The 56511-nt window shown below is 68.3% G+C and carries 54 protein-coding genes and 2 pseudogenes (1 of these 56 only partly in view); 33 read left to right on the forward strand and 23 right to left on the reverse strand.

Annotated features, from left to right (window positions below):
- Positions 1 to 130 precede the first annotated feature (130 nt).
- On the reverse strand, positions 131 to 1507 hold the full coding sequence (gene merA, locus FFS51_RS04550; protein WP_071044826.1) for a mercury(II) reductase: 1377 nt from the start codon (positions 1505 to 1507) through the stop codon (positions 131 to 133).
- Between the two features lie 99 nt (positions 1508 to 1606).
- On the opposite strand from merA, the gene FFS51_RS04555 reads away from it, so the two are divergent.
- Entirely contained in the window at positions 1607 to 1996 is a 390-nt protein-coding gene (locus tag FFS51_RS04555; protein ID WP_054682943.1) for a heavy metal-responsive transcriptional regulator, read from the forward strand.
- Between the two features lie 14 nt (positions 1997 to 2010).
- On the opposite strand, the gene istB is transcribed toward FFS51_RS04555, so the two are convergent.
- From istB to FFS51_RS04620, 13 genes and pseudogenes are all read right to left on the reverse strand, one after another.
- Positions 2011 to 2811 carry an IS21-like element helper ATPase IstB gene (gene istB, locus FFS51_RS04560; protein ID WP_054682946.1) on the reverse strand — a complete coding sequence of 267 codons (801 nt, stop codon included), beginning with the start codon at positions 2809 to 2811 and terminating at the stop codon, positions 2011 to 2013.
- A pseudogene (gene istA / locus FFS51_RS04565) lies at positions 2808 to 4501 on the reverse strand (IS21 family transposase). Before istA ends, istB begins: the two are co-directional and overlap by 4 nt.
- 193 nt (positions 4502 to 4694) lie before the next feature.
- Positions 4695 to 8240, reverse strand: coding sequence for a MobF family relaxase (gene mobF, locus FFS51_RS04570; protein WP_137877741.1), 3546 nt, complete (start codon positions 8238 to 8240; stop codon positions 4695 to 4697).
- A 111-nt stretch (positions 8241 to 8351) separates the two neighbouring features.
- Positions 8352 to 9491, reverse strand: a complete 1140-nt coding sequence (locus FFS51_RS04575; protein ID WP_171006104.1) for a PIN domain-containing protein — start codon at positions 9489 to 9491, stop codon at positions 8352 to 8354.
- A gap of 210 nt (positions 9492 to 9701) precedes the next feature.
- Positions 9702 to 11231: a multicopper oxidase family protein gene (locus FFS51_RS04580; protein ID WP_137877661.1), complete on the reverse strand. Its 1530-nt coding sequence runs from the start codon at positions 11229 to 11231 to the stop codon at positions 9702 to 9704.
- Entirely contained in the window at positions 11221 to 13713 is a 2493-nt protein-coding gene (locus FFS51_RS04585) for a heavy metal translocating P-type ATPase (RefSeq protein ID WP_137877662.1), read from the reverse strand. Before FFS51_RS04585 ends, FFS51_RS04580 begins: the two co-directional genes overlap by 11 nt.
- A 79-nt stretch (positions 13714 to 13792) precedes the next feature.
- On the reverse strand, positions 13793 to 14551 hold the full coding sequence (locus FFS51_RS04590) for a F510_1955 family glycosylhydrolase (RefSeq protein ID WP_249352656.1): 759 nt from the start codon (positions 14549 to 14551) through the stop codon (positions 13793 to 13795).
- Positions 14552 to 14753: 202 nt separating this feature from the next.
- A complete protein-coding gene (locus tag FFS51_RS04595; RefSeq protein ID WP_137877664.1) occupies positions 14754 to 15377 on the reverse strand; it encodes a DUF305 domain-containing protein in 624 nt (207 codons plus the stop codon).
- Positions 15378 to 15478: 101 nt separating this feature from the next.
- The gene (locus FFS51_RS04600) at positions 15479 to 15922 is read right to left on the reverse strand and encodes a DUF6153 family protein (RefSeq protein ID WP_137877665.1); all 444 of its coding nucleotides are present in this window, start codon (positions 15920 to 15922) and stop codon (positions 15479 to 15481) included.
- Between the two features lie 98 nt (positions 15923 to 16020).
- Positions 16021 to 16164, reverse strand: coding sequence for a YHS domain-containing protein (locus FFS51_RS14890; protein ID WP_249352657.1), 144 nt, complete (start codon positions 16162 to 16164; stop codon positions 16021 to 16023).
- 115 nt (positions 16165 to 16279) lie between these two features.
- Positions 16280 to 18562 (reverse strand): heavy metal translocating P-type ATPase, encoded by a 2283-nt coding sequence (locus FFS51_RS04610; protein ID WP_137877667.1) that lies wholly within the window; start codon positions 18560 to 18562, stop codon positions 16280 to 16282.
- Positions 18559 to 18900 (reverse strand): heavy-metal-associated domain-containing protein, encoded by a 342-nt coding sequence (locus tag FFS51_RS04615; RefSeq protein ID WP_137877742.1) that lies wholly within the window; start codon positions 18898 to 18900, stop codon positions 18559 to 18561. Before FFS51_RS04615 ends, FFS51_RS04610 begins: the two co-directional genes overlap by 4 nt.
- Positions 18901 to 18956: 56 nt before the next feature.
- Positions 18957 to 19241 (reverse strand): metal-sensitive transcriptional regulator, encoded by a 285-nt coding sequence (locus FFS51_RS04620; RefSeq protein WP_137877668.1) that lies wholly within the window; start codon positions 19239 to 19241, stop codon positions 18957 to 18959.
- 1160 nt (positions 19242 to 20401) lie between these two features.
- Here FFS51_RS04620 and FFS51_RS04625 point away from each other — a divergent pair.
- From FFS51_RS04625 to FFS51_RS04655, 7 genes are all read left to right on the forward strand, one after another.
- Entirely contained in the window at positions 20402 to 21058 is a 657-nt protein-coding gene (locus FFS51_RS04625; protein WP_249352661.1) for a M23 family metallopeptidase, read from the forward strand.
- Positions 21055 to 21948 carry a prolipoprotein diacylglyceryl transferase gene (gene lgt / locus FFS51_RS04630; protein WP_137877670.1) on the forward strand — a complete coding sequence of 298 codons (894 nt, stop codon included), beginning with the start codon at positions 21055 to 21057 and terminating at the stop codon, positions 21946 to 21948. The genes FFS51_RS04625 and lgt overlap by 4 nt, the downstream gene beginning before the upstream one ends.
- Positions 21932 to 23545, forward strand: coding sequence for a cytochrome c biogenesis protein ResB (gene resB / locus FFS51_RS04635; protein WP_137877671.1), 1614 nt, complete (start codon positions 21932 to 21934; stop codon positions 23543 to 23545). Before lgt ends, resB begins: the two co-directional genes overlap by 17 nt.
- Positions 23542 to 24516: a c-type cytochrome biogenesis protein CcsB gene (gene ccsB, locus FFS51_RS04640; RefSeq protein WP_137877672.1), complete on the forward strand. Its 975-nt coding sequence runs from the start codon at positions 23542 to 23544 to the stop codon at positions 24514 to 24516. The genes resB and ccsB overlap by 4 nt, the downstream gene beginning before the upstream one ends.
- 13 nt (positions 24517 to 24529) lie before the next feature.
- Complete coding sequence (locus FFS51_RS04645) at positions 24530 to 24796, forward strand: hypothetical protein (protein WP_137877673.1); 267 nt, start codon at positions 24530 to 24532, stop codon at positions 24794 to 24796.
- Between the two features lie 187 nt (positions 24797 to 24983).
- On the forward strand, positions 24984 to 25505 hold the full coding sequence (locus tag FFS51_RS04650) for a TlpA family protein disulfide reductase (RefSeq protein WP_249352658.1): 522 nt from the start codon (positions 24984 to 24986) through the stop codon (positions 25503 to 25505).
- Complete coding sequence (locus FFS51_RS04655) at positions 25502 to 26224, forward strand: cytochrome c biogenesis CcdA family protein (protein WP_137877675.1); 723 nt, start codon at positions 25502 to 25504, stop codon at positions 26222 to 26224. The genes FFS51_RS04650 and FFS51_RS04655 overlap by 4 nt, the downstream gene beginning before the upstream one ends.
- A 64-nt stretch (positions 26225 to 26288) precedes the next feature.
- Here the strand turns inward: FFS51_RS04655 and FFS51_RS04660 are convergent, their stop codons facing one another.
- The gene (locus FFS51_RS04660; protein ID WP_137877676.1) at positions 26289 to 26543 is read right to left on the reverse strand and encodes a low temperature requirement protein A; all 255 of its coding nucleotides are present in this window, start codon (positions 26541 to 26543) and stop codon (positions 26289 to 26291) included.
- 232 nt (positions 26544 to 26775) lie between these two features.
- Between FFS51_RS04660 and FFS51_RS04665 the strand changes: the two genes are divergently transcribed.
- Positions 26776 to 27333 (forward strand): HD domain-containing protein, encoded by a 558-nt coding sequence (locus FFS51_RS04665; protein ID WP_137877677.1) that lies wholly within the window; start codon positions 26776 to 26778, stop codon positions 27331 to 27333.
- On the opposite strand, the gene FFS51_RS04670 is transcribed toward FFS51_RS04665, so the two are convergent.
- Together FFS51_RS04670 and FFS51_RS04675 are read right to left on the reverse strand one after the other, a co-directional pair.
- Positions 27321 to 27791, reverse strand: coding sequence for an NUDIX hydrolase (locus FFS51_RS04670; RefSeq protein WP_137877678.1), 471 nt, complete (start codon positions 27789 to 27791; stop codon positions 27321 to 27323). The two genes, FFS51_RS04665 and FFS51_RS04670, sit on opposite strands and share 13 nt — an antisense overlap.
- A 15-nt stretch (positions 27792 to 27806) precedes the next feature.
- On the reverse strand, positions 27807 to 28586 hold the full coding sequence (locus FFS51_RS04675; RefSeq protein ID WP_171006106.1) for a helix-turn-helix domain-containing protein: 780 nt from the start codon (positions 28584 to 28586) through the stop codon (positions 27807 to 27809).
- 206 nt (positions 28587 to 28792) lie between these two features.
- Between FFS51_RS04675 and FFS51_RS04680 the strand changes: the two genes are divergently transcribed.
- The 16 genes and pseudogenes from FFS51_RS04680 (at position 28793) to FFS51_RS04755 (ending at position 44067) form a co-directional block, all read left to right on the forward strand.
- Entirely contained in the window at positions 28793 to 29902 is a 1110-nt protein-coding gene (locus tag FFS51_RS04680) for an ImmA/IrrE family metallo-endopeptidase (protein WP_212742780.1), read from the forward strand.
- On the forward strand, positions 29902 to 30822 hold the full coding sequence (locus tag FFS51_RS04685; protein WP_137877680.1) for a bifunctional DNA primase/polymerase: 921 nt from the start codon (positions 29902 to 29904) through the stop codon (positions 30820 to 30822). Before FFS51_RS04680 ends, FFS51_RS04685 begins: the two co-directional genes overlap by 1 nt.
- Complete coding sequence (locus tag FFS51_RS04690; protein ID WP_137877681.1) at positions 30819 to 31505, forward strand: DUF2637 domain-containing protein; 687 nt, start codon at positions 30819 to 30821, stop codon at positions 31503 to 31505. The genes FFS51_RS04685 and FFS51_RS04690 overlap by 4 nt, the downstream gene beginning before the upstream one ends.
- Positions 31506 to 31513: 8 nt before the next feature.
- Positions 31514 to 31912: a hypothetical protein gene (locus FFS51_RS04695; protein ID WP_137877682.1), complete on the forward strand. Its 399-nt coding sequence runs from the start codon at positions 31514 to 31516 to the stop codon at positions 31910 to 31912.
- A gap of 94 nt (positions 31913 to 32006) precedes the next feature.
- Positions 32007 to 32867 carry a hypothetical protein gene (locus FFS51_RS04700; RefSeq protein WP_137877683.1) on the forward strand — a complete coding sequence of 287 codons (861 nt, stop codon included), beginning with the start codon at positions 32007 to 32009 and terminating at the stop codon, positions 32865 to 32867.
- On the forward strand, positions 32867 to 33868 hold the full coding sequence (locus FFS51_RS04705) for a ParB N-terminal domain-containing protein (protein WP_137877684.1): 1002 nt from the start codon (positions 32867 to 32869) through the stop codon (positions 33866 to 33868). Before FFS51_RS04700 ends, FFS51_RS04705 begins: the two co-directional genes overlap by 1 nt.
- 39 nt (positions 33869 to 33907) lie before the next feature.
- Complete coding sequence (locus tag FFS51_RS04710) at positions 33908 to 34588, forward strand: hypothetical protein (protein WP_137877685.1); 681 nt, start codon at positions 33908 to 33910, stop codon at positions 34586 to 34588.
- 13 nt (positions 34589 to 34601) lie between these two features.
- A pseudogene (locus FFS51_RS04715) lies at positions 34602 to 35807 on the forward strand (M23 family metallopeptidase); the annotation flags it as partial.
- Between the two features lie 41 nt (positions 35808 to 35848).
- Complete coding sequence (locus FFS51_RS04720) at positions 35849 to 36115, forward strand: DUF6112 family protein (RefSeq protein ID WP_137877687.1); 267 nt, start codon at positions 35849 to 35851, stop codon at positions 36113 to 36115.
- Between the two features lie 118 nt (positions 36116 to 36233).
- Positions 36234 to 36503, forward strand: a complete 270-nt coding sequence (locus tag FFS51_RS04725; RefSeq protein ID WP_137877688.1) for a DUF6112 family protein — start codon at positions 36234 to 36236, stop codon at positions 36501 to 36503.
- 30 nt (positions 36504 to 36533) lie between these two features.
- The gene (locus tag FFS51_RS04730) at positions 36534 to 37868 is read left to right on the forward strand and encodes a conjugal transfer protein TrbL (protein WP_137877689.1); all 1335 of its coding nucleotides are present in this window, start codon (positions 36534 to 36536) and stop codon (positions 37866 to 37868) included.
- Between the two features lie 3 nt (positions 37869 to 37871).
- Positions 37872 to 39338 carry an SCO6880 family protein gene (locus FFS51_RS04735; protein WP_137877690.1) on the forward strand — a complete coding sequence of 489 codons (1467 nt, stop codon included), beginning with the start codon at positions 37872 to 37874 and terminating at the stop codon, positions 39336 to 39338.
- Between the two features lie 52 nt (positions 39339 to 39390).
- Positions 39391 to 40140 (forward strand): hypothetical protein, encoded by a 750-nt coding sequence (locus FFS51_RS04740; RefSeq protein WP_137877691.1) that lies wholly within the window; start codon positions 39391 to 39393, stop codon positions 40138 to 40140.
- On the forward strand, positions 40137 to 41609 hold the full coding sequence (locus FFS51_RS04745; RefSeq protein ID WP_137877692.1) for a VirB4 family type IV secretion system protein: 1473 nt from the start codon (positions 40137 to 40139) through the stop codon (positions 41607 to 41609). The genes FFS51_RS04740 and FFS51_RS04745 overlap by 4 nt, the downstream gene beginning before the upstream one ends.
- Positions 41610 to 41815: 206 nt before the next feature.
- Positions 41816 to 42175 (forward strand): Cd(II)/Pb(II)-sensing metalloregulatory transcriptional regulator CmtR, encoded by a 360-nt coding sequence (gene cmtR / locus FFS51_RS04750; RefSeq protein WP_100345896.1) that lies wholly within the window; start codon positions 41816 to 41818, stop codon positions 42173 to 42175.
- A gap of 5 nt (positions 42176 to 42180) precedes the next feature.
- Positions 42181 to 44067 (forward strand): heavy metal translocating P-type ATPase, encoded by a 1887-nt coding sequence (locus FFS51_RS04755; protein WP_100345895.1) that lies wholly within the window; start codon positions 42181 to 42183, stop codon positions 44065 to 44067.
- Positions 44068 to 44412: 345 nt separating this feature from the next.
- Here FFS51_RS04755 and FFS51_RS04760 read toward each other — a convergent pair whose 3' ends face one another.
- Both FFS51_RS04760 and FFS51_RS04765 read right to left on the reverse strand, forming a co-directional pair.
- Positions 44413 to 45795, reverse strand: a complete 1383-nt coding sequence (locus FFS51_RS04760) for an FAD-dependent oxidoreductase (protein ID WP_137877693.1) — start codon at positions 45793 to 45795, stop codon at positions 44413 to 44415.
- Positions 45792 to 46496 carry an aquaporin gene (locus FFS51_RS04765; protein ID WP_245861740.1) on the reverse strand — a complete coding sequence of 235 codons (705 nt, stop codon included), beginning with the start codon at positions 46494 to 46496 and terminating at the stop codon, positions 45792 to 45794. The genes FFS51_RS04760 and FFS51_RS04765 overlap by 4 nt, the downstream gene beginning before the upstream one ends.
- 37 nt (positions 46497 to 46533) lie before the next feature.
- Here FFS51_RS04765 and FFS51_RS04770 point away from each other — a divergent pair, with 37 nt between their 5' ends.
- Together FFS51_RS04770 and FFS51_RS04775 are read left to right on the forward strand one after the other, a co-directional pair.
- The gene (locus tag FFS51_RS04770) at positions 46534 to 47211 is read left to right on the forward strand and encodes an arsenate reductase/protein-tyrosine-phosphatase family protein (protein ID WP_100345591.1); all 678 of its coding nucleotides are present in this window, start codon (positions 46534 to 46536) and stop codon (positions 47209 to 47211) included.
- Between the two features lie 5 nt (positions 47212 to 47216).
- Positions 47217 to 47876, forward strand: a complete 660-nt coding sequence (locus FFS51_RS04775) for an arsenate reductase ArsC (RefSeq protein ID WP_205547920.1) — start codon at positions 47217 to 47219, stop codon at positions 47874 to 47876.
- Here FFS51_RS04775 and FFS51_RS04780 read toward each other — a convergent pair.
- Positions 47873 to 49201, reverse strand: a complete 1329-nt coding sequence (locus FFS51_RS04780; protein WP_431463318.1) for an NAD(P)-binding domain-containing protein — start codon at positions 49199 to 49201, stop codon at positions 47873 to 47875. The two genes, FFS51_RS04775 and FFS51_RS04780, sit on opposite strands and share 4 nt — an antisense overlap.
- Positions 49202 to 49276: 75 nt before the next feature.
- Here FFS51_RS04780 and FFS51_RS14795 point away from each other — a divergent pair, with 75 nt between their 5' ends.
- Together FFS51_RS14795 and FFS51_RS14800 are read left to right on the forward strand one after the other, a co-directional pair.
- Positions 49277 to 49636: an ArsR/SmtB family transcription factor gene (locus FFS51_RS14795; RefSeq protein ID WP_100345588.1), complete on the forward strand. Its 360-nt coding sequence runs from the start codon at positions 49277 to 49279 to the stop codon at positions 49634 to 49636.
- The gene (locus tag FFS51_RS14800; protein ID WP_100345587.1) at positions 49633 to 50142 is read left to right on the forward strand and encodes a GNAT family N-acetyltransferase; all 510 of its coding nucleotides are present in this window, start codon (positions 49633 to 49635) and stop codon (positions 50140 to 50142) included. The genes FFS51_RS14795 and FFS51_RS14800 overlap by 4 nt, the downstream gene beginning before the upstream one ends.
- A 2-nt stretch (positions 50143 to 50144) precedes the next feature.
- Here FFS51_RS14800 and FFS51_RS04795 read toward each other — a convergent pair whose 3' ends face one another.
- Genes FFS51_RS04795 through FFS51_RS04805 form a run of 3 tightly spaced genes read right to left on the reverse strand, consistent with a single transcriptional unit; the run spans position 50145 to position 53270 of the window.
- Positions 50145 to 51875: a site-specific integrase gene (locus tag FFS51_RS04795; RefSeq protein WP_240423315.1), complete on the reverse strand. Its 1731-nt coding sequence runs from the start codon at positions 51873 to 51875 to the stop codon at positions 50145 to 50147.
- Positions 51872 to 52198, reverse strand: a complete 327-nt coding sequence (locus tag FFS51_RS04800) for a helix-turn-helix domain-containing protein (protein ID WP_119076375.1) — start codon at positions 52196 to 52198, stop codon at positions 51872 to 51874. Before FFS51_RS04800 ends, FFS51_RS04795 begins: the two co-directional genes overlap by 4 nt.
- 4 nt (positions 52199 to 52202) lie before the next feature.
- Positions 52203 to 53270, reverse strand: a complete 1068-nt coding sequence (locus FFS51_RS04805; RefSeq protein ID WP_249352659.1) for a tyrosine-type recombinase/integrase — start codon at positions 53268 to 53270, stop codon at positions 52203 to 52205.
- On the opposite strand from FFS51_RS04805, the gene FFS51_RS04810 reads away from it, so the two are divergent.
- From FFS51_RS04810 to FFS51_RS04825, 4 genes are all read left to right on the forward strand, one after another.
- A complete protein-coding gene (locus tag FFS51_RS04810) occupies positions 53257 to 54003 on the forward strand; it encodes a hypothetical protein (protein WP_249352660.1) in 747 nt (248 codons plus the stop codon). The two genes, FFS51_RS04805 and FFS51_RS04810, sit on opposite strands and share 14 nt — an antisense overlap.
- 53 nt (positions 54004 to 54056) lie before the next feature.
- Complete coding sequence (locus FFS51_RS04815; RefSeq protein WP_137877744.1) at positions 54057 to 55778, forward strand: TraM recognition domain-containing protein; 1722 nt, start codon at positions 54057 to 54059, stop codon at positions 55776 to 55778.
- Between the two features lie 72 nt (positions 55779 to 55850).
- Positions 55851 to 56309, forward strand: a complete 459-nt coding sequence (locus FFS51_RS04820) for a single-stranded DNA-binding protein (RefSeq protein ID WP_137877695.1) — start codon at positions 55851 to 55853, stop codon at positions 56307 to 56309.
- 44 nt (positions 56310 to 56353) lie between these two features.
- Positions 56354 to 56511, forward strand: the beginning of a protein-coding gene (locus tag FFS51_RS04825; RefSeq protein ID WP_431463325.1) for a hypothetical protein. 373 nt of this gene lie beyond the right edge of the window; the window shows 158 of its 531 coding nt (coding positions 1-158); the start codon lies at positions 56354 to 56356; its stop codon lies beyond the right edge, outside the window.

Below are 56511 nucleotides of genomic sequence, written 5' to 3' on the forward strand. Positions count from 1 at the left end.
CGCACGAGGCGATCGCCTGGAACCGGCCCGCCGACGTCCACCTCGGGCTCGCAAGCCCGACCATCCCCAACTTCGAAATCGAAGAAACCCTGCCAACTTCTTGACGCGGGACATGGGTGGCTGTCTGTTGTCAGGCGCAGCAGGAAGTGGGGAGTTCGTTGCGGAAGAGGTTCGCAGTGAGGCGGATGCCTTCGGCCATGGTGAGGTACGGGGCCCAGGTGTCGGCGAGTTGGGTGACGGTGAATCCGGCTTTGATGGCGTAGGTCGCGGCGAGCATCATCTCGCCGGCGGTGTCGGCGAGGGCGTGGACTCCGAGGACTTTGCCGGTGTCGGCGTCGGCGACGATCTTGATGCCGCCGCGGGTGTTGTGGTTGGCGATGGCTCTGGGCACGTCGGCCAGTCGCAGGTATCGGCAGGCGCATCTGTATCCGGCGGCGATGGCTTCGGCTTCGGTGATCCCGGCCGAGGCGAGTTGGGGTGAGGTGAACAGGACGGAGGGCAACCCAGTGTAGTCGACCTGCTCAGAGTGACCGAGGGCGTTGTGTGCGGCGATCTTCCCGGTCCTCGCGGCGACGTACACGTACTGGGGCACGTCGGTGACGTCGCCGGCGGCGAACACCGCCGGGTTCGTGGTCCGCTGTTGTTCGTCGACAATGATGAAGCCGCGGGTGTCGGTCGCGATGCCCGCAGTGGCGAGGCCGAGCCCGTCGGTGCGGGGGGTGCGGCCGGTGGCGACGAGGACGCGTTCACCGGTAGCTACTTTCCCGGTGCGGGTGAGGACTCGGACCAGGTCGTCGTGTGGGGTGATCGTTGCGGCGCGGTCGCCTATGACGGTGATTCCGTCGGTCAGGAAGGCTTTGCGGAGCTCGGAGGAGAGTTCTGGTTCGGCGTGCGGGGCGAGCCGGCCGATGATGGTGACCTCGACCCCGAGCCGGGCGAACAGCTGGGCCTGTTCGAGGCCGACGAATCCGCCGCCGATCACCACGAGCGAAGCGGGCAGCTCGGTGAGTTCCATCGCCGTGGTCGACGTGAGGTAATCGATCTGCTCGAGGCCGGGGATCGTTGGGATGGTCGGTTCGGCGCCGGTGGCGATGAGATACGACTTGGCGCGAACCGGTCGTCCATCGACGAGCAGTGTTGAGGGATCGGTGAATGTTGCGGTGCCGGGGAGGATGTCGAACCCGTAGGCGGCGGCGATGTCGGCGTACTTGGTCTGGCGGAGCATGCCGACCAGCTCATCCTTCTGCTGCACGAGCGCGCCGAGGTCGACGGCCCCAGCGGAGGTGGCGGCGCCGGGGAACGGGTTCGTGAGCGCGGCGTGGCGGGTGTGCGCGGCCGCGAGGAGTGTCTTGGAGGGCACGCAACCCACGTTCACGCAGGTGCCACCGAGCGTGCCCGATTCGATGGCGACCACGCTCGCCCCCTCGAGTCGGGCGTGGATCGCCGCGGACATCGCCGCGCCGCCCGTCCCGACCACCGCAAGATCGAACTCGTTGTGCTGAGTCATGATGCCTCCTCGGGTGGACCGGGCCGCACGTGCGGCCCTATGCGACAGAATGGACCTTCAAGCATGCTTGAAGGTCAAACTGACGGTGGAGGTGTCACGATGCGGATCGGAGAACTCGCGGAGAAGGCGAGGACGAGACCGTCGACGCTGCGGTACTACGAGGAGCGCGGGCTGCTGCAACCGCCGGAGCGCACCCCGGCCGGGTACCGCAGCTATGGTGACGAGACGGTGCAGCGGCTCGAGTTCATCGATCGGGCTCGCGCGGCGGGGCTCACCCTTGCGCAGACCGCGGAGATCCTCGATGTTCGCGACACGGGTGGTTCGCCGTGCGCTCACGTGCTGGATCTCCTTGACCGCCGGCTCGTGGAGATTGATGAGCAGCTCGAGCAGCTGCGCGCCCTACGAGGGAGCATCGTCGAGCTTCGGGCGCACGCGACGGCAACGGCGTCCGAAGCCTGCACGCCGGAGTCCATCTGCCGCTACCTCTGATGACTTTCGGATCGCTACTGCCGCTGACGGGTGTGGTTGAGGCGGTACGAGGTGGTGCCGGTTTCGATGATGGTGCCGTTGAACGTGAGCCGGTCGACGATTGCCGCACACAGGCGCGGGTCAGTGAAGGTCTTCGTCCACCCGCTGAACGACTCGTTGGATGCGATCGCGACGGAGTTCTTCTCTTCCCGCTCTGTGAGGACCTGGAACAGGAGTTCGGCGCCGCGTCGGTCGAGTTCCATGTAGCCGAGCTCGTCGATCAGGAGCAGGTCAACGCGTCCGTACCGGTTGATGGTGCGGGTGAGTTGTTTCTCGTCGGCGGCTTCAACGAGCTCGTTCACGAGCTTCGTCGCCAGGGTGTACCGGACGCGGAAGCCCTTCTCTGCAGCGGCGGTGCCGAGGCCGATGAGGAGATGCGACTTCCCGGTGCCGGAGTCCCCGATCAGACACAGCGGATCGCCGCGGCGGATCCAGTCCCCGTTCGCGAGCGTATGGATCGTTGCAGGGTTGACGTTCGGATTCGCGTCGAAATCGAAGTCCCCGAGCCACTTGTTCCTCGGGAACCCGGCTGCCGACACGCGGCGGACAACGGACCGGCGGTCCCGGTCGTCGCACTCGGCGAGGAGGAGCTCGGCAAGGAACCCTTGGTAGGTCAGCTGCTCACGTTCCGCGGCCGTGATCGCTTCGTGCATCACCGCCCGCATGGTGGGTAAACGGAGCCTGCGGCAGGCTTGGTCAACTGCGGCCGCGGCGGCTTCTTCGGTCAGCCCGCGCTGCCGACGCAGGGTCGTGGTGACATTCGTGGGGTTGCTCATGATCCGGCGATTCCTTCTCTCTCATCGGTGACCGGCGGTTCTGGTTCGGAACGTCGGTTAAGGAGTTCGTCGTAGTGCGCGACGGATGGCAGTGGCCGCCGGTCGGCTGGGAGTCCGGCGATCACCGCGGCCGGATCCATGAGGCGACGCTGGGTCAGGCTGACAACTCGCTGCACGTCACGTCGTGGTTGTTCAACGCGATGACGGTCTGACTCGGGCCCGGCGGCGTGCAGTCGGGCTTCGACCGCGACGACGTCGGCGGACACCGCCCCGACCGTGAGGGCGGCACGGATCCCCGCGATCACGTCGACGGTTCGCATGGTCCTGTGGAGCAGGAGCACATCGATCAGAGCCCTTGTGCCGGCGCTGTCGCCATCGACCTTCCGCGCTTGCTGCCAGAACGCGTCATGCGCTGTCGTGAACACGCCGGCTTCGCGTGCACGGGCCAGCGCGGTGGACCCGGGCAACGCGCCGGGCTTGCGCCTGAGGACCTCGAGGTAGTGGTCAAGGTTGATCGACTCCCCGCCGCGGGCCACGACCCGCTCGTGCCGAGCGACCTCGGCGTGGCCGTCGAACACCACGAGTTCAGACGCCCGCAACGAGACCCGCACCTTCCGCCCGATCAGACGGGCGGGCACGGAGTACCTCGCCATCCGCACGGTGATCAGGCTCGAGCGGTCTACCCGCGGGTAGAGCACCAGGCCAGGATCGAACCGCTCGCCTGGCAATGGCGTAAGGCGGGCTTGTTCGTCGATGAAGTCTTGCCCGACAGTGCGGATCCGGGTGTTGATGCGTCGCTCGTTGTCGCGGGCGTCCCACCGGCGGATCTGCTCGTTCAACTCGGCGAGCGAGTCGATGACCGGCATCGGCGACAGCCAGGTGCGGCGAAACCGACCAACTTCGCCTTCGACGCCACCCTTCTCGTGGGCGCCGTCGATTCCGGGCTGGCAATAGAACGAGTCGAACCCGTAGTGCGAGCGGAACAGTACCCATCGGTCGTTCTCTACTCGGCTACGGCCCTTCCCATACAGCACCGTCTGTACCGCGGCAGTGAGATTGTCGTACCGGATGTGCCGGGTCGGGATCCCACCTATCTCGTCGAACGCGTCGATATGTCCTTCCAGGAACGCTTCCTGCGATTGCGTCGAGTACACCCGGTGCACCGCCTTCCCCGAGTGCGAGAGCCGGAACGTGAACATGTGGCACTTCGTTTTCACCCCGCCAAGGATCACCCAGACCTCGCCGAAATCGACTTCGGCTTCCTCACCAGGTGCGTGTTCCTGTGGGACGAACACCTCGACGCGGCGCCCGGCTGCGGCATCGATCTGGGCACGACGTACGCGCACGTAGTCGCGGACCGTCGAGTACGACAGTCCCGCCGCTTCGTGCTCGTCGACCAGCCGCGCGAGAACCCTTGTCGCCGTGTGCCGCTGCTTACGAGGCGCGTCCAGATCCTGAGTGAGCATCGCGTCGATCACCGCCTTGTACGGCCCCAGCCGTGGAGACATCCGTGACGGTATCTTCCGCGGCGGCGGAATTGGCGACGCCAAGGCCTGCCGCACCGTGCGACGGTGGACCCGAACCTGTCTGCCAACGCGCGCACCGATAGCCCGTCGACGCGCGAGGCACGGCGGATATCCGCGAACAATTCCACTTTCGACCCCTGCCGGGCCCGCTCATCCTGAAGCAACACGAAACACACGCTCAGGTGGGGCCAGATCAAACCGTCAGAACCGCCCCGGCAAGTCAGAAAGTGGGGCCACTCCTAGCCGTCACTCCGGGGCCAAAACAGACTGACAGAGCCACCGGGGATGCCGCCCCGCTTGATCTAGCAACGTGATTGGTCCGGCATTGCACGACGCGGCGTGTCGGATCGGGGATACTCACAAGCGCAAGCCGCGATCCGCGACCCGCGCCATGTCGCGTTCAGGCTCACGCGACGTGCTCGGCGTGAGTGCTCTGAGCGCTGCTTCGGCCCGTGTGCGGTCGATCTTCTGTCTGGTGCTCTCCGGTGCCGGACCAAGCGGCGTGCGGTCGTCGGTGATCTGGTACCGGTCGCGGTAGGCCGCGATGATGCGGGCGGCGCGCCACCATGCCGCGTCCTGCCTCTGGTCCTCGGGTACGGGACCCAGGCTCGCCGTCCAAGGGCTCTTGTCGGCGAGGGCTCCACGAAGCACGGCGTCAGCGCGGGACTCGATCAGGTCGCGACGCTCGTCCAGGGCGCGGCGCATATCCTCGCCCATCGGCCCGCTGGCGTGCGGGATCAGCCCGGCGATGAGGCGGGCCGGCTTGCGGTTGCGGCCGGACCCGGCCGGCCGGATGGTGGCGCGGGCGAGACGGGCATGGATGACGGAGGCGATGTCATCGGCGTCGTCCAGTGGGCGCGCGGCGATGAGCCTAGGCAGCAGCATGTCGAGGTCGCGATGGTTGGCGTCGGCGTGGCGCAACTCGGCCGACAGGGCACCGTAGGCGTCGGAGTCGAGCACAGCATCAACCTGCTCGCCGGTCAGACCCGAGGCGGCAAGGAGGACGGCCCAACGGTCGTGCTGGGCGGCTTGCGCGATTGTCTCGTACTCGGCGGCGAGCTGCGCGATTCCGCCAAGCCGTTCCTGCTCGGCGGTGATCGTCTCGTGCGCCGACAGTTCGGCGCCGACGTGCTGGATCACCCCGTAGAGGACGCTGCGTGCTGTGGCGTGCGGGTTGTCGCCGGGGTGCGGGGTCGCGTGCTCGTAGTCCTCCCGGTCGACGGCGACGTAGGCGTGGTTGCTGTGGGCGCCGCGGGTCATCGAGACGTAGAAGTTCTCCCGCGTCGTCGTCGCGGTGACGACCGCGTGCGCGGAGTCGGTCGTGACGCCCTGTGCACGGTGCGCGGTGACCGCGTAGCCCAGGTCCAGGTACTCGGCCGCATAGTCGGCGGGCAGGACGATCCCGCTGCCGAACCGGCGGCCGGCCGGACGGATGCTGACCGATCCGTCCTCGCAGACCTGCGTGACGATCCAGCGAGCACCGTTGCGGACCCAGGCCCGGCCGTTGCGAAGCCGGCGGTCGTTGTGCCGGGTGATGACCAGATCGCCTGCGGAGACGGCCGTGCCGTCGTGCAGGGGCAGTTCCCGGGTCGGGTTCACGGCGCCGTCGATGATCCGATCCGCCCGTGCCCTCGCGTTGAGCGTGGTCACCGTCTCGTGCGTCTCGGCCACCAGGATCGACGCGAGCCCGGTGGCAAGGTCACGCTGCCATGCCCGGTAGGCGGCGTCGATCATCGCCTCGGCCTCGCCGCCGGTGATCCGGTCGTGGTCGATGAGGGTGTCGATCGCTTCGGGCCGGCCGTGGCGGAGTTGCAGCGAGGTCGTCTTCTCCCACGCGTGGATGAAGCGGTGGATGTCGCTCAGCTCCGGGGTGTCGTCTCGGGCGTGGACGAGCATCGAGAACGCGCCGCCCGCGTCGACAGATTGGAGTTGGCCCCAATCTCCGACGAGGAGCACTTTCGCGCCGGCTTGCTCCGCCTCGTTGGTGATCCGGTCGAGGGAGGCGGTGCCGGCCAGGGATGCCTCGTCGATGATGACGAGCTGCCCGGCGGTGAAGGTCGCCCCGGTGCGAACGTGGGTGTCCCACCACTTGGCCGTGTTCTCCGTCGGAACGCCGAGGTCGTCGGCGAGGACCTGCGCGGCGACCGCCGATGGCGCGAGCCCGACCACGGAGCCGCGTCCGTGCTCCTGCTCCCAGGCACGGCGCAATGCGTTCATGGCCGTGGTCTTTCCTGCACCGGCTGGGCCGACCAGGACATCCACGACCCGGCCGGAGAGGGCGATCGCGGCCAGCGCCGCGGCCTGATCCTCGCCCAGCATCCGGTGCTGGGAGTCGGGCCGGCTGGTGACCTTCTCCACGACCTCCAGCGACACGACCGGGCCACGGGTGTCAGCGGCGCGGGCCAGGAGGCGGTCTTCGGCGGCCAACAGCGTCTCGGATGAGAACAGGGTCGAGTGCCGTGGGCGGAACCGAGTCGTGCCGTCCGGGCGGCGGAACTCGAGCGGGCTGGTAGCGAGCTCGGGCGGGGTCAGCCGCAGGGAGGCGCGCTCGGCAGCGTCGACCACGAGCCCAGTGATCGCCTCGCGATCTTCGATGGTTGCGAACCGCCACCCCATCAACTGCCGGGACGCTTCGGCGTGCAGGTTCCATCGGGTCCAGGTCGACCGCTTCTCACCGACCGTCTCCATCACGGTCTGCCCGACCTCGCCCACCACGTCCAACAGCACATCGTCAGCTCGTAGCGCCGCGCGTGGAGCCTCTGCGGCGGTGCTGGTGAGGGCGTACGCCCAGCCGGTCGCGTCCTGCCCGAGCACCCGGCCTGCGCGCTGCCGCCATTCGCGGGTGAGGTCGGCCAGCGACCTGATCTGCTTGTCCGGCCGGGTGGCGAGCGTCGCCTGCGCCCGGAGTTTCAGCACCGTCCGGGCGGACGGCTGGCGGTCGTGCCGGGCGACGTACTCCGCGATCAGGCGATCCTTCTCGGCCTCGATGTGCCGCGAGCGAATGGAGAACTCACCGACCAGCTCGTCCGGCACGCCCTCGACTTCCCAGGCCGGGTTCCGATCCCGTCCGCGTTCCCGCGTCGCCCACTCGACGCCGAGCGTTCCCGCGAGTCGATCGGCCAGCGCCGCGTTGTACAGCTCGGAGACCGCAACGACCGCCGAGTGCATCGGCCGCCCGGCGAGGGTGCGCCAGCGGCCGTCTTGCACGGTCAGCACCTTGTTGCTGATGACGACGTGCGTGTGCAACTGCGGGTCGCCGGATCGACTGTCGTAGTGGTCGAACGCCGCCGCCGCGACACCGGCGACATCGACATGCGCAACCGCTCCGTCCGGGCCGGTTGCGCCGACGCGGGTCGCTGCAACCTCTCGTTCGAGGAACGCAACCAGCTCTGCAACCGCCGCGTGATGCGCGTGCGCGATCAACGTCTGCGTGCCCGCGTCGGCGACCGCCCAGATCGCGGAGACCGACTTCGGCACTGAGAACGTGAAGTCATAGCCGGCCACGGCGCGGCGTGTGCCGCGCTCGGCTTCCTCGGCCTCGATCGCGGCGACCTCCTGCGCCCGTGCGGCCGGCCCCAGCTCAGAGTTGAGGGCGTTCACGCGCTGCCCGATCCGTTCGGCGACGGACGCGAACTGCTGGTAGGCGCGACCCAACGGGTCGCCGGTGATCGGGTCGTGGCCCATCCCGATCAAGAGCTGGAGCTGGGCTTCGGAAACCGGTGCGCCCCCGACCAGCTCACCGTGGCCGAGGCGGCCCAGGCCCGAGCCCATCCAGTACCCCGGCGGGGTGCCCGCCTCGGTGTAGTAGCGGGTCAGCGGCGTGGACAGGGAGCGGTCGCGGTCGCCGGCCGCGACAGACTTCAAGAGGTACTTGTAGCCGTCACCCGCCGACATCACCCGCATCGAAACCGTCACAGTGGCCCTCGCGCCTGACGAAATGTCTCCACTTCGGCAAGGTGCGCCGCTGTCGTTCGGTGCGCTCTATCAACTCCCCCAAGTGATCTGCGCGCCGAGCTACCACCGGCCTCTCGAGACCTCGCGAGCAGTCGGCTGTGAGCGCAGCACCTCACGGACTCGGGCCTCGCCATGACTCACAGGCAGACTCCGCAACAATCGCGCAATCTCCGCCGCGCTCAAATCTGAGCGGCGCGAACGCGCCAGCTCGCGCAGGACGGCACGCTCAAGGACCCTGGAGGCGTCGCCACCCTCCAACAGGGCCTGCACCGTTGGAGCAGGCGCCTGGACCCTGCGAAACCGAGTGGCTGCATCCTGCTGCGTTTCACCCACCGCAACGAGCAGACTCAGCAGCCGAAGAGCCGGCCCGCGGAGCTCCTGCAACCTCCCTGCATCGAGATGGCGCATCGCATACGCTCCGCCGATTGCTGCGGCACCAGCGATCATGCCTTGCAACCACGTCGGCAAGCCCTTCACGGCGGAGAAGAACTCAGTCAGGCCCAAATTGACCAGGCGCGCGAACACCACACCACCCTCAAGCATCACGCGGATGGCGCCTGCTTCGCCGCCGGCGGCGAGCGCCTGGCGCCATTGCGCGAGTTCGGCCTTGTCGCGTCGTTCACCATAGACGGCTCTCGTGGCCGCGCCATCCTCGCTGAGATAGAACCCCTCGACGAGCAACGACAAGACGACCGAGGGCACGTCGTCGGGATCGGTGCCGATGAGTTCAGCGACTCGGTTCCGTTCGTCGCGCGAGAGCAGACCGTCCGGCACCGTCGCCACGAGGCGGATCAGCGGCACGTACTGAGTCACCCAGACCATCTCGAACTGAACTGGGTCGATACCGGCCTGTGCGGACCACTCCTCCAGGTGCTCCGCGACTTCGCCAACGACATGGGCAGCGCAGAACAAGCGAAGGAATCCGGCATTTGCCGCGTTCACGAGCGTCGTGCGCGCGTCCTCACGTCTACAGGCGTACGCGACGTCATTCCGAAGCACGTTGGCATCCACAACCACCACAGGTACCGGCTCCACTCGTGCATCCGGAAAGCGGCCGCTGTCATCGGGACCGACAATCTCGTCTGCGGCGCTGAGCGCATGTTGATCATGTAGGACGTCTTTGATCGAGGCGATGGCCGCAGCGAACTCGTCCCGGTGCCGATCGGACCCCGGGACGCCAGCCGGGTCAAGCTCTACCACGCACACAGCCTCCCAGACGTAAGCCGCCAGGCCACCGGACCGCACGGACCTCGTCTGAAAGACGTGTGGTGGCTCAGGTGGGCCGGGCGACAACCGCGGGGAGTGCGAGACGTGGAGCGATACACGTGTTGTAGCGGAGTGCGCGTCCATGCGTAGACGCCGAGCACCAGCTCGCCGCCTAACACCACCCTCCGGCAATCCCAGGCCGATTCAAGTTGACAGACCCGATCTGTATCCGATGACGGTCATCATGCCGGATTCCGCGTGGTAGATGTTGTGGCAGTGGGCTGCCCATAGGCCGGGGTTGTCGGCGTCGAAGTCAACTGTGAGCGTGCGCTCAGGCAGGATGATCGACGTGTCTTTGCGCGGGCCACCCTCGGGGTGTTGGTATGTGTGGCCGTGCAGGTGGAATGGATGCCACATCGTCGTCTTGTTCGTGATGGTCAACCGGACGCGTTCGCCTTCTCGGACAGCCTGTGCGTTGTCCAGGGGCTGGTTCATGTCGAAGCGGCGTTCGTCGATGCCCCAGTCGTAGACGTTCATGCCGCCGGTGAGCGCGATTGAGATCTCGCGGTCCGGTTTCCGTGCGGCTAACCGTGCATTCGCTGCGGCCGTCACAACGCTGGATGTCCCGACTCGGCCGGTTGACAGTTCGGGAAGGATGACGTCCGATGTCGGCGGACTCCCGGTCCCTGTACGAATAATGGCGAATCCGCGCTCTCCTTTACCCTCGGTCTGCGCGACGAGCGGGAAGACACCGTCTCGGAGGGTGATGAGCGCGTCGTAGCGTTCGCCCATGCCGATGAGGATGCTGTCGACCTCGACCGATTCGACCGGGAACCCGTCAGTGTGGGTGATCGTGAGCGCATGGCCCCCAACCGCGACCCGGAACGCGGTGTCGCCACCCGCGTTGATGATCCGCAGACGGATACGGTTCCCGGGACGGCCGTTGAACTGGGCTGGATCGGCGGGCGGTTTCCCGTTGACCAGATAGTACGGGTAGTAGACGTCACCGGCGTCGCCGCCGAGGAGATCGGATGTCGCTCCCATCAGCATGTTGCCCATCCGCATGGACATGCCATCCGTCGCGCCCATGCTGCCCATGCCCGCTGACAGTTCGGTCAGCACCTTCTCGGGCGTGGAAGTGACCCCGTCGAGCCAGTCATCGAGGACGATGACCCACTCGTCGTCATAGATCAGCGGCTCATGGGGATCATCGACGATAAGCGCGCCGTAGAGGCCCCGGTCGATCTGGACGCCGACGTGGGGGTGGAACCAGTACGTCCCCGGATCAGGAGTGATGAATTCGTAGTCGAAACGGCTGCCCGCTTTGATCGGTTGCTGCGTGATGGGCGGCACTCCGTCCATGTCGTTCCGCAACGCGACGCCATGCCAATGCGCCGAAGTGTCGGCGCTGAGCTGGTTGTGAACGGTGGCCTTGAGCGTGTCGCCGGCACCGAGGCGGATCACTGGTGCGGGGATCGCGCCGAACGCCCACGTTGCCGCCGTCTTGCCCGCCAAGTCCAGCACGGTCGGGGCGGCGGTGAGGGTCGCGGTGGTAACTCTTCCCGTCCCTTTGCGTTTGCGCTCGACATCTCGCACGGGTGCGCTGCGGGGTTGCACCCAGGTGGGGTCAGGCGTGCAGGAGGCCAGTGCGACGGTTGCAAGAGCACCGGCGCCGATCCCGAGGAACGCGCGGCGGCTCAGCAATGTGCCGAACGGGGGCCGGTTACTGCTCATGGGTTTCCTTTCCGGCGGATTCGGGGTCAGATCCGGGCTGCGCAGGCAAGCGCAGACGCTTCAGAAGAAGCGCGTTCACGGCGACGATCACGCTCGATCCGGACATGCTGATCGCCGCGATCTCCGGGGTGAGCATGAGCCCGAACGCTGGGTAGAACACGCCCGCGGCGATCGGCAGGGCAACCGCGTTGTAACCGACCGCCCAGCCCAGGTTCTGTCGCATCTTCCGCAGGGTGCCTTTGCCGATCTTCAACGCGATCGCCACATCGAGCGGATCGGAGCGCATCAGGACGACGTCGGCGGTTTCGATGGCGACGTCGGTGCCGGCACCGATCGCGATGCCGAGGTCGGCTTGAGCGAGCGCGGGCGCGTCGTTGACCCCGTCACCGACCATTGCGACCCTTCTCCCGGCTGACTGAAGCTCAGCGATCTTGGCGGACTTGTCCTCGGGGAGCACGTCGGCGATCACCGTGTCGATCCCGAGGAGGGTGGCGATGCGCTGCGCGGTGGGCTGGTTGTCGCCGGTGAGCATCGCTACCTGGATGCCTTGCTCGTGGAGGGCGTCGATCGCGGCTTTCGCGGTGTCGCGGGGGGCGTCGGCGAGAGCAATGACGCCGGCGATCTGCGCGTCGACGGCGAACATGATGGCGGTGCGGCCACCGTCTGCCAGCGCTTGCTGGGTGGCCGCGACCCGACTGATGTCGATGCTTTGGGCGGCCATCAGACGGGCGTTGCCAAGAATCACCTGGTGGCCATCCACGGTCGCGATCGCGCCTTGCCCGGTCACGTTCCGGAATGCGGTGGCGGTGCGGCGGGGGATGTTTCGGGCTTCCGCGTAGCTGACGATTGCTTTGGCGAGAGGATGCTCGGACTCCCTCTCGAGCGCGGCTGCGAGCGACAACAGATCGAGGTCGTCTATGCCGACCGGAAGGTAGTCGGTGACTTCTGGCTCGCCCTTGGTGAGGGTTCCGGTCTTGTCGAGCACGACGGTGTCGATGCGGGCGGCGGTCTCGATGCCGGAGGCAGTCTTGAACAGCACGCCTCGTTTCGCGCCCAGACCGGTGCCGACCATGACTGCGGTGGGAGTCGCCAGGCCCAACGCATCCGGGCAGGTGATGACAACGACTGTGATGGCGAAGAGGATCGCCGTCGGCAGTGTGGCGCCGGCGAGCAGCCAGATCAGGAACGTGAGTGTGCCGCCGATCAAAGCCACCAGCACCAGCCAGAATGCGGCCCGGTCTGCGAGCCGCTGCCCAGGGGCTTTGGAGTTCTGGGCCTCCTGCACGAGCTTCACGATCTGTGCGAGGGCGGTGTCCGCGCCCACCTTGGTGGCGCGGACTCGGAGCGTGCCGACCGTGTTCACGGTTGCGCCGATGACCGCTGAGCCGGGGGTCTTCTCCACGGGCATGGACTCGCCGGTGACCATCGACTCGTCCACTTCCGAGTCGCCCTCTTCGACCTGCCCGTCGGTGGGGATCTTCGATCCAGGGCGCACCAGGAGCAGGTCTCCGGGGACGACTTCCGACGTGGGCACCTCAACTTGCTGCCCGTCGCGGAGGATCACCGCGCGCGGCGGGGCGAGCTCGAGCAGGCGCCTGACCGCGTCGTTCGCGCCGCCGCGGGCGCGCATTTCCACCCAATGCCCGAGCAGGACGAACGTGGTCAGTACGGTGGCGGCCTCATAGAAGACTTCGCCACCGCCGGTGAGGGTCACGATGAGGCTGTACAGCCAACCAGCGCCGACGCCGACAGCGACCAGCACCATCATGTCCAGCGTGCGGGCCCGGAGTGCCCGGTAGGCGCCGTCGAAGAAGATCCAGGCGGAGTAGAAGATCACCGGCAGCGACAGGATCAGCATGAACACGTCGTCGCGGAGCCCGAAAGGTGCCGGGACCTCGAACCCGAGAACCTTGCGGCCGATCGGCGACCAAAGCGTGATCGGGATGGACAGGACGAGGGCGACGAGGAAACGGTTGCGCATGTCCCGGACCATCGCCTGCATGGACATCCCGCCGTGATGGCCGCCGTGCCCCATCATGTCTTGCGTACTGTGGTCTGTTGTGTCAGCACCACGCCCAGCGACGGCCTCGTGCCCGGGATGCACGACATCGCCCTTAGGGGCGTGGTGCAGTTGGTGGTCCGCGACCGGACCCTCGTCGTGCTCGGCGCGGTCAGTTTCCGCCCGTGCGGGGTCGTGGGTGAAATGTGCGATGTGGTCGTGGGTGTCCTCCGTGGGGTCGCAGATGTGCTCCGGGACGGACTGCCCGGCGCAGTGATATCCGCAGTCGGTCACCCACCGCCGGAGTTGCGCGACAGAGGTCACCGTGGGGTCGTATGTCACGGTTGCCGTCTGGGCGACCGGGTTCGCATCTACCGCGAGGACCCCGGGTTGGCGAGACAACGCGGACTCGGTGACCGACTTCGACGGTGGCCAGTGAACACCCGACACCTCGATCACGACCGTGCTGCTGGGCTCGTTCATTCGTATGCCTCACTCTCCATGTCGGTGCCACCCCACGAGCTCATCGGCGCGCTCCCGCCCCGGTGTTGCACGGTCGTGCTCACGGCCGTGGTTCCGTCAGTTTCTTGACAATGACCTCGGTACCGCGGATCCGGACGATCCCCCGGTCGTCGACAAACACGACCGTGCCATCCTTTGCCACACCGAGCGCCTCGACCGTCCCGGTGACGGTCCCGAACCTCGCCCACCCGCCGCCGGTTGCCAGGCGCCACAAGACACCATCGGTGGCGACCCCCACCAGCCCGCCGGCGGAGTCGCCTTCGAGCTGGTAGAGCAGCGGCGCGCCCGAGACGGCGGAGAATGTGGCGCCTCCGTCCCTGCTGCGCATGAGTCCGTCCGGGGTGGCGGCGTACAAGGCACCGTCCGTGGTTGCCGTGAGGTCTGCAGCGGCGATCGCGCCGCCACTTGTCCATGTGCGGCCACCGTCATGGCTGGCGCGGACCGTCGGGGAGCTCGATCCAATCCCGTACACGGTACCGTCAGCTGCGGCTGTGAGGACGTGGAAGTCCTCTTGTCCCGTGAATGCGGCGGGCTTCCACTCCGTCCCGGCATCGTCGCTGCGGATGATGCCGAGATTTGGGCTGCCAAGATCTTGCGCGGTGTTTGGGCCGGGATGTCCGGACGCGTAGAGCAGGTCCTTGGTGCCGGTCAAACCCATCGCGTCGAAGTCATTGCCGCCGATCGGCCCTGTGGCGACCCCGTCGGTGTTGATTGTGTACAAGCCCGTGTGAGTTCCCAGCAATACGGTGCCGTCACCAAGGTCGACGATGCCGTGGATATGCCCGAACGCGGACGCCATACCCGGAGTGGGCGGCGCGGTGGCCGGTGCGGTGGTGCAACCGGCAAGCAGAAACGCCGCACCGACAGCCACTGTCGTGGTAGCCGCAGATCGCAAGCTCATGAGATGCCTTTCAGCGATTGCGTTCGCCGCGGTGCGACGGACGCGGAAGGGGAGCCTCTGGGGTGGGCATGCGCTGCGTGCCCACCCCAGAGGGGCCGGGTCAGAGGGTGGCGAGGATGTCCTGCATCGTGGTGATCTCTGCAGTCTGACCGTCGATGATCTGCTGAGCCAGAGCACGCACGTCGGGATTCTTTCCCTCCTTGAGGGCCGTCTGCGCCATCGTGACCGCCCCCTGGTGATGCGCGATCATCCCCTTGAGGAACACGCGGCTTGCCTCGGCGCCGGTGGCTGCTTTCAACGCGGCCATGTCGTCGCCGGTCATCATCCCGTCGCCCGAGCCCATACCGTTCATGCCGCCGGACGTGGATTCGTCGGAGGGGATGCCCCAGTTCGTCAGCCAGCCCTTCATTGTCTGGATCTCCGGGCCCTGCGCGGCTTTGATCTGCTTGGCAAGCGCCACGACACGGTCGTCGATGCCGCTCTTGGAGAGGACCTGGTCCGCCATCTCGACGGCCTGCTCATGGTGCGGGATCATCATCGTCACGAACATCTGGTCGGCCATGTTGAATGTCGCAGTCTTGGCCGGCGACGGTGCTGTACTGCTCATGCCGCCGGAACCATGGTCCATCCCAGGCATCGAACCACTACTCGTGGAGGTACAGCCGGCCAGGACGATTGCGGCGGCGAGAACGCCTGCGGTCAGGGTGAGGGTACGGAAACGCATTTGGAGATGTCCTATCTACTCAGTCGAAAGAATGCTGATCTGGATGCCCTCGCGGGCAACGCCGAGATCTCTCCCGGCGGCATGCCAGGAGAGCGCTCGAATCAGGTTCGACTGATCGATAGAACGATGAGAGACGGCGGCCTCGGGCGCGCCAGCACGGCACGGGCGTCGACGCGGACGCCGGACTGTCGCGCCCGAGCCAGGACTTCTTCAAGGCGGGTAAGAAGTGCTGGGGCGAGCAAAACGAGAGCAGCGGTCAGGAGTGCCAGGACGCACACCATCATCAGCATGGAGTGTTCCGGCATCCCCATCGGGTCACTGCACTCACCGTGGCACTGGGCGTCCACCGTGGCGTGCCACGTGCTGGTCATCGCATGTCCGACGCCTGTATTGGCGCCCATCACCTGCATCTGGGGACTGACCGCACTCGTCCCCGCAGGAAGACTCGCGTTTGCACCGGAGAGCGTGTGCATGGTGAGCAGGCCGGCGATGAGTGCCAGAGCGATCGGGAAAAGCAGCAGGAGCCGGGGCAGCCCGGAGCGCATCGGGGGGCGTGTCCGCGCTGTCTTCACCGCCGTCCTCCATCCTTCCCTGAACCAAGGGTACCTATCCGCGCTGGGGCTGGCTGAGTCTCAGCCCTGGATCACACCGTGTTCACGTATCGCGCCGGATCCGCGTCGAAGAGGGGACCGCACTCGGGGCAGCAGAACCAGTATCGGGTGCCCTCGTAGTCGCGGAATAGGCCGCGCCGCTCGGCCGACACCGGGTCGACCTGGTTGTGTGGCATGACCGGACAGGTCACGAGATGAGTCGCCCCTGCGGGCGGCTCGTGATGGTGATGCCCGTGGTCTCCGTGCTCGTGCTCGTGCTCGTTAGTCATGATCGTGCCTCCTGGCGGGTTGTCAGATGCGGACCTGTGCGGTGGTGGGATGTGCCGACCGCGTGGTGACCGCGGGGGCGGGAAGAGTGCGGAACCGGCGCAGTCGGAGACTGTTCGTGACGACGAAGACGCTGCTGAACGCCATTGCGGCGCCGGCGAGCACCGGGTTCAGCAGGGCGAGCATGGCGACTGGAAGGGCGGCGATGTTGTAGGCGAACGCCCAGAACAGGTTGCCCTTGATCGTCCCGAGGGTGTGGCGGGCCAGCCGGATCGCGTCGGGGACCAGGACCAGGTCACCGGAGACAATGGTCAGGTCTGCCGCGGTGATGGCCGCGTCGGTGCCGGTGCCCATCGCGATGCCCAGGTCCGCTGCGGCCAGGGCGGCTGCGTCATTCACGCCGTCGCCGACCATTGCGACCACCCGCCCGCCGGCCTGCAGCTCCCGGATGGTGTCGAGCTTGCCCTTCGGGGTGACCCCGGCGCGGACATCGTCGATGCCGGCCTCGCCGGCGATCGTCCGGGCAGCGCCTGGGTTGTCGCCGGTAAGCAGGATCGGGGTCAGCCCGAGCTGCCGCAGCCGGGCGATCGCGTTCGGGCTGGTGGGTTTGATCGCGTCGGCGACACTGATCGCCCCGCGCACCTGCCCATCCCAGGCCACCACCGTCACGGTCGCCCCGGCCGCCTCATCCGCCGCGATGATCGCGGCGAGTTCGTCGGAAACCGGGATAGCCCATTGTGTGCTGATCCAGGAGGCGCGGCCGGCGGCGACAATTCGGCCGTCGACGATGGCCTGCACGCCCTGACCGGCTTCCGCGGCGAACGATTCGGCCGGTTCGATCGGGCCCGTCGCGGCGGCGACGATGGCGCGGCCGATGGGATGCTCGGAGCCGTGTTCGGCGGCTGCCGCGACCCGGATCAGCTCCGCTCGTTCGGTGCCGGGGGCGGTGTGGATGCCGGTGACCGTCATAGTGCCGGCGGTGATCGTGCCGGTCTTGTCCAGCACGACGGTGTCGATGCGGCGGGTCTGCTCGAGCACCTGGGGCCCTCGGATCAGGATGCCCAGCTGGGCGCCGCGGCCGGTGCCGACCAGCAGCGCCGTCGGCGTCGCAAGCCCGAGCGCGCACGGGCAGGCGATGATCAGGGTGGTCACCGCGGCGGTGAACGCGACCTCCGCGCCCGCCCCGGCGATCAGCCACCCGGCGAACGCGACCAGGGCGAGCACCATGACAACGGGGACGAAGATGGCGGAGACCCGGTCGGCCAGGCGCTGCACCTGGGCCTTGCCGGTCTGCGCCTCCTCGACCAGCCTCGCCATCCGCGAAAGCTCCGTATCCGCACCGACCCGGGTGATCTCGACCAGCAGGCGTCCGCCGGTGTTCACGGTCGCACCGACCACACGGGAGCCGGCGGCAACTTCGACCGGGACGGACTCGCCGGTGAGCATCGACTCGTCCACCGCGGAGACGCCGTCGGTGACCAGGCCGTCGGAGGGGATCTTCTCGCCGGGCCGCACCACGACCACGTCACCGGGCACCAGCTGGGCGGCCGGGATGCGCTGCTCCACGCCGGCTCGGAGGACGACGGCGTCTTTCGCGCCGAGTTCCAGCAGCGCGCGGAGGGCTTCGCCGGACTGCCTCTTGGCGCGCACCTCGAGGTAGCGGCCGAGGAGGATGAACACGGTCACGAGGGCGGCGACCTCGAGGTATACCTCGTGGCCGCCGGACTGCGGCGTGCCGACGAGCGTGACGCTCATCCGCATTCCTGGCATCCCCGCCCCGCCGAAGAACAGCGCGTACAGCGACCAGCCGAACGAGGCCAGCACGCCGACGCTGATCAGGGTGTCCATCGTGGCCGCGCCGTGGCGGGCGTTGATCGCCGCGGCACGGTGGAACGGCCACGCCCCCCACACAACCACGGGCGCCGTGAGGGTGAGCGCCAGCCACTGCCAGTAGGTGAACTGCAATGCCGGGATCATCGACATCACCGCCACCGGCACCGCCAGCACCGTTGACACGATCAGTCGCTGCCGCAGTGAGGCCAGTTCCTCATCGCGCGGCGCGGACGTCTGGTCGGTGGTGTCGGTGGGGGGCGGGGCGGGGACGCTCGCCCCGTACCCGGCCTGCTCGACAGCCGCGATCAACTCCTCCACGGGCACCGGGTCCACCGAATGGACACGGGCCTTCTCCGTGGCGAAGTTGACCGTCGCCTCGACGCCGGGCAGCTTGTTCAGCTTCCGCTCGATCCGCGCTGCACAGGACGCGCACGTCATCCCGGTGATGTCAAGATCGACATCCGCGACGGTCATGACACGGCGGCGAGCGCGTAACCGGCCTCCTCAACGGCCTCCCGCACCCGCTCGGGGTCGACCGGGGCTGTGCTGGCGACCGTCACGGTCGAAACACCGCCCGCGCGGAGGTCGATGTCCACCCGTGAGACACCTTCGATCGCGGAGACCTCTTCGGTGACACTGCGCACGCAGTGGGAGCAGGTCATCCCGTCCACGAAGTACTCCGCCGTCACCGGAGCGGACACCGTCTCAGCCACCGCTGACGACGCATCCGTGGTCGTGTCGACGGAAACGCAACAAGCGCACCCATCGCTCGCCTCGCGCAGTCCCAGATCCTGATATTCCTGTCCAGCCATTTTCTGTGCTCCCTTCACGAGCCTTTGTAGTGAGTGAGTAAGAGGATCCGTGTCGTCTAGGAACGGACCAGGCGTGCGATGGCGGCGTTCGCTTCACGGAGCTTCTCCGTAGCGACCGGGCCGCCCTCAGCTGTCGCCTGTGCCACGCAATGCCCCAGATGGTCTTCCAGCAGGGTCAGTGCGACCGACTCCAGGGCCTTCGTCGCCGCCGAGACCTGCGTCAGGATGTCGATGCAGTACACGTCCTCGTCCACCATCCGTGCGATCCCGCGGACTTGCCCCTCAGCGCGACGCAGACGCGTAAGCAGCGCCTGCTTGTCATCGACGTACCCGTGAACCATCTCGGCCTCCCATGGCACACTCTATACCCGATAGGGGTACCTGGTATTGTCGTTGGTAAGCCCACCACCTTGTGGTTGCCGCGGTGGGAGAATGCCGTCTCGATCCGCACGTCGGGGGCGGTACGCTGGCTCATGGGAAGAGGGTGATCGTGAGAGGTCTCTGGATGTGGCTCGGGCGCCGCGATCGATCGCGCGCCTTCGCTCTGCTGACCCTCGCCGTCGTTGTTCCGGTGATCGCTGGGATCCTCGCGATGCACTCGCTCAGCCTGGAAGACGGCCAAAGCAGCGTTGTTGCAGGCACCGCCGCCAGCTCGACGACCGTCGCCGGCTCTCGCCCGCCCGCTACCTCTACAAGCAATGTGGTGGCCGCAACAGCCTGCGAATCACTCGGCTGTGGCGACGACCAGAGTATGAGTTCGGTCGAGTGCATCCTCGCGCTGATGTGGTCTCTCTCGCTGATTGTGCTGCTCCGGCGGTCGCGGCGGCAGATACTCGTGACGACGATGCGACCCGCTCTGCCGCCTGCGACGCATCCACTTGATCGCGCTGACCAAGCTTGCGAACCATCTCTTCTCACGCTATCGGTCTGTAGAACCTGATCGGCGACATCACCTGACCGGTAACAACCGGTCAGTCTCGTAGCGCCCGCAAGACCAGTCGAATGTCCGGCTCATCGCTGGACCGGCGTTCACGCCCTCGCATCCGCTCCAAAGGATCGAACGCCCGGATCACCGGTCCCTCTTCCCGCCACCGACGCCCCCCGGACGTCGACCGTTTGGCCTGGGATCCTTCAGCCGACCGCGGGCCCACTGCCTCGTGCCCCATGGCTTACCAGTGCTTCCCGCTCGACCCTCGAACGTAGGGATTTCAATGTTCACCCCCGCTGCCCTGATCATCACCGCGCTGATTGCCCTCGCCCTTCTCGGGCTGACCGCGATCTTCTTGTACCTGTTCTTCGCTACCCGGTCGTGAGTATGCGCACAGCCCACAGTGAAGCGGTTCCGACCCGGCGCAGTATCCGCGAACAAGCCAAGACCGCACCCTCTCAACGGCGGCGCGCGAACCGCAAACCCGCGGCAGCGCGCGCGACGCGCGAACGGCAAACCCGCGGTGTCGCGCACGGCGCGCGAACTAGGAAACGCGGGGCAGTCATAGTGGTGATGCTTCTCGTGCCCGGGCTTACCCTGCCGGTGTCACTGCCCTTCATGGCACCTATCGCCGAGGCTGCCATCCCCACCCACGCCCGGGGGAAGGCTCGGGTGCAGACCTTAGTCGTCGCCGATGACGCGTCCCAGCAGCCGCTCGACCGGGACGGCTATTCCGCCAGCTCAGTGATCCCCCGTGGCTTCACGCCGTACGTCTTCACCGCTGACACCTTCACGAACGACGCGAACTCGGCGGTGCAATGGCCATTCACCGTCGGAGTGCCCATCAGCAGCAGGTTTGGGCCCCGCACCCCACCATGTGCAACCTGTTCTGCCTTCCACGCGGGACTTGACCTCACTCCCGGGATCGGCACTCCGATCCAGGCCATGGCCGATGGGGTTGTCACCGTCGCCATCTCCAACGACGCGAACTACGGCGCGTATGTGATCATCCGCCACGAAATCGACGGGCAGATGGTCGAAAGCCTCTACGCGCACATGCTCAGGAACTCGATCGCCCTCCGGACCGGCGAACGCGTCCGCGTCGGGCAGATGGTCGGCTTGGTGGGTAATACGGGGAGGAGCACAGGTCCGCACCTGCACTTCGAGATTCGCACGGGCGGGAAGCCCGTCGATCCGCTCATCTGGCTGCCTCGGCGGGTTCGGTCATGATCGCCACGGGACTCGTCCCCGCGCTGATTCCGAGCCCGGAGGTCAGCTTCCTACAGATCGGGCCGCTGCAGATCCGCTTCTACGCCATGTTCATCCTCGCCGGGATCGGCCTCGCGGTCGCGATCACCGCCCGGCGGTTGCGGGCAGCCGGTCATGCACCGGGAACCGTGGTGGACGTGGCGATGTGGGCTGTGCCACTGGGCATCCTCGGCGCCAGGGCCTACCACGTGCTCACGCACCCCCGCGACTACTTCTTCCCCGGCGCCGACCTGTTGCGCGTGCTCTACATCTGGGAGGGAGGGATCGCGATCTTCGGCGCAACCCTCTTCGGTCTGCTCGGGATCGTGATCGGCACCCGCCGCGCTGGAATTCCCGTGCTGCAGTTCCTGGATGCGTTGGCGCCGGGGATGCTCGTCGCCCAAGCCGTGGGACGGATCGGCAACTACTTCAATCAGGAGCTGTTCGGCCCACCGACCATGTTGCCGTGGGGGCTGCAGATCGACCCGGGCAGCGCGGCGATCCCACCCGGGACACCAGCCGGCACGTTATTTCAGCCGTTGTTCCTCTACGAGCTGATCTGGAACCTCCTCGGCGCGCTGATGATCATCGTGGTCGAGCGCACCCGCACGCTCGACGGACGAATCCGCACTGGGAGCGGGCGAAGCCTCGGCCTGTACCTGCTGTGGTACGGAGTGGGGCGGGCATTTCTGGAGTCGATCCGGCTGGACCCCACCGAACTCCTTGCCGGCGGGGTCAAAGCGAATCTCGCGACGGCGGTGGCCGCCGCAGCTTTCGGTGTCGCCTTGATCGTTCGTGCCGAACTGCGGGCACGAAGAGCCGTGGTTGGCACGGCAGCGGAAGTGGAGGCGGTCCATGCCGATTCTGAATGAAAACATGCAGGCGGATCTGCCCGCCGATCACGTCGATCGCACAGGTGACATCGTGTCGCCGAGCCTGACCGTGACCGGCTGGGCCAGGTGGGCGTGGCGCCAGCTGACCTCGATGCGGACCGCGCTGGTCCTGCTGCTCCTGCTTGCCCTCGCCGCCGTGCCCGGGTCTCTCATCCCGCAGCAGTCCTCCGACCCCAACGGGGTGATCCAGTTTCGCCGCGATCACCCCGGATGGACCTGGGCGGCCGAGCTGCTGCAATTGCACGACGTGTTCGGGTCTGTGTGGTTCTCCGCCATCTACCTCCTGCTGTTCATCTCCTTGGTCGGCTGCGTGATTCCACGCATCCGACACCACGCCCGTGCCTTGCTCGCCGCGCCACCGGCCACCCCCCGGAACCTGTCCCGTCTTCCCGCGTACGACCAGCAGCATCTCCCTCACCGCTCACCCGGGGATGTACTCGACGCAGCCGAGCGGGAGCTGCGCCGCCAGCGGTACCGGACCATCCGCGTCCGAAACGACGGGGAGCACTCCATCGCCGCGGAGCGCGGCTACCTCCGCGAAACGGGAAACCTTCTCTTCCACATCGCGCTGCTGGCCGTCCTGCTCGTTCTCGCGATCGGCAGCGGGTACCGGTTCACTGGGCAACGAGTCCTGATCGAGGGGCAGACCTTCGCCAGCACCCGGATCGCCTACGACTCCTTCACCGCGGGCCGACTCGTCACGGACGCGCAGATCCCGCGGTTCGCGCTCACCTTGAACCGCTTCCGGGTGACGTATGTGACCGACAACCTCAACGCGCTCGGGATGCCGCGAAATTTCGATGCGAAAGTCACCGCGCAAAGCGACGGTCGCCAGCAGAAGGCGGACATTCGGGTGAACGAACCGATGTCCGTGGACGGCACCGACATCTACCTCCTCGGCAACGGCTACGCCCCGACCATCACCGTCCGCAACCCCGCCGGAGACGTGGTCTTCAAAGACTCCATCCCGTTCCTCCCCCAAGACGCGAAGCTGACAAGCCTCGGAATCATCAAGATCCCCGACGGCCTCGCGAAACAAGTCGGCATGATCGGCCTCTTCTATCCCACCCGCGCCACCGCACCCAACGGCGCCTCCTACTCAAGCTACCCAGACCTACTCAACCCCGTCGTGACACTGGATGTTTATGTCGGGGATCTGGGGCTGAACAGGGGAATCCCGGTATCCGTCTACACGCTGGACACCTCCAAACTGACGAAGATCGCCGGCCGTGGTACCACCACCCGCGGTATTCAGCTCGTGCCCAACGTCCCCCAACCGCTGCCGAACGGCCTCGGCTCCATCGAGCTGACCAGCATTCCCCGGTTCGCGTCCCTCGATATCGCCTACGACCCCACCCAGATCCCGATGCTGATCGCCGTCGCCGCCGCGGTCGCCGGACTCGCGCTCTCCCTGTTCGTGCCCCGCCGCCGCGTCTGGGTACGCGCCACCCGGCGGGACGACGGCACCGATGTGGAGGTCGGCGCCCTGTCCCGCGGCGACGACCCCAGCCTGCAAACAGTCGTCGAAGGACACTTCACCCACCTCACCACACCCGACCAGGAGACCCGCCCGTGACCTCATACCTCGAATCCCTGTCCCTCCTGCTGGTGTACTCCGCGATCGCCATCTACGCCGCCGCATTCGTCGCCTACACCATCGACCTCGCCCGCCGCGCCGCACCCGCGCCCGCGCCGGCGCGCGAACCGGCCCTCGCGGGCGCGCAAGCTCCCCCACGACGCGCCACGTACACCGGTGCCGATGCAGCCGACCACACCGAACCGGACAACCCCCGCGCATCCAAAGCAGTGCGCGTCGGCTACGCGCTCACCGTGCTCGGCTGGGTCTTCCAGGTCGGAGCCACGGTCCTGCGCGGAGTGGCCGCGGACCGGGTCCCATGGGCCAACATGTTCGAGTTCTCCCTGACAGGTACGGCGCTCATCATCGGCACCTTCCTCATCGTCTCGATCCGAGTACACCTCGCCTACCTCGGCACCGCCGTCCTCGGACTGGTCGTACTGCTGCTGGGCGTTGCCACCGTCAGCTTCTACGTGCCCGTGGTCCCGATCATGCCCGCCCTGCAATCCGGGTGGCTGGTCATCCACGTCATGATCGCCATGCTCGCCACCGCATTCCTCGGCCTGGCGTTCCTCGTCAGCGTCCTGTTCCTGATCAAACGACGCGGTCAAGCCAAGGGGACACCTCGCATCCAACGTCTCCTGGCGACCGTCCCGTCCACAGAAGCCCTCGACCGGCTCGCCTACAGGATGACCACCATCGGATTCATCCTGTGGACATTCACACTCATCGCCGGCGCCATCTGGGCCAGCCGCGCCTGGGGCCGGTTCTGGGGCTGGGACGTCAAAGAAGTCTGGACCTTCGTGATCTGGGTCCTCTACGCCGCCTACATGCACGCCACAGCCACCCGTGGCTGGCGTGGCACCCGCGCCGCGTGGCTGTCCATCGTCGGATTCGCCGCCGTGATCTTCAACTTCGCCATTGTCAACGTCTTCTTCACCGGACTGCACTCCTACTCCGGACTCAAGTAAGGATCCACACCCCATGAACCGCGCCGCGCAACCCCGCCCCACACCGCCCGACCCCGGAGTCCTCTGGCGGCGGCACCGCAGACTCGTGCGCCTCGGCCAGATCATCATGGCGGTCGGCGGCGTGGTCGCCATCGTCCACTGGCTCGCCCACCTGGAGGCCTTCGGCCCGGGCCAACCCCCCGGCTGGCTCGACTTCGCCGTGGGCTACCCCACAGGATTCCTGCTCATCATGGCCGGCGCGATCATCGCCGGCCGGAAACGACCCAACGCGCGCCCATAGACCCCGGTGAGACGCATGCACCCCACCCCGCGCTCACCTGGATAGAAGGACAATCATGCTATTCCTGCCACGACGAACCCGGCACCGCTCCCCCGCTCACCGGCGCCGAGTGGCCACGTCACCGCTTCTCGTCACCCTGACCGCAGCACTCGTTCTCTTGAGCGGCTGCGCGGCCCAACCGTCGGGATTGAGCAGTCTGCAAACAGCGGGGACTAAGGCGTACACGTCTGCAGACGACACGATCGCCGAGATCCCACCGGCCAAGCGTGACGGCTCCGTCCGCTTCGGCGGCCCGCTCGACACCGGCGGAAAGGCAGACTCCAGTGCCTGGCTGGGCTCCGTGGTCGTCGTCAACTTCTGGTACGCCGCCTGCCCGCCGTGCCGTGCCGAAGCACGAGACCTGCAAGCACTCCACACACAATTCGCGAAAGAAGGCGTCCAGTTCATCGGCGTCAACGTACGCGACACCGCGGGAACAGCCGCAGCTTTCGAGAAGGAATTCGGCATCACTTACCCGTCCATCCTCGACGCGAACGCCGGCAACGTCCAGTACGCGTTCGCCGGCAAGGCGGCCCCCAACGCGGTCCCCACGACGATCGTCCTGGACCGACAGGGACGCATGGCATCCCGCATCCTCGGACGCCTCCCCTCGCGAGACACGCTCGCCGCGCTCATCCAGACCGCGCTGAGCGAGCAGGCAAATCGGTGACGTCGGTCATCGCCAGCGGGCAGCTCTGGGCCGCACTTCCCCTCGCACTTCTCGCCGGGCTCGTCTCATTCGCCTCACCCTGCGTGCTCCCACTCGTACCCGGCTACCTCGGATACGTGACCGGAACGTCCACCGCGACAACCCGATGGCGCCCCATCGCCGGCGCCGGACTGTTTACACTCGGATTCTCCCTCGTCTTCATCGCCTACGGTGCGGCGTTCGGCGCGGCCGGAGGCTGGCTCATCCGCTGGCAAGACGCCCTGATCCGCGCACTCGGCGTAGTGGTCATCCTCATGGGGCTCGTCTTCATCGGAGCCTTCCGCGCCCTCCAACGCACCATGAAGCTATCCATCACCCCCCGCACCGGACTGGGAGGAGCACCCCTCCTCGGCATCGCATTCGGACTCGGCTGGACCCCCTGCCTCGGACCCACCCTCGCCGCGATCTCCGCACTCAGCATCAGCGCCGCGTCCGCGCCACGCGGCGCACTCCTCGCGATCGTCTACTGCGCAGGCCTCGGACTACCCTTCATCCTCGTCGCAGCAGGGCTGGGATGGGCCACTACCGCGATCAGTTTTCTCCGCCGACACGTCAGAGCCATCAATTTCGCCGGCGGCGCCACCATGATCGCAGTCGGGCTCCTCATGCTCACCGGCGTCTGGACGATCCTGATGTTCTGGCTTCAGACCTTCATCGGCGGGACTGTCCTCCCGATCTGACCAACGCCACGGCCACGATGAGTTAGTGGTCGTTGCGATCTTCACGGCAGTCAACGCCCCCGACTCACAGTCGGGACTGTCGGGAGCGCTGCAGAACTGGCCGATGAATCGCCCCGATCTCCGCTCTGCGGCTGATTCCTGGCATGCTCGCCGCGAAGCTTGTCAATGACCAGATGCCAAAGACGGCGATCAACAGGACGAGCGTTTCCAACGCGCCTCGCCACGTGAGATTCGTCACGAGATGGCTGGACAGCTGGGAGATCGCGAAGACGAAGACCAGGTCGAAAAGCAGCTCGATCGGCGCGACCTCATCGCCCATCGCCGCCCGCACACGGCCGGATCGTCCCCTCACCCCGTGGGGCCCTCCATTCGCGGGTTCTCGATCGGACATTCGCCCTCGTCTTCTGCGCGTCGTGATCGTCTTCAGGACGAGCATGGCACCGACTGATCCAGATGGGCGGCGGTCGGCGCGCAAGATGCGCCCCACGTCCCTCCACGGCGATTGGTTCGGTAGTGAGGATGCTGGATCGCGCGCGAGTAGGCTGAGAGGTGTGGCGAGTGATCTGGTCGCGCAGGCGCGCGCGCTCGCGGGCGAGCACCTGGCGCTCCTTTCGAGCCGCTGGAGACACGTAGAAGGCGTTGCAGCCAGCGCATGCGACATCGCGCTCCGCATCGATCCAGAGCACGCGTGCGAGATTGTCGCAGCGGCATGGCTGCACGACGTCGGTTACGCCGACGACCTCGGTTTGACCGGTTTCCATCCGCTCGACGGTGCACGGTTTGCCTGGGATGTCGGGTTGCCGCCGCTTGTCGTCTCGCTGATCGCGTTCCACACGGGAGCGGAGTTCGAGGCGCGGCAGCGAGGGCTCGTCGCGCAGCTGAATGAGTTCAGCGCTCCCCCGCGCGAGATCCTTGATATCGTCACCTATTCTGACGTGACGACGTCGCCGGACGGAGAGTTGGTGGCCGCCGAGAAGCGCATCGCGGAGATCCTGCACCGCTACGCCGAGAGCGATCCAGTTCACGCAGCCGTGGCGGAATCTGCTCCAGCATTGCTAGCCTCGGTCGCTCGAGTCGAGGCGCGGCTCGTGGCAAGTCAGCCCAAGTAGGGCGCATCCCGTCTGTCGAGGAAGTGGTCGATCCGGAGCTTCATCGACGGATGCATCGGAAGCTCGGCAATTCGCTCAGGCTCGACCCACGCGATGTCGGTTGACTCGTTGTCGAACGCAAGCTCCCCGCCGATGAGTCGAGCGTGGTAACAGAGCGAAAACTGCTGACGAACCTCACCATCGTCGTACTTCATGACGTGGCGGGGGTTGGTATACACGCCCACAAGACCGGTGAGCTCGACGTCCAGTCCGGTCTCCTCCTTCACTTCGCGAACTGCGCAGTCTTCGATCGACTCGCCGAGTTCCATTCCGCCACCTGGGAGCGCCCAGAGTCCGTTGTCCTTCCGGTGGACGAGGACTATTCGGCCCTGATCGTCAACCACCGCGCACGTGGTCGATGGGACCACGCTGTTCGCCCTCGGAGCTGTCGGGTCATTGTAGTAGTCGGTGCGCGTCATCCATCTTCCTTCCGCTCAGTAACCGAGGGGGTAGGTGACCGCTCGGGCGCCGTCCCAGATGCGCTCGAACGACGCGTTGTACGTCTGCCAGAGCTCCGGGTTTGCGTCGGCTGGGACTTCGTAGACCGGGTTATCGCCCGCGGGCGATCCAAGGATGTGGTGGTTCGCGTACAGGGTGTCGTCGATGAAGAACATCGTGACATAGAGCGGTGTCGCGTGGGTGCGTAACTCGACGCCGTCCACGCCGTCGAGCGCCTCGAGATGCGAGAGCGTCATCCTGCAGCGTCCGGCGATCGCGTCGCCGATGCCCTCTTCTACACCGCGCTGGTGAATCGCTGACGCCCCGGGGTCGCCGACCATGATCCGGACCGGTGTTCCTTCCGCGGCGGCGTCGTGGATGATGCGAATGAAGCCGTGCACGTTGTCGAAAAGGAACGTGCCGCCGTACATGCAGATGTCGATACGTGATGCAGCCGACGAGAGCACGTCCCGCCAGAGTTCGATCGGCACTTCAGCGCGTGACGGGAACATACGCACCCAGACGGCGCCGCTGATTCCTGCGCCACCCCGACCGACGCGAGGCCAGAGATCCTCAGCGGAGCAATCGAGCGCCGCGGCGATGCTTTCGGCGACGCGCAACTGCGGGGTTGTCTCGCCGTTGAGGGCTCGCTGTATCGTCCGCTCGTCGCATCCTGCCCGGGCGGCGAGGTCGCGCATGTTGATCTTCCGCATCTGCATCTGATCGGCGAGACGGCGACCGCTGCCGGTCCCGATCGGTCGTTGTCCCGTGCTCATCGCACCCTCGCAGCAGTATTCGTCAACAGTCTCTGACCCATTCTGACCCTCGTCTGGCCTGTTTTCGGAGGATCTGGCCGGGTGTGATTCATCCTGTGAGCCTTCGCCCACCGATCGGTGAGACGGATACGCATTGGATTCTCGGGTGCACCTGCCCGCCAGCAGCTCAATGGGCGGCATCATTCCCTACCCCAGGAGGTGATCTCATGTCGGGCAGAATGCCGGCGCGGGAACCGTCAGAAGCACGCTCAAAGCAACGCACCATCGAACAGCAAGCGAAACTTGATGCGCTTCACGAGACGTTGGTCTTCGCGGTCGATGCGCTGGTGTCCGGGCACGACTGGGCGCGGGCGCTGGCGTTCGCGGCCAGGTTCCGGTCGCGGTCGTTCAACAACACTCTGCTGATCTGGGTTCAGCATGGGGCCGCCTTCGAGGCTGGCCGGGTGCCGGAGCCGGAGCCGTCGTACGTCGCCGGTTACCGCCAGTGGCAGCAGCTCGATCGTCAAGTGCAGAAGGGTCAGCCCGGCTACATGATCTTCGCCCCGGTCACCGGGCGGTTCGCGTCTTCGACGCCTGCGGATGCGAACTCATGGCGTCGGCTCGGTGCGCGGGAGAAGCCGCAACCCGGCGAGGTGGTGCGCTCGAAGATGGTGGGCGCCCGGCCCGCTCACGTCTGGGACGTGTCCCAGACAGCCGGTGATCCGATCCCGGAGCCGCCCGCACCGGCACTTCTGGTAGGCGAAGCACCGGCCGGACTCTGGGAGGGCTTGGGAGCGCAGGTGGCGGCGGCCGGGTTCACGCTGTTGCGGGTACCGCACGAGGGCATGATCCAGGGCGCGAACGGCACGACCGATTGGGCCGCGCGTCAGGTCGCTGTGCGGGAGAACATGGAACCCGCCGCGCAGGCCAAGACCCTCGCGCACGAGCTGGCGCATGTGCTGATGCACGACCCCGACGATAAGGACGCTCACCAGCATCGCGGAATCGGCGAGGTCGAAGCCGAGTCGGTGGCGTTGATGATCGGTGCCGCGCACGGGATGGACACCACCGCCTATACGATCCCGTATGTCTCGACGTGGGCCGCCCGCGTTGACGGGAAAGACCCGGCGCAGGTGGTGCAAGCCACCGGCGAACGAGTGCGGAAGACCGCCCTCGGCATCCTTCACCGACTCGACACCGTTCAAGTCGGTGACGGCATCCCGCCGGGCCTCGGGAACGATGCCGCGACGGCGGAGCAACCGTCCCGGGCGATAGCGCCGATACCGGAACGTCAGCCAACGGCGACTGTGCCGGTCCGGGCAGGGCGGGGCCTGTAATGCCTGACGGTGACAGCCTCGCGGTGCTCGCGCGGGCGGGCCGCGAAAGGCGATTGCCTGACGCGGCGTTGGCACTCGCGCTGGCAGGGGTGCCGGTGTTCCCGTGTGCGCCAGGCGGTAAGACACCGCTGATCCGGGACGGGCGCGGGTTCCTCGACGCGACGACCGATGCGGCGCAGATTCGGGCCTGGTGGCGAGAGGCCCCGGTTGCGAACATCGGCATCCCGACCGGGGAGGGGTCGGGCCTGGTCGTCGTGGATGTCGATGTGCACGGCCCGGTCGACGGGACCGTCGCGTTCGCCCGCGCCGACACCGCGGGTCTGGTCGACGGATGGGGGCTGCTGGTGGGCACTCCGACCGGCGGCCTGCACGCCTACTTCCCTGCGGCACCTGGGGTCGAACAACGGTCGTGGCAGTCTGCAAGCGCGGGCATCGACTTCCGCGGTGACGGCGGTTACATCGTCGCCCCGCCCTCGATCCGCACGATCGACGAAACCCCGACCCGCTACCGCATCGTCGCCGGAGGCAGCGGAGGTGCTCCAGTGGACGCGCTGCGGCTGCGGGACTTCCTCACCCCACCACGCGCCACCCCGCCGAGACCGTCAGCCGCGGTCATGCGCGACACGGCCGTCGAGGCGGAGCGGTTGGCGTTGTGGGTCAGCCGGCAGCGCGAGGGTGAACGGAATCGTTCATTGTTCTGGGCGGCGTGCCGCTTGGCGGAGAACGATGTCCCCCTCGCGGACGCACGGGAGGTGCTGGTGACGGCTGCGGTGCAGCCTGGCTTCGAGGAGCGTGAGATCGTCCGGACTGTCGACAGCGCCTATCGCCGCGTTCACGCGATCGCGATCCGAGACGACCGCGCAGATCCTGCTGCGCCTAGTGTCGCTCGGCAGCGGGTGCGGGCCCGGGGGCTCTCGTGAGGGCGTGGCCAGGCCGCCAGTGGGCGGTCATCACCTCGGTGGCCGGCACGGTGTTCATCGCCGCGGGCGCGTTCTGGCTGTCGTTCACCTCGCTCGCGGATTTGGCGCGCCGGTCCGGGATCGGCGACGGACAAGCCTGGGCGTGGCCGCTGATCGTGGACGGCGTGATCGTGGTGTCCACGGTCGCGGTCGTCGCGCTCGGCGGGGAGCGGGTCGCCTGGTATCCGTGGACGCTGCTCGCTGGCTCGGCGGCGGTGTCGGTGACGGCGAACTCGCTGCACGCAGTTGTCTCGGCCGACGCGGACGTCCCCGCAGGGCTGGCCGCTTCCGTCGCGGCGGTGCCACCTGTCGTGCTGCTCGCGATCACGCACCTCACCGTCATCCTCACCCGCGCCCGCCCCGCTGAACCAGCCGAGCATGCCGACGACTCCGTGGCGTCTGTGCATGTTGTTGAAGCACCGCTGACCGTCATCCAGGCCGGCACGCGGGAGGCCACCTCATCGATGCCTGAGCGTGCGGTGGGCCGACGTAAGCGGGCAGCGGGACTTCGCGAGTCCGGATGGTCGAACAAGAAGATCGCCCGGTCGCTCGGTGTACATCCCTCGACCGTGGGCCGCTGGTTCGCCGACGCGCACCAACCCGAAGAGCCAAAGCAACCGACCTCTACGCCATCCACGGAGTGAGCAACACTATGAGCACCGACGACCTGATCCGGGAGCAACCACTCCGCCGTATCGAACCCGAACAGGCCAAGAAGCCTGAGACCGAGACAGCCGAGCGGGCGGCGACGCCGGATGCGGTCAAGCAGGAGGCCGCCCGCCGAGATGAGCTTCAGAGGCGGCTGAATCGGGTGCGCGGCCGGGGCGTGGAGTGGGTGCGCCCTACCGATCTACTGGTCCGTTCCAGCGGGAATCTCGCAGGGCGCGGGATCGAGTTCAACGCCGAGCAGGGCCGCCGGTTCCGTTCCACCGTCGCTGCGCGGGCGCGGTCGGTATCGGAGCGGGCAAAGCGGTTGCCGCCCGTGTCCGCGTTCGGTCGTCGCGGCCAACACGTCGAGAGTCCGGCACGGTCCGGGGTCGGGACGAGGTAGCCCGGGGTGGTGATGGGTCATGGACACCCAGGACGGCGGGGTGACGGTCGCCAGGAGCGACCGGCGCACCTGCCTGCCAGGAGGTGCCTCGACCATGACCACGACGACAACGACTGCGACCGACCCCTCGGGTGAGGACTACACCAGCCGCGAGGGCCTGCGCACCCTGCTGCACCGGCTCCACGACGCCGCCTCCGGAGCGTGGGAGCACGACCCGGTCGCCGCCGAGCTGATGACCTACGCCGCGGACAAGTACGCGCCGTTGGCGCGCAAGCACGGCCTGGACCCATGGGAGGCCGCGTCAGCGGCGTTCGACGTGATGCGTACCCGCGCCGCCCGCGAGGCCGACGACCCCTGGGCGGTCGTCACGCACGCGGTTCGGATCACCTGCATCGCCGAAGAACGCGGCCAAGGACTTCTGTGCTCGGTGCATCAGGCCCGGCGTCCACACGTGTCCTGCTTCCACGACCCCGAACGCCTCTCCGAACGAGAGAACACCCTGTCGGACTACCATCCGGCATTCCACGTCACCGACCCCCACCACGACGACGTCGAAGTAGATGAGGGCGAGCCAAGGTCGGTGACCGGGGCGGTGGAAGACGCGATCTTGTTGTTCATGCTGCTGGGCTGGCCCGAGGGCACCGCCCGCCCAGCGATCGAGCACGTCTGCGAAGCCCTCGCCCGAATCGGATCACGCACCGCCACCTACGAGGCGCTGCGCCGCGACCGGCACGCCCGCGCCCTGCTCGATGTCCCCGCCGCCTCGTGGACGGTGCTGCTGCGGGTACTGCTGGGACGCACCACTCCGGGCTACGCGGCGACCGGCGAGGGCCGAGGCATCCTGCTGCGCCTCCTGATCGGCGAAAGCCTGCCCAGCCTGCTGGGCGATGACGGGCTCGTGGCGACCATCAGCCAGGCCGCACCCCGCACGGGAGCCGGGCGGCGGGGTGCGTGATGACCACGGCGACGGGGCACATCGAACTCGATCGGACGGTCGATTCGATCCAGGTCGGCCACCGGCACCGGCGCGACCTCGGCGACCTCGACGCCCTCGCCGCGTCCATCGACCGGGACGGGCTGCTGCAACCCATCACGATCACCCCGGACGGGCTGCTGGTGTGCGGGGTGCGGCGGCTTGCAGCGATCAAGCAGCTTGGCTGGCGCACCGTCAACGTCTGGGTGCGTTCCGCCATCTCGGACCGGTTGGGACACCTGCTGGCCGAGCAAGACGACAACCAGCTCCACAAGACCCTCACCCCGCTGGAAGCCGCGGGCCTGTACCGGGAGATCAAGACGCTGATGGCCGAGGATGCGGCACGCCGCGAGGCTGCCGGGCAGTTCACGAGCGAGTATCAGCCGCGGTGGAAGAACGGCTCCGCCGAATCGGCGGAGCCGATGACCGCACCGGCTGGGGATGCGCGCAGGCAGGCCGCGGAGATGGTCACTGGAGCCGCGTCGTACACGCGGCTGGAGCAGATCGGCTACCTCGAACGCGTCGTCGCGGACCCTGAGACGCCGGAGGCGTTGCGTGCCGATGCGCGAGCCGCGCTGGCGGCCATCGGGGCCGGTGGTCCGGTCGATCCGGCGTATCAGCGTGTCCGCGACCTCGAACGGAGCGGCGATGCCGCCCGCGATGCTCATCTGCACGATCTGGCCGAACAAGCCCTCGCGCGGGTGGGGGCCGAGGCGAAGAACAGCTCGAAGAAGACGAAGAAGCCCGGGGTGTCGACGCCTGCGGTACCGGAGGCTCGGTACGCGGTGCGGGCGTTCGTGCTGACCTGGGCCGAGCTCGACTCCTGGTGGATGCACTACGACCTCAACGAACTCGCCGCACAGCTCACCGACGAGCAAGCCGAAGCGTTCTACGCGACCGCGGAGGGCACCCGACGGTTCGCCCGCGACCTCCGCGCCGCGCGTGAGCAGGCTGCAGCGATGCCGCACCTGCGCGCCGTGTGAGGTCGTGGCCTGTGGCGGCCGGGGTTGCACCTGAGGGGTATGAAGACCTCTCGCTCTCCGTCGCCTTCGCGTGGCCGCCTGATCGCGCTGATTGCCGCGGGGGTCGTGCTGTTGATCCTCGCCGGGGTCGGCATCTACGGCCTCATCGCCGGTCCACGCGGCACCAACGCCCCGCACCCGGAGCCTTCATCGTCCCCACCGCCCACACCTTCGATGCCGGGACCGTCGTCACTACGGCTGCCGGTGGTGGTGCGATCCGCTGCCCCGGAGACGTTCGCCCGCAATGTCGCGGATGCGATCTTCGGATGGGACACCACGAGCGGGCTGATGCCTCTGGACTACACGTCCATCGTCCTCGATGCCGGTGACCCGACCGGCACCGAACAGGCCGGCCTGGCGTCCGATGTCTCGGCGTATCTGCCGACCCGGGACGCGTGGATCGAGCTGCGCAAGCACGAAACCCGCCAACGCCTCATCATCGATCGAGTGATTGTGCCCGCGGCGTGGGCCGACGCCGTGGCGCAGGCTCAGCCGGGTCAGATCGCACCGGGCACCGGGGCGTACACGATCGAGGGCACCCGGCACCGCGACGGCCTGTGGAACGGCGAACCGGTGTCCAGCGAGCATGCGGTGTCGTTCACCATGTTCATCGTCTGCGCGCCGACCTACCCGACCTGCCATCTGCTGCGGCTCTCACAGCTCGACGACCCGCTGCGATGAGAGCAGGCGTCTCGTGTTCCGCAAGCTCGCCGTTCTCGCGCTCGCCCTGCTGTTCTTCTCGCCGGCAACTCTGCTGTTGGCGGTCGGGGTGCTGATGAACCCGGCCGCCAATGCCGCATGCTCGACCCCCGGGTCACTCTCGGTCGGCGCCGTGCCCGACAGTCTCCGGGTCACCACGGCGGACGGCTCCTCCTTCACCGTGAACAAGACGCAACTCACGCACGCGGCGACGATCATCACCGTCGGCGACAAGATCGACGGGGTCGGCCGGCCCGGGGTGAAGATCGCGCTGATGGCGGCGCTCACCGAGTCCACGCTGCGGATGCTCGCCAACACCGGCACGTACCCGGAGTCCGGAAACTACCCCAACGACGGCAACGGCGGCGACCACGATTCCCTCGGCCTGTTCCAGATGCGCCCGCAATCCGGATGGGGCACCGTCGCCGAACTCATGGACCCGACCTACCAAGCCCGCGCATTCTTCGGCGGCCCGACCGGCCCGAACCATGGCTCCCCCCGAGGTCTCCTCGACATTCCCGGCTGGCAGACCATGGACCCCGGGGAAGCCGCACAGTCCGTCGAGGTGTCCGCGTTCCCCGACCGCTACCGCAACAACGCACCCGTCGCGGACGCCATCCTCAACGCCCTCACCAACACCAGTGTCTCGCGGGCAGGCTCCGCCGCGGGCGGAACGACCGTTGCCGCCGACACGTCGCGCGTGGTGTTCCCGCTGCCTGCGAGGACCTGGGTGTTGGCGTCCCCGTTCGGCCCGCGCATCCACCCGATCACCGGGGAAGCGTCGTTCCATACGGGCACCGATTTCGCCGCCCCTGAGGGGACGCCGATCCTCGCCGCCGCTGACGGTGTCGTGACCGTCGCAGGGCCGGTCGGCGGATACGGGAACCTGATCGTCATCGAGCACCACATCGACGGGCAGACAGTCGCGACCGCGTACGGGCATACGTGGGACACCGGCGTCCTCGTCCACGTCGGAGACCGGGTGACCGCCGGGCAGCACATCGGCGACGTCGGCTCCGCCGGCATGTCCACCGGCCCGCACCTGCACTTCGAGGTCCGCCCCGGCGGCACCAACGGCACCGCGATCGACGCCGCCGCCTGGCTCACCCAGCACGGCGCCGCGAACCTCCCCGCGGCGACCACCGGCCCCACGACCGGATGTGGGGCCCACGGCGCCACAGCTGTGACGTGGCCGGTGCCTGCGGGCCCGATCACGGCAGCACTCCCCCGCGGTGGTGCGTGATGGGCGTGTTTCCGAACTTCGGCGGCCTGGCCGGGATCGGTGATCTGAAGCAGGTCGTCGGCGCACTGTTCATGTTCGTGCTCGTCATCGCCGTGCTCATGCTGATCGTCTCGGCCATCTGCTGGGCGATCGCCGCCGCGCACAGCAACTCCTCCGCCGCCACGAAAGGCCGGGTCGGAGTGCTCGTCGCGCTCGGCGCGGCCGTGCTCGCCGGCGGCGGGGTGGCGTGGATGAACTGGCTCATCGCCGTCGGGCAACAACTCTGACGCACCTCCCGGACTCGCCCGTTGAGGTATGCCCGGTGATGCGGGCAGGCGAGGACGCCGCGGTCAGCGCGGTGCACCTGTGGGCAGAGGCCACCTCTCGCCTGAAGGAGACACCATCGTGATCGACATTCCTCCCAACAGTTCCGGTCTTCCCGGGATCGCGGCCCTGCGCACCATCGTCGGTGCGGTGATGACGGTCGGCCTGATCCTCGCCGTCCTGGCCCTGATCGTCGCTGCCGTCGTATGGGCCTACGGCGCGAACTCCAGCAACCCGCATCTGGCCGGTCGGGGCAAGGTCGGCGTCCTCGTGTCCTGCGGTGCCGCGATCGTCTGCGGCGCGAGCGTCGCGCTCGTGAACTTCTTCTGGGGCGTCGGCCAGACCGTCTAGAACCCGGTCCGTCAGAAAGCAGGTCTTGTGATGGGCATATGCGATGTCCCCGTCATCTCCACCGTCTGCGACACCGCCGGTGAGGCGGCCGCCTCGCTGGTAGCGGCGCCGTTCGACTGGCTCGCCCAGGCGATGGGCGGTGCCGCGAGCTGGCTGTTCACCGCCGTCTGGAGCGTGTTCGACACCACCACGTTGGTGAACGTGCAACGGCCAGGGTTCCTGTCCGTGTTCAACCTCGTGTTCGGCATCGCCGTGTTCGTGATGCTGTTGTTCTTCTGCCTGCAACTGATCACCGGCATGATCCGCCGCGACCCCACCGCGCTCACCCGGGCAGCGCTCGGCCTCGGGAAGGCCGTGATCGGCTCCTTCGTCGTCGTCACCCTCATCGCCCTACTGCTGGAGATCACCGACCAGCTCTGCGTCGGCATCATCCAAGCCGCCGGCGAGACCACCAAGACCATGGGCGACAAGATCGCCGCCCTCGTCGTTGGCCTCTCCGCGCTGTCCATCCCCGCGCCCGGGGTCGGAGCGATCATCATGATCTTCCTCGCCGGCCTCGCTATCGCAGCGGCGGCGATCGTCTGGCTCTCGCTGCTGATCCGCAAGTCGCTGCTGCTGGTCGCCGTCGCCCTCGCCCCGCTCGCGTTCTCCGGATCGTCGTGGGACGCGGCCCGCGGCTGGGTGAGCAAGTGGGCCATGTTCGTCATCGCCCTGATCCTGTCCAAGCTCGTGCTCGTCGTGATCTTCCTCGTCGCGATCACCGAGGTCGCCGCCCCCATCGACCTCGACCTGGCCTCCGTGTCCGATCCGCTCGCGGGGATCGTGCTGATGGCGTTGGCGGGGTTCGCCCCGTACCTGACGTATCGGTTCCTCGCGTTCGTCGGCACCGACTACTACGGGCAGGCCGGTGCCGAGGACGACGCGAAACGCGCCCTGAACCGGCCCATCCCGATCCCGTCGAAGCCGTCCGGTGACGGGCCGAAGAAGGTACTCGACGGTCAAGCCAGCAGCCCCGGCGGCGGCTCTGGAGGCGGTGGAACGGCGGCGACGATGGCCTCCTCGACCGGCGGCGGCTCAGCAGGGGCGCCCAGTGCGGGAGCAGGGGCGAGTGCGGGAGCAGGCGCGGCGGGTGCTGGTGCGGCGGCGGCAGGCCCAGCGGCTGCCGTGGTCGTGGGCGCGCAGGTCGTGAAAGCCGCGGCGACCGCGGGACCGAAGGCCGGCGCGGCATTGGCCGGTCAGGCCGAGACGGTCGCCGGCGGCGCCGGACAATCCAGCGCTCCGCCGCCGCCTTCGGCACCCGCGCCGACCGCAGCGCCAAGCGTGCGCCGGGCACCCCAAACCCCGCCCAAGCCGACGAAGGAGTGACCGATGGTCAGTCATGCGAAAGAGTCCGCGCCGGGCGAGCTCGTGCCGGTGAAGTTCTCCCGACTCACCCGCCGCGGTGTCCTGCTCGGACTATCGGTCGCTCAGCTCATCACCCTCGGCATCGGCGGCCTCACTCTGATCGCCGCGTTCTACGCGGGTGGCGGGATGCTGCTCGCCTACACCGCTCCCATCTGGGTTCTCTCCGCCGCACTGACGTGGATCCCTGTCGGCGGGCGCCCGGTCGTGGAGTGGCTGCCCGTCACCTTCTGGTGGCTGTGGCGGGTCACGGGCGGGCAGTTGCTCTACCGCCGTCGGATCGTCAAGCCTCGCCCCGCCGGCACCCTCGCCCTGCCCGGCGACATGGCCCGGCTCCGCGAATACAACGATCCGGAGACCGGGGCCTGCATGATCCACGACCCCCACGCCGCGACGTTGACGGTCGTCTGCGACGTGACGCATCCCGCGTTCGTGCTCCTCGATCCGGGCGAGCAGGAACGCCGCGTCACCACCTGGGGTCACGTCTTGGCGACAGTGTGCCGGTCCGGGCGGATCGCGACCCTGCAAGTCCTCGAACGCACCCTGCCCGACTCAGGCACAGGACTCGTGGAGTGGTGGACCACGCACGGCACCCCGCACGGTTCCTGGGCCGCGGACACCTACGCCGAGCTGATCGAACGCGCTGGGCCCGCCGGAGAACGGCACGCCACCACGATCAGCCTGAGCCTGGACATGAACGCCGCAGCCCGGCAGATCAGAACCGCCGGCGGCGGGATCAAGGGCGCCGCCGGGGTGCTGCGCCAGGAGATGTCCACGCTTACGTCCGCACTGCGGTCAGCCGACCTCGCCCCGTCCGGATGGCTCGACGCCGGACAGATCGCCGTCATCCTCCGCTCCGCCTACGACCCGGCCGTCGCATCCGCGCTGGAACGGCACGGCAAGATCGGCCGCGACCTCGCCACCGCCGGCCCCGTCGCGGTCACCGAGACGTGGGCGAACCTGCGCACCGACTCCGCCCACCACGCCGTGCTGTGGATCTCCGAATGGCCGCGCAGCCTCGTCTACCCCGGATTCACCGCCCCGATCCTGCTGTCCACCGGCATCCAGCGAGCCGTGTCGCTGATCTACACCCCGATGCGTTCCGACCGAGCCGCCCGCGACATCCGCCGCAAGAAGGTCGAGTACATCAGCGACGCCGCACAGCGTGCCCGGCTCGGGCAGATCGAAGACGCGTCCCAGTCGGCCGAGTTCCAGGACGTGCTACAGCAGGAAGCTGACCTCACCGCCGGCCACGGCGTCCTCCGCGTGACCGGCCTCATCTCCGTGTCCGCACCTACCGTCGACGAGCTGGACGCCGCCGTCGCCGCGATCACCCAGGCCGCCATCCAAAGCTCCTGCGAAACCCGGCGGCTCGTCGGCCAGCAAGCCGCCGCGTTCACCGCCGCCGCGCTTCCGTTGTGTCGCACGGTCTGATCCCGGTGGTGCACCTGCTCGGTGTCCGCTCGATGAACGAAAGGAGCCGGTGATGCCTACATTTGACAACCCCGTCGCCGACGCGGCCGAAGTATCGGAAGCCCTCCGCGGCCTGGCACATGCCACCCGGACCTGGGACGACCCCGCCGGCACCTACCAGGTGATCGCCGAACTCGCCGCCGGCATCCGATCTCTGCATCAGATACTCGGCCAGATTGCCGCCGTCCACACCGCGCACCAGGAACGGGTAAGCACTGACGACGGCGACCAGGCCGCAGGAGCACGGGCGGCCGAGACCGCTGCCGCCGGGTTCCGGCAGGCGGCAGCGCTGATCGACCGGGCCGACGACCAACTCTCCGCCGCATTCGCCGAGTCGGGCCGGATTGTCTGGCACCCGCGCCCGGCCCCGGCCGAGCAGTGGATCACGGTCGTGTTCCTGCAGGGAGAGGAAGCTGACCGGCCGCTGCGCATCCTCGGCGAACTGGGCCATGTCGACGCTGTGGACTACCTCGCCCAGTGGGACTACGGCGACGAGACCACCCAGGCCGCGCTCGAGAACGGGTACGTCTACGACGAACCCGGAGCAGGGACCAACGACCAGGTGGTCGCCTCCGGCGACTACGCGCTGGTCGTCAATCCGCACGTGGGATACGTCTCACTGCTTCGCCGGACCGAGCCCGCCCCGGAGGCCGAAGAAGTCGAGACGCTCGCGCCACCGGTTCAGCCGGCGAAGCGCGATGGGTCGTGGTTCGAGCCTGCTGCGATCACCACGGTCAAGCAGACGCGAGGGCTGACGCGATGAGCGCCGAGCGGGAGAAGCTGCACGCCGCAGTGCTGGTGGAGCCAGCCTCAGAGCGCCGCAAGTACCGCAAACAGCGTCGCGAGGCCGCCGCCCGACTGATCGCGGAGCGACGCCGCACCGAGCGGGATGTCGCGAAAGCGAAAGCCGCAGCCGAACAGGCCGAACGACGCTCCGTCACGTATCTCCCGAAGGCAGGCGAGGCGGGGCCAACGGCCCTGCGTTCACCGGGGGGACTGCGGTTCCCGAGGCATCAGGACACCAGCGCCGTGCTCGCGGCGCAGTACCCGTTCCTCGCCGAAGGAGGTCTCGGCAGTCAGGGCGTGTTCGTCGGACAAGACATGTACTCCGGTGGCAGCTTCGTCTACGATCCGTGGGAACTGTATCGGCGGGGCGTCATCACCGCGCCGAACATGATCCTGGCTGGCATCGTCGGCTCCGGGAAATCGAGCCTCGCGAAGTCGCTCTACACACGCTCCCTTCCGTTCGGGCGCCGCGTGTACGTGCCCTGCGACCCCAAAGGCGAGCACAGCCCCGTGGCGGAAGCGGTCGGAGGGAAAGCGATCGTCCTCGGGCACGGACTCGCGGCGCGACTGAACCCACTCGATGAAGGCCACCGCCCCTCTGGGCTCTCGAACCAGGAATGGGCCAGCACCCTGGCCTGGCGTCGCCGCGAACTGCTCGGTGCTCTCGCGGAGACGGTCCTCGGCCGAGACCTCTCACCCGTGGAGCACACCGCGATCGACACCGCCCTCGCCGTCGTCGTCCAGGACTCGGACGTCCCGATCCTGCCGATGATCGTGGACCGCCTCCTCGCCCCGTCCGCCGACGCCGACGACCGCCTCGCGGAGGACGGCCGGCTCGTCGCCCACGCGCTGCGCCGACTTGTCGGCGGCGACCTCGCCGGCCTGTTCGACGGACCCTCGACGGTTCGGTTCGACCCATCGCTACCGATGGTGAGTCTCGACCTCAGCCGTGTCGCGGAGAACGCGGCACTCCTGTCGGTGCTGATGACCTGCGCGTCTGCGTGGATGGAAGCCGCACTCATGGACCCCGCCGGCGGGAAACGCTGGATGATCTACGACGAAGCCTGGCGACTCATGGCCCACCCCGCCCTCCTACGCCGGATGGACGCCCAATGGCGGCTCGCGAGGCACTACGGGCTCGCCAACATGCTCATCTTCCACAAGCTCTCCGACTTGGACAACGTCGGCGATCAGGGCTCGGCCATGCGGTCACTGGCGAACAGCCTGCTCGCCAACGCGGAAACGCGGGTGATCTACCGGCAGGAATCCGACCAGCTCTCCACTACCGCGAACGCTCTCGGCCTGACCGGCACCGAACAACGCCTCCTGCCCGGGCTCGGCACCGGGCAAGGCCTGTGGCGCATCAAGGAGCGCTCCTTCGTCGTGCAACACCAGATGCACCCCGACGAGCTCGCCCTCTTCGACACCACCACCCGCATGATCTAGGAACCCCGTAAGTTCACGATTCCTGAAGTCGGTTGATGCAGGAACTCACGGCATGAGGGCCTGGTTCAGGGTATCTGGGGCCGTGAGTTCCGTGGCTTGTAGGGGGGTGATGGTTGTGTCGATGCGGACGGCAGGATCGGCGGGCTGTGCAAGACCGTGATCGGCGTGGGGCTCAGATACGTCAGCGCCTGCTGTATAGTCATCTCATGCTGACTATTGCTTCGCGGTTGGATGTGATGAACCGGCTGGGCCGGGCGATGGCCGACCCGACCCGGTCGCGGATTCTGATGACACTGCTGGACGGGCCGAGCTATCCGGCGGTGCTGTCGCGGAGTCTGGAACTGACCCGATCGAACGTGTCGAACCATCTGGCGTGTCTGCGGGACTGTGGGATCGTGGTGGCCGAGCCGGAGGGCCGCCAGACGCGTTACGAGATCGCCGACCCGCACCTGGCCGCCGCGCTGGATGCGCTGGTGGAGGTCACGCTGGCTGTGGACGAGAACGCGCCGTGCATCGACCCGGCGTGCTCGGTCGTCGGCTGCTGCGAGCCGGGAGCGATCGCGTGAGCACGATGACTGGCTCCCAGGTCGCGCAGCTCGACGATGACGACGATGACGACCGGCCGTGGTGGCGGAGTCCGAGCGTCCTGATCCCGATCGGCTCCGGTGTCGCGTTCGCCGCGGGGCTGGTGTGCGAGTGGACCGGCGCGGATCTCGCCGCCCTCGTGCTGTTCTGGATCGGCCTGCTGCTGGGCGCGTCCACGTTCGTGCCGGGTGCGCTGCGGAAGCTGTTCACGCGGGGCAAGCTCGGCATCGGGCTGCTGATGACGATCAGCGCGGTGGGCGCGGTGATTCTCGGCTATGTCGAGGAGGCCGCGGCGCTGGCGTTCCTGTACTCCATCGCGGAGGCGCTGGAGGACAAGGCGATGGACCGCGCCCGCGCGGGCCTGCGGGCGCTGCTGAAGCTGGTGCCCGAGACGGCGCTGGTCAAGCGAGGTGACGCCACGGCCGAGGTCGAGGCGAAGGAGCTGCGCGTCGGCGACCTGCTGGTGATTCGACCTGGCGAGCGGATCGCCACCGACGGGATCGTGCGGGTCGGGCGCAGCAGCCTGGACACGTCCGCGATCACCGGCGAGTCGATCCCGGTCGAGGTCGAGCCCGGCGACGCGGTATCGGCCGGGTCGATCAACACCTCCGGCGTGCTCGAGGTCGAGGCCACCGCGGACGGCACCGACAACTCCCTGACCACGATCGTGGAGCTGGTGGAGCAGGCCCAGGCCGAGAAGGGCGACCGCGCCCGCCTGGCCGACCGGATCGCTCGCCCCCTCGTGCCGGGCGTGATGATCCTCGCCGTGCTCGTGGCCCTGCTCGGGTCGCTGCTGACCGGCGATGTCGAACTGTGGATCACCCGCGCGCTGGTTGTGCTGGTCGCGGCGTCGCCGTGTGCGCTGGCGATCGCCGTTCCCGTGACCGTGGTCTCCGCGATCGGGGCGGCTTCCAAGTTCGGCGTCGTGGTGAAGTCCGGCGCCGCGTTCGAGCGGTTCGGCGGCATCCGGCACTTGGCCGTCGACAAGACCGGGACGCTGACCCGCAACGAGCCCACTGTGAGCCGCGTCGTCACCACCGACGTGGCCGAGGACGAGGTGCTCGCATGGGCGGCGAGCCTGGAGGCGCACAGCACGCACCCGCTGGCCGCCGCGATCACCAACGCCGTCCGGCAACCTCCGACCGCGCAGGAGGTCACGGAGACGGCAGGGCACGGCATCACCGGGACGCTGGGCGGTGCCCGGCTCGCCGTGGGAAGCCCCCGCTGGCTCGACGCCGGAACGCTGGCCGGCGAGGTCGAGGCGATGGAATCTGAGGGAATGACCGTCGTCATTGTCCACCGCGAGGGCGTGCCGGTGGGCGCCGTCGGGGTCCGGGACGAGTTGCGCCCCGAAGTCCCGGAGGTGATCGCGACGCTCCTCAAGCGAGGAGTGGGAGTGACGATGCTCACCGGCGACAACGCCCGCACCGCCGCCGCCCTGGCCGCACAAGCCGGCATCACCGATGTCCGCGCCGAGCTGCGCCCCGAGGACAAGGCCACCGCCGTCGCCGCGCTGTCGAAGTCCCAGCCCACCGCCATGATCGGCGATGGCATCAACGACGCCCCCGCGCTGGCCGCCGCCGACCTGGGAATCGCGATGGGAGCCAAGGGAGCCGACGCGGCGATCGAATCCGCCGACGTCGCGTTCACCGGCCACGACCTGCGCCTCATCCCGCAGGCCCTCGCCCACGCACGCCGCGGCCGCAGCATCATCAACCAGAACGTGGTGCTCTCCATCCTCATCATCGCCGCCTTGCTGCCACTGGCGATCCTCGGAGTGCTTGGCCTGGCCGCCGTCGTCCTCGTCCACGAGATCGCCGAAGTCGTGGTCATCCTCAACGGTCTGCGGGCAGCCCGACGGCGGAAGGCATGAGTCGCCCTTTCGACCGCGGGATCGCCCCAGCGGCAACGAGTGCGACGGACACGGAGGCGACGATTCCCCGCCGCGCCGCGCCGCGACGGGCCGCGTCCGGCCGCGCTGGTTCCTGCTCGCCTGCGCCCGCCGCGCCGGTCGATCAGGGCACCAAGACCATCGCGCAACTCAGCGAGCACGAGCGCTTCTCGCCGGTGGGCAACGTGCTCGGCCTGCAACTCGCGTTCAACCCCGGCACCGTCATGTCCCTCGGCACCAACGCGACCTGGATGCTCGTCGGGGGCGGCGCGATCGGGAACCTTCTCGACCGGCTCCTCGCCAGCTCGCCGCGCTCAACGTTGGCTCCTAGACCAGCACCCTCGCGCGCTGGCTCTCCCACGCTTGCGCGGCGACCTGCACCGCGTCCCACGGTGAGCCCAGCGGCGGCGTGTAGGAGAGGTCAAGGTCGGCGAACTGCTCGATAGTCAGCCCGGCGTAGAGGGCGGTGGCGAAGGTGTCGACGCGCTTGGCGACCTCGGTGCCGCGCCTGCCGACGAGTTGCGCGCCGAGCAGTCTCCCGTCGCCGGTGTCGCCGGTGATGCGGAAGTGGATCGGGTGCGCGCCGGGGTAGTAGCGCTTGTGGTCGTCCGCCGCAGAGCTCACCGTCGCGGGCGCGTACCCGGCGGCGATCGCCTCGTGGTCACGCAGGCCGGTGCGGGCAGCGATGAGGTCGAAGACCTTCACGACCTGGGTGCCGACCGAGCCGGCGAAGGCCCGGTCACCGCCGAGGGCGTTCTCCCCGGCGATGCGGCCCTGCTTGTGGCTCGTCGTGCCCAGCGGCAAGTAGGTCACCCCGAGCAGGCGGTGATGGGTGATGATGCCGTCCCCGGCGGCCCAGACGTGCGGGAGGCCGGTGCGCATGTGCTCGTCGACCACGACCCCGCGGCCCGCGCCGAGGCTCGCGCCGGCCTGCTCGAGCAGCTCGGTGTTCGGCCGCACCCCGACGACGACCAGCACGAGGTCCGCGGTCTGCGTGAACGGCTGCCCGTCGCGGGTGCCCGTGACGGTGAGCCCGGCTGGGGTCTTCTCGATCCCGGTCACGGTCGAGCCGGTGACCACCTCGACGCCGTGGGTCGTGAGTTCCTCGTGGACGAAGGCGCCGAGCTCGGGGTCGAGGGTGGAGAGCACTTCGGGGCCGCGCTGGAGCTGGACGACGGTCATGCCGCGGGCGATGAACGCCTCGGCCATCTCCAGGCCGACGTAGCCGGCGCCGACGATGATCGCCGACTGCGGCTGCCGGGCGGTGAGGTCGTGATCGAGGGCGAAGGTGTCGCCCATCGAGTGGATGACATGCACCCCGTCCGCCGGGGTCAGCGCCTCCAGGCCGGTGATGCCGGCGTGGGACGGGAGGGCGCCGGTGCCGACGATCAGCTCGTCGTAGGCCAGCTCCTCGAACGCGCCGTCCGGGGTGCGGACGGTGAGCCGGCGACCTGCGACGTCGATGCCCGTGGCGAAGGTGTTCAGCCGCAAGCTCATGCCGGTGGCTTCCAGGTCGGCGCTGGTGCGGTGCGCGAGCGACTGCCAGGGCTGCACTTCGCCGGTGAAGTAGTAGGGGATGCCGCAGATGGAGAAGTTCGGGTACTCGTCTGCGACCACGACGGTCACGTCGGTGTCAGGGTCGAGCTCGCGGGCGCGCAGGGCGGCGGAGATGCCGGCGTCGGAGCCGCCGATGGCGATCAGGTGGGTCATGGCTGGGCCTTTCGATTCGGGAAGAGCAGGAGCACGAGGCCAACGCCGGCGGCGGCGCCGACGAGCTGGGCGGCGAGGAACCACAGTGCGGAGGTCGGGGCGATGCCGGCGAAGGTGTCGGTGAAGATCCGGCCGATGGTCACGGCGGGGTTGGCGAAGGAGGTCGAGGAGGTGAACCAGTACGCGGCGCCGATGTAGGCGCCGACCGCGGGGGCGACCACGGCGCTGCGGCCGGTGCGGGCCAAGGCGAAGATCAGCAGCACCAACCCGGCGGTGGCGACGACTTCGCCGAGCAGGTGGCCCGCCGAGAGGCGATCGGTCGTGGACACCGCCGTCGGCGCCTGGAACATGAGGTTCGCGAGGATCGCGCCGCCGATGCCGCCGGTGACCTGCGCGACGAGGTAGACCACGATCTCGGAGGGAGCGTGGCGGGTGCCGAGGAAGCGGTCGGCGAGGGTGACGACGGGGTTGAGGTGCGCGCCGCTGACGGGTTGGAAGATCAGGATGAGCACCGTCAGCCCGAGCGCCGTCGCCAGCGAGTTCTCCAGCAGCTGCAGCCCGACGTCGTCTGGCGAGAGACGCTGGGCGGCGATGCCGGAGCCGACCACGACGGTCACCAGCAGGCCGGCGCCGAGGAACTCGGCGACCGCGCGCCGCCACAACGGGGCGGGGGCGGATGTCGTGCTCTTTTCGTGGGTCACCTTGACGACGATACATTGCTCAGTCACTATTGAGGTAATGAACATTGAGCGAACTGACCTGGCGGGGCGGGTGGCGCGATATGCGGCGCTGGCCGATCCGGTGCGGCTGCGGATCATGGACCTGCTCACCCTCGGCGATGCCGCCCCGGTCGAGCTGCAAGCCGAGCTCGGCGTCTCCTCCAGCCTGCTCGCGCACCACCTGAACCAGCTCGAGCACGCCGGGCTGTTGCTGCGGACGCGGTCGGAGGCCGACCGGCGCCGCACCTACCTCCACCTCGCCCCCGGCGCCTTCACGGGGCTGACCCCGTCGCCGGCCCTCGGCGTGCGGCGGGTGGTGTTCGTCTGCACCGGCAACTCCGCACGCTCGCAGCTCGCCGCCGCGCTCTGGCACGACGCCAGCGACATCCCGGTCGCCTCCGCCGGCACGCACCCGGCAGACGCCATCGAGCCGGGCGCGATCGCCGCCGCCGACCGGCACGGCCTCACTCTCCGTGCCGCCCGACCGCGGACGCTGGCCGAGGTGCTGGACGTCGACGACTTCGTGGTCACGGTCTGCGACACCGCCCACGAGGAACTCGCCGGCGAGGGCCGGGTGCATTGGTCGGTGCCCGACCCGGTGCGCGACGGATCGGATGCCGCATTCGATGCCGCCTTCGAGGACATCGCCGCCCGTATCCAGAGCCTTGCCCCGAGGCTGACCACGACGAAGGGATGACGACGATGTCACCGCACCAGGAACCGCACGCCACGATCACGATCGACCAGGAGGCAGCCCTCGCCTCCGGCGCGGAGCGGCTGACCCGGGAGTTCGACGGCACATTCGGGCGGGAGACGATCGACCGTTTCCTGCACGCCTCCTACACCGACCTCGCCCAGCGTGCGACCGTGCCGAACTACCTGCCGCTGCTGACCGAGAAGTTCGCCAGGCAACGCCTGCGCGCCCTCGCCAAAGTCGACGGGCTCCACGTCGACGGAAAGCCGACGGTGCTGTTCCTGTGCGTGCACAACGCCGGCCGCTCGCAGATGGCCCTCGGCTTCTTCCAGCACCACGCCGGCGAGCACGCCGTCGGCTGGTCCGGCGGCTCCGAACCCGGCCACGAGGTCAGCCCGGTCGCCGTCGAGGTGATGGCCGAGCGCGGCATCGACATCGCCGGCGAGTACCCCAAGCCCTGGACCGACGAGGTCGTGCGCGCCGCAGACGTGGTGATCACGATGGGCTGCGGCGACGCCTGCCCGGTGTTCCCCGGCAAACGCTACGAGGAATGGACCCTGCCCGACCCCGCCGGATGGACCCCGGAGGGCGTCCGGCCGGTGCGCGACGAGATCGAGGCTCGCGTCCTGAACCTGCTCGCCGAGCTCGGCGTCCCCGCGAGAACCTAGACCGCAGTACCCGCGGGGGCACGTCCGAGCTGGATCACCTGCGGCGCTGCGGGTGCGCAGCAGGCGCCGCCCTTGGCTCCGGTCGGGTCGTCGAACAGTCCCGCGCCGCCGCACACGCCCGTGCCCGGCAGCACCAGCTCGCTCCGGGCCGCAGCCTCGTGGTCACCGGCGAGCTCGGCGACGACGCTGCGAACCTGCTCGTACCCAGTGAGGGCGAGGAAGGTCGGGGCGCGGCCGTAGGACTTGGCCCCCACGATGAAGAGGCCCGGCTCGGGCTGGGCCAGGTCCACAGCGCCGGTGGCGCGCACCGAACCACAAGAGTGGATGTTCGGGTCGATGTCCGCCGCGATCCGCACCGGCGCCTGCAACCGGGCATCCAGCTCCAGCCGCACCTCGGACAGGATCGACAGATCCGGCCGGAACCCGGTCAGCACCACCACCCGATCCGCGGGCTCGAGCACGCGCCCGTCCTCGGCAACCAGCACCGCACCCTGATCGGCGGTGTCGATCCGCTCGATACGGAACCCGGTCACCAGGCTCACGAGGCCCTGGTCGACCGCGGTGCGAGCGCGCTGGCCGAGTGCGCCACGCTCGGGAAGCTCGTCCGCCTCCCCGCCGCCGAACGTGTCGCCGACCGTCCCGCGGCGCAGCACCCAGGTGATCCGAGGGTCCGGGTGCTGGCGGGCGATGCGGGCCAGCTCGGTGATCGCCGTCGCCGCGGAGTGCCCATTGCCGACCACCACCGTGTGCCGCCCCGCATACGGCTCGGCGTCGGCGAACGACGGAATCCGATACGTGAGGAATCCGGCCGCGGCGGTCTCGCCGAGCGCAGGCAGCCCGTCGGCACCGGCAGGATTCGGGCTCGTCCAGGTGCCCGAGGCGTCGATCACCGCCTGCGCCTCGATCCGCGACTGCGAGCCGTCGGCCTCCTCGACGTGAATCACGAACGGCTGCTCGGCGCGCCCGGCATCCACCAGCAGGTCACGTCCCTTGCGACCGACGCCGGTGACCCTTGCGCCGTAGCGGACGCGATCCCCAAGAACCTGCGCGAGGGGCGCGAGGTATCCGGTGATCCAGGCGCCGCCGGTCGGATACCCCCGCTCGGGTCGCTGCCACCCGGAAGGCTCGAGCAGCCGAGCCGCGGCGGAGTCGACGAGCTCGGGCCACTCCGAGAACAGCCGCACATGCCCCCACTCCGCCACCGCCGCCGCGCGACCCGCGCCCCTCTCCAGCACCAGCGGTTCCAGGCCGCGCTCCCGCAGATGCGCTGCGGCGGCCAGCCCCTGCGGTCCCGCGCCGATCACCACGACAGGAAGATCCACCACCCACTCCTCACATCGACTAACATCAATACATCGAGAATCCTCGATACATCGACAGATGTCAATACGACTGGGAGGATGAGCACCGTGACCATCGCGCTCCCGCTCCTCACCGAAGACGGCACCGCGTGCTGCGGCACTGTGGCCGGTGGCGCGCTCGAATCGGAGCAGGCCGAACGGATCGCCCGCGTGTTCAAGGCTCTCGGCGACCCCACCCGGGTCAAGCTCCTGTCCCTGATCGGCGGCAGCGACACCGGGGAGATGTGCATCTGCGACCTCACCGACCCCGTCGGCCTTGCCCAGCCCACCGTCTCGCACCACATGAAGCAGCTCGTCGAAGCCGGCCTTGCCACCCGCGAGCAGCGCGGCAAGTGGGCCTACTTCCGCGTCGTCGACGGCGCCCTCCAGAACGCAGCCCGCACCCTCCTGCCCGAATGATCCGCGTCGGCATCCGTCCGATGACGCCCGCGGACTGGCCTGCCGTCGAGCACATCTACCGTGAAGGCATCGCCACCGGGCACGCCACGTTCGAGGCAGAGCCACCCGACTGGGATGGCTTCGACAGCGGCAAGCTCCCCGATCTGCGCCTCGTCGCCACAGACACCGACGGCCTCGTCGTGGGGTGGGCGGCCGCCAGCCCCGTGTCATCGCGGCCGGTGTACCGCGGCGTGGTCGAGCACTCGATCTACATCGCCGATGCCGCCCGTGAGCAAGGCGCCGGAGCCGCCCTCCTGGAAGCGTTCATCGCTGCCGCGGACACGGCCGGCATCTGGACCATCCAGTCGTCGATCTTCCCCGAGAACACCGCGAGTCTGCGCCTGCACGACCGCCACGGGTTCCGCACGGTGGGCACCCGCGAACGTATCGCGCTTATGGGTTACGGCCCGTTGGCTGGCACTTGGCGCGACACTGTGCTGATCGAGCGCCGTCGATCAGGCGACTGAGGTCAGTCCGGCCGGTGGCCGCTGAGGTCGGGGTCGAGGACGCCGAGGTAGCGGGCGACCGACTCGATGCCGATCCCGAACAGGTCGCTGATGCGGCGGACGTCGCCGCCGCTGGCCTGGACTTCGTGCAGGACGCGGTCGGTGCGCAGCGTCTGCGCGGAGATGCCGGCCTTGAGCCAGGGGAACTGCCGGCTCGGGGCGCTGAGCCGTGGCGCGGTCTGCATCGTGACGAACAGGTGCGGGTTCATCGTGCGCGGCCATCTCGTTGCTCGGTGGTCGAGCCAGGTCCGCAGCCGGGCTCGCACCGGCTCGGCCAGCGGGATCACGCGCCCGTCAGGCAGGGTGAGCCGGCCGTCGATGATGTCGGTGAGCTGCAGCGCACGAATCTGGAGGTTGGTCAGGCCGTGGAAGGCGACGATCGAGGTGGCGAGGGCGACCGCTGGATCTGAGTGGTTCAGGGCGGCGAGGATCGTCTCGGTGTCGGCCGGCAGCGGTGTGCTGCGGCGCGGCTCGGTCAGGGGCATGCCGGTCGTCGGGTCGGCGAAGATCGCATTGCGTCCCTTGAGGATGCCGAACAGGGCACGGAATCCGCGCTCGGCCCAGTGCCGCTTACCTGCGTCGGCGGGCAGGGAGTCGAGCAGCAGCTCGGGGCTGATCTCGGCGAGCGACTCGATGCCGTCTTCGGCCCAGGCGGTGACGATCGGGGCGATGCCGAGGATCTGAATCTTCACCGTGGCCGGGTCGCGGGGCTTCCGCCGCGGTGGGATAGGACTGCCGTGGATCATGATGTCGAACCAGAGCTCGAGCTGGGTCCGCATCGCCGGCGGGAGGCCGGCGAACTTGCCGTCGAAGTAGCGGTCGATGTGCGGGGTGCGGTCGTCGATGAGCAGGCCGGCGGCGTCGAGGACATCGAGGGTGGAGACGATGTTGCCCTCGGCGTCATAGCGGCGCAGCCGGATCACTTCGGTGGCGCGGACCATCGTCGTGCCGTCGGGGGCGAGGATCTGGAGCATCTTCAAGGAGCGACGGACCTGATTGGTCTGCCGGTTCGACCAGCCGAACTGCCGGGCGTGCTCGAACACGATCCCGTCGGTGCGGTAGCTCCAGTCCCGGGCCTGCGCGGTCGCCCGCTGCCGGAGCACCTCGGGGTCCGGTGCGAGCTCGAACAGCGCCGGCTGCTCCCAGACGCTCGCTTCGGCATCGAGCACGATCCGCGACGCCCGCGTGGACTGCGCGGGCAGGGGCAGCTTGCGGCGGGCGGGCATGTTGGCGAAGAACAGCTGGAGCCCGTGCCGGGTGCCTTCGTCGAGGTCGATGTCGCGGCCGGGCTGCTGGATACGCCGCGCGGATTCGATGCAGAGCCGGCAGGCACCACGTTCGCCGATCGGGAGGCGACGATGGCAGAAGCGGCAGTCGCCGACCGGGTTGTGACTCGCCCACCAGGCGCAATGCCGGCACCGCCACTGGTGCCCCCGATAGACGCCCCAGGCGTAGCAGTCCTTGCACTGACCGATGTAGTGCGGGCTGCCGGGGTGGCACCGCTCGCACAGGCCCTGACTGAAGTAGTCCGGCGAGCCGCACCGCTCGCACGACGGAGCGGGGAACGGGCCGCCGGGGAGGCAGCCGTAGCAGTAGTCGACGCTCGGCCAGTGCCAGGCCGCGCGGTTCACGCCGCAGGTGAAACAGAACTTCGGCGGCCGGAACCGGGAGGTCACTCCCGGTTTGGTGCTCACAGCGGCGGCTCGGGCCGCTTGCCGTTGTAGCGGGGCTTGACGATCGACGGCGAGCCGTTCGCCGCCTGCTCCTCGACGGTCTTCGCCGGTCGACGCGCTGCCGCGCCGTCGAGGTCCGCGGTCAACAGGTCGCCGGGCGTGCAGTCCAGCACGAGGCAGATCACGTCGAGGTCGTCCAGCCGCAGCGTGGTCGGGGTGCCGGTCCACAGGCCCGACATCTTCCCGACGCTCATCTCCAGGCCGGCGTCCGCGAGCAGCCGCCGCAGCTCCGAAGACTTCCAGATGCCGCGCTCGGCGGCGGCCATGCGCAGGTTCCATTTCATGGGTTCACACTCTCCCTCCGAATCGGGTCTCCAGCCGCCGGTTCGCGGTCAGCCACGCCTGCTCGACGTGGTCGCTGGAGACGTGGATGTAGCGGGTCGTGGTGGATAGCCACTCATGCCCGAGGATCTCCTGGATCGCTTTCAGATCCATACCCGCGCCGTACAGCGACGAGGCGCAGTAGTGCCGCAGGACGTGCGGGGTCATCCGGCCGACCCAGGCCGGCAGGAACACGACGGTCTGCGCTTTGAGTCCTTGGCGCAGCACGTCGTCGCTCGCCCGTGAGCAGCGTCCAAGGTCCTGGTCGAACCGCTCCGAGGGAATCATCGGCGCGTCGGGGTTGTCCCAGTCCGGGCCGAACAGGTGCCGCACCTCCGCGAGCCACCAGTCGATCAGCCGATCGGCGCCGTTGATCGCCGGCACCAGCCGCGGCTTCACGCCGCGGCCGCGCGAGCCCTTCCCGAAGCGGACGTGGAGCTTGCCGAACTCGCCCAGATCAGGCCGCCAGTCGCGGATGTCGAGTTTGGCACTCTCGTTGATCCGCAGCCCCAAGCGCCGCCAGAGCGATGCGGCGAAGTAGTCCCGCGCCGCCGGAAGGAACTTCCGCGCGCTCGACAGCGAGCTGCGCCATCCCGCGAACAGATGGTCGACCTCGGCGTCCGACGGCGGCACGCGGATCTTGCCGAGCGAGTTGTTCGACTGCCGGTTGTACTCGTCGATGGGCTGCTCGAGGACGAACCCGGTCAGCGCATGCACGTCGGCCCGGTAACGGGCGATCGCGAAGTCGTAGAACTGAGCGAGCGTCTTCGCCTTGCCAGCCCGCGTGCTCACAGCCAGACCCGCCCGACGCAGACCCGCGAGGAAGCGATCGGCGTCGTCCGGCGCCGCGGCCCAGAGCGGGGCGGCGAGGCTCTGCCGGAACTCGAACACCGCGGCCCGCGAGGACTGGATGTGCCCGTCGGTCAGGCCGGCCGCTGCCATCGCCAGAGCGAACTGGTCGACGAGCTCCTGCTCGAAGTCGGCCACATCCTGCTCGTCGCGGAAGCCACGGGCGCTGCCGATGCTTCGCACCACAGCGAGCTTCATGAGCCCGTCAGTTCATCAGCACCGCACATACGTCAACAATACACAGATTCTTTCAGAAATCATGAAATCTCTACAAGAATCGGGTATCGGTGGCGATCCCTGCGTACCTCGCTCCTATGAGAGATCGAGGGAGCAGATGGCCGAACGAACTCACGGCAGTTGGGACAGAAAGCTGGGCTCGGCGGCGTACCTGCCGGGCATGAAGCGAAGCGAACTCGACCAGCCGCCCGTCGCGATCCCGACCCTTATCCTCACGGTGCACGAGGCCGGCACGCTGACTGCCACGATCGATGGCGCCCCGATCACGCCGCCTGAATGGGCTCCGCCCTGGCGGCGTGAGTCGTTCCCGCAGATCATCGACCAGGCCAGCCACGATCGCACCCGCACCATCCGCGTCGAGGTCCGCGAAGCAGACGGCTCAGTGTTCACCGACCTCATCACCGCCCGACGCCGCCGCGCCCTCTCCGAGCCCGAGCCCACCGTCGACGCCGCTCCCGCGCCCACGACGCCGCCCTTCGACCAGATCAACGGCGAGGGATTCATCCCCGGCCAGGATGTCGCAGTCGCGATCATCACCGGACACACCGACGCCGCCCACACCGGCGTTGCCCGCGCGCTTATCGACCCCGCGAGCCCGATCCCGGATCACCTCGACGGCCTCGTGGAGGTCCTGCTGCTCGGTCGCGTCTCCGGCACGACGGTGATCCGGCGACTGTCGTGAACGGTGAGGGCCGGCAGACTGGATCGTTCGGAGACGAGCTGACCAACGCCGCCATGATCGGGCTGGTCGCGCTCTTCGGCATCGCCCTCGTCCTCCGCGGCGCCGGCACGATCACCGCCTGGCTCACGGGGACCAGCCAACCCCACGGTGGGCCGGCATCCGGCGTCGGTGTCCTGGCACATCCCGGCGACCCCGGTACAGCTCTCGACGCCGAGTATCTGAACGTCGTCGTCTACTGGATCGTCGCCGGTCTCATGCTCGCCCTCCTCGTCACGCTGGTGGGGTTCGTGTGGGTCAGAGTCCGCAGGTACACGCATCGGGTCGAGACCGATCCGCGGCGGATGGCCGGGATCGCGACTCGCCAAGACGTCGCGACCGCAGCCTCCCAGAAGGCCCTGCTCCGTCGAGCCGCCAATCTCCGCCCGGGTCTCGCGAATCCGAAGCCGCAAGATGTCGGCTACCGGCTCGGGGCCTCGAAGGGCGTGGGCGTGTGGGCGTCGGTCGAGGACTCCATCATGGTCATCGGCCCGCCCCGCTCCGGCAAGGGCCTGCACCTGGTCATCCCCGCGATCCTCGACGCGCCGGGCGCGGTCATCGCGACCTCCACCCGGCCCGACAATCTGACCGCAACCATGCGTGCTCGGAAGCGGGTCGGACCGGTGGCGATCTTCGATCCGCAACACCTCGCCGAAGGACTGCCCGCCGGGATGCGCTGGTCACCGATCCGCGGCTGCGAATCACCGCAGACAGCCATGATCCGGGCCGCCGGCCTCGCCGCCGGCACCGGACTGTCCGCGGGCGGGGTCGATTCCGGCGGGTTCTGGGAAGGCAAGACCCGTACCGCACTCCAAGCGTTGCTGCACGCCGCGGCTATCGACAACCGGCCACCCGCCGAACTGTTCAGATGGACCCTGGACCCCACCGCCGCAGCCGATGCGGTCGCGATCCTCACGGGCTCCACCCGGGCCGCGACCGGCTGGGCCGAATCCCTGGAAGCGATGATCGACTCCGATCCCCGTACCCGCGACTCGATCTGGCAAGGCGTCTCCCTCGCCCTCGGCTTCCTCGCCGACCCCCGCGTCCTCGACACGGTATCTCCCGCCGAAGGCGAAGGCTTCGACCCAGAGGCATTCATCCGCGACAAGGGAACCCTGTTCCTACTGGCCACCGGCGCCGGGGCCGGAGCCAGTGCCGCACTGGTCGCTGCGCTGGTGGAAGACCTCATCGAGACCGCCCGCCGCCTCGCGGCACGCTCGCCCAGCGCACGTCTCGACCCGCCCCTGCTGCTGGCACTGGACGAGATCGCGAACCTCTCACCACTACCCAGCCTGCCCACCCTGATGGCCGAAGGCGGCGGGTCGGGAATCACGACCATGCCCGTTCTCCAGTCACTCGCGCAAGCACGGGACAAGTGGAACGAGCACCAGGCCAACGCGATCTGGGATGCCTCGATCGTGAAGGTCATCCTCGGCGGCGCATCCAACAGCCGCGACCTGCAAGACCTCTCCGCACTTGTCGGCGAGCGCGATGAATACACCGACAGCGTGACACTCGGCGACCACGGCACTCGCTCCAACCAACGATCCGTGCGCCGCGTCCCGACCTTCCCGCCCGACCGCATCCGCCGACTGCCTTTCGGAACCGGCGTCGTCCTGCTGCGCTCCGCACCACCCATCGTCACCGACCTGCACCCCTGGCCCGGCCGTCCCGACGCCGCTCGGCTCAAGAGTGACCGCGCTGAAATCGAAGCACTGCTGCACCACGTCGAGAACTGACAAGGGAGGCGATCGCGCACCTTCCCGCTACACCGGCTGCACCTGGCGGCGCGGCAGAAGGGAAGCACGATCATGACTATTCACACGCAGGAATCCGTGTCCGGGTTCGTCGCGTCCGACCCGCAACTCACCCAGACCGCCAAGGGCGACCCGCGCCTGTATCTCCGGTTCGGGCAGGAGCACTTCCGTCGCGAGGAAGACGGCAGCTTCACCCAGCTCGAGACCACCTTCCACAACCTCGTCATGTTCGGCCGCTCCGCCGAGCACGCTGACGCCCGCTTCGCGAAGGGCGACAACTTCGTCGCCGAGGGCTACACCCGCCCTGTCAGCTACGAACGAGACGGGCGGACCCTCGACGACGAGGAGTTCGTCGCCAAGAAGATCGGCCACGACCTCGCACGTACCCGCTACGACGTCGACCGCACGCCGCGACGCGGCAGCGCTGAACGTGAGACGCCTGAGCGTGATGCGTCGGCTTTCGCGTCAGTGCGAGGCGCCCAGCGCGGGGCTGCCTCGGCGATGGGGCTGTGAGAACGAACATGGACGACAAGCGCGAGACAGCGATGACACCGGAAATGGACGCGCCGGACGACGATCTCAACGATCCCCTGATCCCGGAGCCGCCACATCCGATCAACTGGAACCTGCTCACAGCCGAGGAGGCCGAAGTCGAATGGCTGGAACTCAACCGTTGGGTCGACTGGCTCCGACACACCTATGGACTCCCGGCCTC

This window comes from Microbacterium sp. 4NA327F11, from assembly GCF_005503465.1.
In the GTDB taxonomy this organism is placed as follows: Bacteria; Actinomycetota; Actinomycetes; order Actinomycetales; family Microbacteriaceae; genus Microbacterium; species Microbacterium ginsengisoli.

Coding starts and splice junctions, on each gene's coding strand:
- merA (WP_071044826.1), bottom strand. CDS start 1,507: ATGACTCAGCACAACGAGTTCGATCTTGCGGTGGTCGGGACGGGCGGC.
- FFS51_RS04555 (WP_054682943.1), top strand. CDS start 1,607: ATGCGGATCGGAGAACTCGCGGAGAAGGCGAGGACGAGACCGTCGACG.
- istB (WP_054682946.1), bottom strand. CDS start 2,811: ATGAGCAACCCCACGAATGTCACCACGACCCTGCGTCGGCAGCGCGGG.
- mobF (WP_137877741.1), bottom strand. CDS start 8,240: ATGCGGGTGATGTCGGCGGGTGACGGCTACAAGTACCTCTTGAAGTCT.
- FFS51_RS04580 (WP_137877661.1), bottom strand. CDS start 11,231: ATGAGCAGTAACCGGCCCCCGTTCGGCACATTGCTGAGCCGCCGCGCG.
- FFS51_RS04585 (WP_137877662.1), bottom strand. CDS start 13,713: ATGAACGAGCCCAGCAGCACGGTCGTGATCGAGGTGTCGGGTGTTCAC.
- FFS51_RS04590 (WP_249352656.1), bottom strand. CDS start 14,551: ATGGCGTCCGCGTTCGGGCATATCCACGGCATCGTCGACCTTGGTGAC.
- FFS51_RS04595 (WP_137877664.1), bottom strand. CDS start 15,377: ATGCGTTTCCGTACCCTCACCCTGACCGCAGGCGTTCTCGCCGCCGCA.
- FFS51_RS04600 (WP_137877665.1), bottom strand. CDS start 15,922: ATGCGCTCCGGGCTGCCCCGGCTCCTGCTGCTTTTCCCGATCGCTCTG.
- FFS51_RS14890 (WP_249352657.1), bottom strand. CDS start 16,164: ATGCCACACAACCAGGTCGACCCGGTGTCGGCCGAGCGGCGCGGCCTA.
- FFS51_RS04610 (WP_137877667.1), bottom strand. CDS start 18,562: ATGACCGTCGCGGATGTCGATCTTGACATCACCGGGATGACGTGCGCG.
- FFS51_RS04615 (WP_137877742.1), bottom strand. CDS start 18,900: ATGGCTGGACAGGAATATCAGGATCTGGGACTGCGCGAGGCGAGCGAT.
- FFS51_RS04620 (WP_137877668.1), bottom strand. CDS start 19,241: ATGGTTCACGGGTACGTCGATGACAAGCAGGCGCTGCTTACGCGTCTG.
- FFS51_RS04625 (WP_249352661.1), top strand. CDS start 20,402: ATGCTTCTCGTGCCCGGGCTTACCCTGCCGGTGTCACTGCCCTTCATG.
- lgt (WP_137877670.1), top strand. CDS start 21,055: ATGATCGCCACGGGACTCGTCCCCGCGCTGATTCCGAGCCCGGAGGTC.
- resB (WP_137877671.1), top strand. CDS start 21,932: ATGCCGATTCTGAATGAAAACATGCAGGCGGATCTGCCCGCCGATCAC.
- FFS51_RS04645 (WP_137877673.1), top strand. CDS start 24,530: ATGAACCGCGCCGCGCAACCCCGCCCCACACCGCCCGACCCCGGAGTC.
- FFS51_RS04660 (WP_137877676.1), bottom strand. CDS start 26,543: ATGGGCGATGAGGTCGCGCCGATCGAGCTGCTTTTCGACCTGGTCTTC.
- FFS51_RS04670 (WP_137877678.1), bottom strand. CDS start 27,791: ATGACGCGCACCGACTACTACAATGACCCGACAGCTCCGAGGGCGAAC.
- FFS51_RS04675 (WP_171006106.1), bottom strand. CDS start 28,586: ATGAGCACGGGACAACGACCGATCGGGACCGGCAGCGGTCGCCGTCTC.
- FFS51_RS04680 (WP_212742780.1), top strand. CDS start 28,793: ATGTCGGGCAGAATGCCGGCGCGGGAACCGTCAGAAGCACGCTCAAAG.
- FFS51_RS04685 (WP_137877680.1), top strand. CDS start 29,902: ATGCCTGACGGTGACAGCCTCGCGGTGCTCGCGCGGGCGGGCCGCGAA.
- FFS51_RS04695 (WP_137877682.1), top strand. CDS start 31,514: ATGAGCACCGACGACCTGATCCGGGAGCAACCACTCCGCCGTATCGAA.
- FFS51_RS04700 (WP_137877683.1), top strand. CDS start 32,007: ATGACCACGACGACAACGACTGCGACCGACCCCTCGGGTGAGGACTAC.
- FFS51_RS04705 (WP_137877684.1), top strand. CDS start 32,867: ATGACCACGGCGACGGGGCACATCGAACTCGATCGGACGGTCGATTCG.
- FFS51_RS04710 (WP_137877685.1), top strand. CDS start 33,908: ATGAAGACCTCTCGCTCTCCGTCGCCTTCGCGTGGCCGCCTGATCGCG.
- FFS51_RS04720 (WP_137877687.1), top strand. CDS start 35,849: ATGGGCGTGTTTCCGAACTTCGGCGGCCTGGCCGGGATCGGTGATCTG.
- FFS51_RS04730 (WP_137877689.1), top strand. CDS start 36,534: ATGGGCATATGCGATGTCCCCGTCATCTCCACCGTCTGCGACACCGCC.
- FFS51_RS04735 (WP_137877690.1), top strand. CDS start 37,872: ATGGTCAGTCATGCGAAAGAGTCCGCGCCGGGCGAGCTCGTGCCGGTG.
- FFS51_RS04740 (WP_137877691.1), top strand. CDS start 39,391: ATGCCTACATTTGACAACCCCGTCGCCGACGCGGCCGAAGTATCGGAA.
- FFS51_RS04745 (WP_137877692.1), top strand. CDS start 40,137: ATGAGCGCCGAGCGGGAGAAGCTGCACGCCGCAGTGCTGGTGGAGCCA.
- cmtR (WP_100345896.1), top strand. CDS start 41,816: ATGCTGACTATTGCTTCGCGGTTGGATGTGATGAACCGGCTGGGCCGG.
- FFS51_RS04755 (WP_100345895.1), top strand. CDS start 42,181: ATGACTGGCTCCCAGGTCGCGCAGCTCGACGATGACGACGATGACGAC.
- FFS51_RS04760 (WP_137877693.1), bottom strand. CDS start 45,795: ATGACCCACCTGATCGCCATCGGCGGCTCCGACGCCGGCATCTCCGCC.
- FFS51_RS04770 (WP_100345591.1), top strand. CDS start 46,534: ATGAACATTGAGCGAACTGACCTGGCGGGGCGGGTGGCGCGATATGCG.
- FFS51_RS04775 (WP_205547920.1), top strand. CDS start 47,217: ATGTCACCGCACCAGGAACCGCACGCCACGATCACGATCGACCAGGAG.
- FFS51_RS14795 (WP_100345588.1), top strand. CDS start 49,277: ATGAGCACCGTGACCATCGCGCTCCCGCTCCTCACCGAAGACGGCACC.
- FFS51_RS14800 (WP_100345587.1), top strand. CDS start 49,633: ATGATCCGCGTCGGCATCCGTCCGATGACGCCCGCGGACTGGCCTGCC.
- FFS51_RS04800 (WP_119076375.1), bottom strand. CDS start 52,198: ATGAAATGGAACCTGCGCATGGCCGCCGCCGAGCGCGGCATCTGGAAG.
- FFS51_RS04810 (WP_249352660.1), top strand. CDS start 53,257: ATGCTTCGCACCACAGCGAGCTTCATGAGCCCGTCAGTTCATCAGCAC.
- FFS51_RS04815 (WP_137877744.1), top strand. CDS start 54,057: ATGATCGGGCTGGTCGCGCTCTTCGGCATCGCCCTCGTCCTCCGCGGC.
- FFS51_RS04820 (WP_137877695.1), top strand. CDS start 55,851: ATGACTATTCACACGCAGGAATCCGTGTCCGGGTTCGTCGCGTCCGAC.